This is a genomic window from Vibrio sp. 10N.247.310.24 (assembly GCF_041467175.1).
Lineage (GTDB): Bacteria > Pseudomonadota > Gammaproteobacteria > Enterobacterales > Vibrionaceae > Vibrio > Vibrio tasmaniensis_A.
The window spans coordinates 1-57,671 of record NZ_JBFSUD010000027.1 but is presented as its reverse complement, the minus strand read 5'-3'; the positions used below and the strand labels follow the sequence as shown (position 1 = coordinate 57,671).

Here is a 57,671-nt window from a genome sequence, read left to right as displayed (position 1 = left end):
GATTGACCAAACCGTCTTTTAGCAATTTTGATGCGATAGTGGCGGCAAGTACGGTTTTTCCAGCCCCAGGGGTTGCTTGGCAGAAAAAGTGTTTTTGGTTTTTTCTATATTTTTGTAAGGCTTTCTCTGAGCACTCTAGTTGCCAATGTCTTAACACGGTTGGCAATCTTCTGAGAGGGTTTTAAGAACATTCGTCAACCCATTCACCTTTCCAAGTAGGTGTGCTGAACGCTCTTTTGCTTGCTGTAACAGTGGGGTTAACTTGCACTCAAGCTCAGGGAAGCGAGACCTTAATGACTGGTATTCTTCAATTTCACCAAGCACGATCTCCAATTCACCTTTGTATTCATTACTCTCTCGAAATAACACGGAATAATCCGTTGCGCACTCTTTTATAGAAGCGGTACGTGTGGCTTTTTTTCGAGGCGCTACCTGGAGATCTCTAAATTGTTCGGTTTGAAAGTACTTTTTGTTTCTTCCTTCACCTTCACTTCGCAACCACCCCTTTTGTTGATATTGCCATATTTGGCGATAAATCTTCTTCCGAGCTTCATCCAGGTTTTGTGTACCTTTTTCAATATTTAATGAAGCATCCCTTGCTTCCACAACAGAAAAACCATCCATTCTTTTTTCAATCAACAACTTGTGCATTTCTGCGCAGATTTTCGTAGAACGTTTCATGTATTGCTTATATCACTCAAATACTAAGGATTGCTTAGTATACAGAAATCAGTAAAACTAAGAAAATCTTAGTTATATAGAGCTTAGAGATATGAAGCATCAGTGTCGTTCAATAATCCGTTACCAATACGCCTCAAAGAAGCGCGTAAAAAAGCAAACCTCTCTCAGAAGGCTTTGGGAGTTCGTATAGGTATGGATGAAGGTTCTGCTAGTCCAAGAATGAATCAGTATGAGAAAGGGAAGCATACACCGGATGCTCAAACCTTGAAGTTAATTGCTGATGAGCTTGGAGTGCCATTGAGCTACTTTTTTTGTGAGGATGTTGATTCTGCAGAGCTTGTCTGCTTGATAGATAAGTTGAATGAGGTCGACAAGAAAAACCTTATCGACCACATTAAGAAAAAGCTTGAAGGTATTGAGTAAGCTTTAGTATTCCTCAACTCAACGATTACTTAATCGAAACAACCTTGCTTCGCTTTAGTTGAGCTAACTCTTCACGTAATTGGGAGTTTTGAAACTCCAAATCTTCTATATGAGCCAACGCTTGAACCAGCTTATCGTTAAGGTGGTGCTGTGAAGCAGCGAACAGGGCTAGTTTCTCTCTCTCAGCCTCATACTTAGCCTTAAAGTTTTCCTTGATACGTTTCTGCTCTTTGAGCTTAGTGCGTACCGTCTGTATCTCTGGCTGAACGATCTCGCCTTGGCCTTCTGCAATATCAGCTTTAGTTTTTTTAACTTTTTCTACAAACTCAGGGTAGTAGTAGCCGCTGCCATTACCCAAGTTAGCCTCTTCCTCAACAGCGCGTACACTGAGCTTACGGTGGGTAGGGATACGCTTTGGTTTTCCTTGTTTAATGCGCTCTAGGGCTGCTTCTAGTTTTAGGAGTGTGTTCTCGCTCTTGCTCATAAGTTAGCTACCTTCAAATCAGGTTCAAAAGGGGTAAAGGGCATATCAAAGTCAGCCATGACTTTCTCTGCGGCTCTTACTTGAGTGACATAGTGGCTATGTTCACTTATCGAAATTTCTTCGCCAGATTCCATATAAGCAACTAGACTGCGGTGTTTTTTCTGCCACCACTTAGCCTGCTGCTCGTCAATGATGCTACTTCCTGAACCACAGTCCACACAGAACTGGGGAGTGACCACTCCGTCCATATCGCAGTCATAACCAGATTTGCAATAGCTGTGCATTGAACCATGTAGCGTCAACTTACCATCCTTTACGGCTTTATAGATAACATCCCATGAGCTATAAATGGTCGGCACATCCCCTCGCATTTTCATGATCGCTTTTCCATGAGTGCCAGACAGGGTTTCATCTGAATGCCACTGTTTAAAGATTTTATTGGCTGTGGTTTCTGCATTGATTTCATCAAGTGCCTTTTGAACTTGCTCGTCCACTTTCAGATCTCGTAGGCTCGCCAGCTTCCCACCGTTCGTATACCACTCTGTCATTGCAAGGTAGAGATGCTTGAACTGCTGTTTGAGCGCCACTAATGTCCCTAGACGGTTTTTGATGCAGTAAAAGGCCAAGGTACGCCTGAACTGATGAACTGTCATGTGCCATGGGTTTCCAACGATTACATCTTGTTTTACACGATTTAATGAACGAGGGTTTGATGCTAAGCATTCTGCGAAATCCTCTTCAGTTACAATGAAGTTGAACTGATTACAAAAACGCTGTAGTCGGTGATTCCAGCCAGTAATCAATGCGGGTGGCTTGGAGCGGTATGATTTATTTACCCAAATAGAGTCTTTGTATTTTTTATCTGGATAACTAACTTCTTTCCGCCATTCTTCAGTTAGTGTGGCCATTAACTCTATTGCAGTTTTAGAAGATGAGGCGGTAACCCATGTTTCTCTTTTATGCCCTAACTTAAAAGTATGAGATTGCAGCATGTGGAAATCACGTCCTTCAAAGCTATCCTTGTAATAACTTTTAGGCGTTAATTTATCGATTTCGGAATCTCGCATACCGCTAAAACCCCCACAAATGATATAGCAAGCATTAGTTAATTGACCCCAGTAGCGCTTAAAGTCCGTTCCACTTTTCAGTCTAATACTTGGTACTTTAGCGGCTAATGGAGCGATGAGGTCTTTGACTTTATGTGGTTGTAACTCTTGAGCGGCGGAAGTGAATTTTCGTTTGTCAATGCTACCGTCCTCATTCATGAATGAGTAATGGTTCCCTTGCTTTATTCTTTCTTCAAGATTGCGCACTCCCTTAACATAGTTATCCTGTAGAGACTTCTCAATATCTAATATTAATTGTCTATATGGGTGAGCTCCATTGACCAGTTCTATGGCTTTTCCATAAATGGCATCACATAGACGTTCAGGGATAACAAGAGTTTGCTGCGCTTCAATGAAACTTATCCGTCTTGCTTCTGTTTTTGACTTTATTGGATTGAGTCCAAGCTCAAGCTTGTGCCATGACTCATCATTTATAGCGGCATTTAATGCAACAAAAGTTGACTCGATAGTCCCTTGGGCATAGTTACCCTCTTGTAAAAAGTGCTCAAAATCACTCCAAACCATAGATAAAGAAAGACATTTTAGTGACTTATGGTTGTTCCTTTGTAAGAAACGATAAACCACTTTTATATTGTCAAATCGAGTTCGTACACTTGAAAACTTGAGTGCTTTTTTCTGCTTTGGACTTTTGTTAAATAGCCAGCCATAACTTAGCAATTTTAGTTCCTGTTGTAGCTCAGGGATATTGTCAAACTCTTCTGTGCTTAGGTTGTTCCTGCTCTTTTTTCGCGAGAAAGGCAGGCAATCCCAATTGTTCTGGCCAAAGTTGGCGGTAACGTTTCCGTCTTTATCCTTGCAGATGACGATGGTATCTAGCTCTTCATATCTTTTCTCATGGTAGAGCGTTACTACATCAACATCCGTGACCTTATTCTGCTGTGGAAAGTCGGGTAAATAGAGTTTAGATGTATCCATTATCCTACCTCGACTGGTGATTTTGAAATTAAGCTTAAAACTGATTCGTTGTCGCTCCATGCAGGGTGCAAACCATCATCATCAAGTTTGGCTTCTGCCTTTCTCAATATCTGCTGATTTATGCTTGGTAGTATTTTTTGCTCGATAAAATGTATGATGTTTTCAAAGTTTTTTTTATAATGGCTGGCATCCAAGTGAAGGAACAGTGATTCTTCAATACAGGCTCTGAATGAGAGCAGGCACCAGATATCTGATACCGACTGAACAATCACTTGGTCTGGGCAACCAAAGCACCCTAGTAGGTCTGCACAGGCTAATCGCTCTCCCTCCTTTGCAAGCCCTTGTGCTTGAGCTTTCTTGGTGTATTTCTGGGACTTTCCACCGAATGGAGATGCGCAACTGCCGCCATTAGAAGTACGGCTCAAATTGGGAAGGTTAATCTTGTTTTCTTCCTCGATAATCAGTACCTCAATACCGAGGTTTTCCTGAGCTTGCTTGGTGCTGACGCTGCTCTTGACCTGTTCTTCCCGAATTAACATCGTATCTTGCATCATGCCGTTATTGGCCTGCTTATTTCCCTCGCTATAGTGACGCCGACGAGTGCTGGGCGTGTTGTTAAGCATGAGGTCATTAACCATTTCCCCCTGATGGTAAGCGGTTAATTGGGAGCCAGTTTCACGAAATCGGCTAATGTTAGGGCGTAAACGCCTTCCAACTTGATCTGTAAATGTGAAGTTTTTTTCGACCCAGAGTTTGAGAAATGCCTGTAGAGTTCTGCTCTTTAATGGTTGTATCTTTTTGGATGCAATCGTCTGAAGAAGAGTTGCTTGCTCGCTGGTACTTATTATTCGTGAAGCTTTCAGTAATTTGTCGAAAAAAGTCATGGCATACTTGGGGATCTCTAATTCATGCTCACCAATTTCAATTTGAATGGTTTTAAATGCGCGACGTTTGAAAGCTGGCATTGTGTACCAGACTTCACCAGTAAATATCGAAGCATTGTTTGGCTGTCTTAGTTGCAATAGAGTGCTTGTGTTGGCATAGGTGTAATAAGACAATAAGTAGGCGGCAGTACACATCATCTTAGATATACCTCCACAAAGTTGATATTTTTCACCTAGCCATTCAAAGGTCATAGTCGGTGTAACCTTTGACGCATGAATGTGCTTATCAGGGGCTTCAATAAACTGTGAATAGGTTTGATTGAAAAGACGCCTTAAGAAAGGGAGCAATTGATTTAAATCGCTACGTGTGTAGCTCTCAAACGGTTCTCGATCGCTGTTGTCCATGATAATCACGTTATTAAAATAATAGTGTGGTAAATCAAGGTATCTAGTGAATAGGGAGACCATATTTGCTCGTCTAACTTTATATGAACTACGTTTTATTTCCCCCAACATGACACGAACTTGTATGTGCTCCATGTAGCCTTCTAATGAGTGTTGGCTAAAAGCTGCATAATTTTCTTTATCGCACCATCGAAGGTACTGTGATAATTCACTAAAAACCCCATATAGAGATTTATGGCTAGAACCTTCATCCATTTTTTCACTAAATCTGTCTTTTAATCTAAGAGCAAACTCTCTACGGTTAGCATTCTCGAATTGATGGCTCTGCTGTAGTTTGTGAGTTGGAGGAAAGCCTTTAAATAAAAGGCGATTAAAGTCAGCTAAAGCGTTGTTGTACGCATTAAGATTAAAGCAAAGTTCTGGTTTCCAGTCAGAAAGGTAGGTAGGTTCAGTCATCGTTACCACCTAACGCATCGTGCATAATCGCATCAAGGATGCCATACTTCACTTTGAAAGCCTCTTTGCGTTTTAGAAAGCGTAAATACTTCCAAGTCGTACTTTCATCTTTATGCCCCATCCAACCCATCAGAAGCTCCATACAGTCGACAACGGGCAATTTAGCCTCTAGCAAATCATTGAGACGATAGGTGGCATAGGTGGCGCGTAAATCATGGAAGCGATGGGAAAATGATGGCTCTACCTGTTTTATTTCTGCCCTGAACTCAATCCATCGAGCTTCAATGGATTTACCCGTAGCAGGGTTGCCTTGTTGGCTAACAAAAAGTGGTTCGTGACGATCACAACGCTCTAGTGTTTCAATGGTCTTCTGGGTGAAGCTGACAGCATCACTGTGTAATTGTTCTATTTTCTCGTTAAGCCTAGTAACACGCTTAAGGCGTCGCTCTGAAATTCGATACTCATTCAACGACTGGATCAAATCCGATGAAATCTCGACAGTCCGAGTTTTTAAGAACTTGGTTTGTACGCCAGTAGAGCGGGGGCATAACAGAATTTCAAAGCGATGCTCGCTCTCAGCAAGCGGGGTTGCAGTGTCTAGCGCATCTAGAGTTAGGGTTGCCACTTCTTCAACCCGCATTCCTGTATCAATTGCAAGCAAGGCTTGTAGGCGCAACTCTTCAGATGTTTGTGGAAGGTGTTGAGTTAAAATACTAAGAGCATCACGGCTTAATGGGGATAGTGGCCTGATGTTTTTACTATCTGCATCCCTCGGAACCTTTATGCGTAAATCACTGGTCTCAACAATGAAAGTTGGGGATATGTGGGCAAGCATCCCACTGTTCTGAACAGAGACAAACTCCATTTTGAATGGGGCTTCCTTCTCATTCTTTACGCGTAGGTAACCATCATGCAGTAGCCACTTATAGTAATTGACGATTTGGTTCATACGAACACTGGCAGTGCTGTGTGCAAGCTCGCCTTGCTTTATTTGCTTGAGCAGGTGAGAGCGGTACAGGTAAGTTGGTTTGAGCCGTTTGACTGGCGGGAATTTATCCCAGCGTAGTCCCTTGTCCTCAAGAAATTGGTAATAGGCACGCAGTGCCTGTGCGCAGGGAGATAGGTCTTCTGCCTTCTTTATTGCCTTGAGATAAAACAGGTAGCTGTTGGCTTCGTGATTGAATACACCATCTTGCGAAAAGAGGGTTGGCAGCGAACCGATATTGTCATTGGAGGGGAGGCAATGGAATGTACCATTATCCAGTTTTTGTAGCTCAGTCTCTTTGAAAACATCGCTGGAGTGTACAAGGTATGTCATAAATTATCCTGAAAAATATCACCGTCCATGTATACAGTATGGACAGTGATTGATTATTTTCCAGATTTATTTACGTGTGTAAGATGCTTTTCCTACACTAACCCCTCATGGTAACGAATTCTTCGCTGCCCGTTGGGTGAATTGCCACAACAGAGTCGAAATCTGCTTTGGTTGCGCCCATTTTCATTGCAACGCCGAAGCCTTGAATCATTTCATCAACAGTAAAACCGATGCCGTGTAGGCCGACTACAGTCTCTTCTTCGCCAGCACATACTAGCTTCATCTTACAAGGTTGACGGTGCTGAGTGACTGCAGTGTACATTGCAGTAAAACCAGACGTGTATACCTTGATGTTGTCTTTGCCGTATTGCTCTTCAGCTTCTTGAGTCGTTAGACCAATAGTGCCGATAGGTGGGTGGCTGAATACAACAGTAGGAACGAGCGTGTAGTCCATCTTCGCGTTTGTTTGCCCGTTGAATAGGCGCTCAGAAAGCTGACGACCGGCTTTAACAGCAACAGGTGTTAGCTCGATGCCACCTTCCATGATGTCACCAACACAGTAGATGCCAGGAACGTTGGTTGCTTGGAACTCGTCGACTTTGATGTAGCCACGGTCGTTGGTTGCAACGCCAGTTGATGCTAGGTTGATAGCGTCAGTGGCTGGGTGGCGACCGATAGCCCAAATTAGGTGGTCAACGTTTTGAGTGTTGCCGTTCTCAAGGTGCAGAGTCAGTGTGCCATCTGCTTCTTTCACTACTTCTTTAGGAACAGAGTGCGTGTGAAGTGTTGGGCCTTCCGCTTCCATTACTTCAACCAGTGTTTCAACAATCATTGGGTCGAAGCTGCGAAGTGGTGACTCTTTACGACAGAACAAGTGTGTCTCTGTGCCAAGTGCACTTAGTACGCCTGCGATTTCTACGGCGATGTAGCCTGCGCCGATTACAGCAACACGTTTAGGTTGCTCCATCAGATCGAAGAAACCGTTTGAGTCGATACCGTGCTCTGCGCCAGGGATGTTTGGAATGGTTGGACGACCACCCACTGCGATCAGGATGTGATCCGCTGTGTAGTGTTCACCGTTAACTTCAACGGTTTTTTCATCTACAAACTTAGCAAAGCCTTTGATTACGTTTATTTTGTTATTACCAAGAACGCGATCGTAAGATTGGTGGATACGACCAATGTACGCTTGACGGTTTTCAACCAGTTTGCCCCAGTTGAAGCCTTTTACGTCAACGTCGAAGCCGTAGTCTTTTGAATATAGGTTGATTGCTTCAGCAACTTGAGCACCGTGCCACATAACCTTTTTAGGAACACAACCAACGTTTACACAAGTACCACCAAGGTCTTGAGCTTCGATAAGTGCAACTTTTGCACCGTGCATTGCTGCGCGGTTAGCTGATGCGATGCCGCCTGAACCGCCGCCGATACAGATGTAATCAAAATGAGTCGCCATTACTTTCTCCATTTATTGAAGGCTGTGGGTACAGTGAGCGCACTGAACACCTACGTCCTATAGATTCTTAAATTGTCTAATTATTATATTGAGGGCAGATCGGTTGAACTCAATCTCCCTGTTTAAAATTTATTCGTGTACGTCACAGTCTGCTGAGTATTCGTCGGAGCATGACGTTAAGTTCGAGATTACTCGGGTACGATCCACTCTACTTTGAAGTGACCGGTTGCCGGCGCAATTGCTTCCTTCAAGAATGGAAGAATTTCGTTCATTTGGCTTTCTAGCTTCCAAGGTGGGTTGATAACAATCATGCCTGATGCTGTCATGCCACGCTCGTTGGTGTCTGGTGATACGCCAAGTTCGATTTGTAGAATCTTGTTGATGCCTAAGCCTTCAAGGCCTTCGATCATATCTTCGATATCACAGCGATTTACCACTGGGTACCAAATTGCGTAGATACCAGTTGCCCAGCGCTTATGGCTTTGAGCAATCGCAGTCACAACATCACGATACTCTTTTGCCAGCTCGTAAGGTGGATCGATAAGAACCAAACCACGACGTTCTTTAGGTGGCAGACTGCCTTTTAGGCGTTGGAAGCCATCTTCTTTATAGATAGATACCTGACGATCGCGGTGGAACTCTTGCTCAAGCAGAGGGTGATCGGCTGGGTGAAGCTCAGTTAATACCATGCGGTCTTGATCACGCAGGTGTGCACGTGCAACACGTGGTGAACCTGGGTAGAAACGCAGTTTTTCGCCATTGTTGAGTGCTGAGATAGACTCAAGGTAGCTTTGAATGTCTTCAGGAAGTTCTGTTTGTGCCCAGACGCGGGCAATACCTTGTTTGTATTCGCCCGTTTTTTCAGACCATTCATGCGTTAAGTCGTAACGACCTACACCAGAGTGAGTGTCATGGTAAACAAAAGGCTTATCCTTCTGTTTCAAAGAATTAAGAATAAGGCTCTGTACGATATGCTTTACTACGTCGGCATGGTTGCCCGCGTGGAAGCTGTGGCGATAACTTAACAAATTAAACTCTCGTAACACTCTCGAATTAGAGTGTGGTTAGTGTAGGTGGGGTTAATTTGACTATTATAACCCCCAATGGACCATAAATTCTCGAACAATTCAGGAACAGCTGTTCGCAATATGCAGTTAGTTATTGGTTCTACTATTGAAATTTGCCTTCATGGGCACTATTTAATAACTATTCGCAGGTGATTTTTTAGGGCGATCCTTAGCCTGATGACTGTAAGACGACCTCATTACAAAAAAGACGAAAGTCTCTAAAGCCAAAGGAATGTTTATATGTCTAATCCGCTATTAACCTTCACGGACTTACCTCCGTTTTCACAGATCAAACCTGAGCACGTTAAGCCAGCGGTTGAGCAAGTGATTGAAGAGTGTCGCAACAAGATAGAACAAGTACTTGAAGGTAATACTTCACCAAGCTGGGACAACCTCGTTGCTCCAATTGATGAAGTGGATGATCGTTTAGGCCGCATTTGGTCACCTGTAAGCCATATGAATTCTGTGATGAACAGCGACGAACTGCGTGACGCTTATGAGAGCTGCCTGCCTGTACTTTCTGAGTACGGCACGTGGGTCGGCCAACACAAAGGTTTGTTCGAAGCGTATAAAGCGATCAAGGCGAGCGAAGCATTCTCGGCATTAAACCAAGCTCAACAAAAAACCATCACTGACGCACTGCGTGATTTTGAATTATCAGGCATTGGCTTACCAGCGGACGAACAGCATCGCTACGGTGAGATCAGTAAGCGCCAGTCTGAGCTAGGTTCTCAATTCTCAAATAACGTGCTTGATGCAACCATGGGTTGGAGCAAGCAGATCACAGACGTCGCTGAACTGGCCGGTATGCCTGAATCAGCACTGGCGGCAGCACAAGCCGCGGCAGAAGCTAAAGAGCAAGAAGGTTACCTACTGACTCTGGATATCCCATCATACCTACCGGTGATGACGTACTGTGATAACCAAGAACTGCGTAAAGAGCTTTACGAAGCTTACGTAACTCGCGCTTCAGATCGCGGTCCAAATGCAGGTAAGTGGGACAACACTGAGATCATCACAGAACAACTTAAGCTGCGTCACGAGATCGCACGTATGCTTGGCTTTAGCACTTACAGCGAAAAATCTCTGTCGACTAAGATGGCAGAAACGCCAGACCAAGTACTTGGTTTCCTTAACGACCTAGCAGTAAAAGCCAAACCACAAGGTGAGCGCGAAGTAGAAGAGCTACGTCAGTTTGCTGAGAAAGAGTTTGGTGTCTCTGAGCTAAACCTGTGGGACATCGCTTACTACAGCGAGAAACAAAAACAGAACTTGTTCGAGATCTCTGATGAAGAGCTTCGTCCATACTTCCCTGAGTCGAACGCAGTGTCTGGTTTGTTCGAAGTACTAAACCGTGTGTTTGGTATGTCTGTGACTGAGCGTGAAGGTGTGGATACATGGCATGATTCAGTGCGTTTCTTCGACATCTTCGATGCGACAGGCACATTGCGCGGTAGCTTCTACCTAGATCTATACGCACGTGAACACAAGCGTGGTGGCGCTTGGATGGATGACTGTCGCGGTCGTCGCATTACTCAATCTGGTGAACTACAGACGCCTGTTGCTTACCTAACGTGTAACTTCAACAAACCAGTCGGTGACAAACCAGCACTGTTTACTCACGATGAAGTGGTCACGTTATTCCACGAATTTGGCCACGGTATCCACCACATGTTAACGCAAGTTGAAGCGGGCGCAGTCGCGGGTATCAACGGTGTGCCTTGGGATGCCGTTGAGCTACCAAGTCAGTTCCTAGAAAACTGGTGTTGGGAAGAGGAAGCGCTGTCGTTCATTTCTGGTCACTTCGAAACAGGTGAAGCGCTACCAAAAGAGATGCTAGAGAAAATGCTAGCGGCGAAGAACTTCCAATCTGCGATGTTTATCCTGCGTCAGCTAGAGCTTGGCCTGTTCGATTTCACACTGCACACAGAGTACGATCCTGAAGTCGGTGCGCGCGTACTAGAAACGCTAGCCGACGTGAAGTCTAAGGTATCGGTATTGCCAAGCCTTGATTGGAACCGCTTCTCGCACAGCTTTGGGCATATCTTTGCTGGTGGCTACAGCGCGGGTTACTACAGCTACCTATGGGCAGAAGTATTGTCTGCAGATGCGTTCTCTGCATTTGAAGAAGAGGGTATCTTCAACACTGAAACCGGTAATCGCTTCCTGAACAACATCCTTGAAATGGGTGGTAGTGAAGAGCCAATGGAGCTGTTCAAACGCTTCCGTGGTCGTGAGCCTCAAATCGACGCGATGCTGCGTCATGCGGGTATCAGCGCTTAATATTGTGCTAGTCAGAATGTGAAAAGAGCCTCCTTGTGAGGCTCTTTTTGTATCGATTTATCAAATGACTATGGATTCACATTGCGGTTGATAGGGTTCTGCAATGAAATCAATGTCTCAGTTGATTGAACCTCGTCAATCGCCTGCAATTTATCAATCAGTACGAACTGCAACTCTTCGATCGATTTACACATCAGTTTAACGAAAATGTTGTAGGCGCCAGTGGTGTAGTAAGCCTCAACCACTTCATCTAATGCATTAAGCTTGGCAATGGCTGAGTGGTAGTCGCGAGCTGCGTTAAGGTTGATACCAATAAAACAACACACGTCGTAACCAAGCTTCTTGGTGTTTACCACAACCTCGGTTCGCTCAATAATGTCGGCCGATCTCATCTTTTCGATACGAACGTGAATCGTCGCGGGGCTGACATCGAATTTCTTTGCCATTTCAGCATAAGGCGTGCGCGCATCTTCCATTAAGGTTTTGAGAATGGCACGGTCTAGATCATCCAGACGAGCTGTAGTTGTGGACATGCATAATCCTTAGGGTGAATAAAAAACATACCGGCTTTAGTACACATCATAGCCAAGGGTGATAATATTAGCAGCAACTATAGTGTTAGGGTGAATTCAGTGCGATTTTCGTTGTTTTTGATTGTTATGTGTTGGAGTGCTTTTGTTTCAGCTCAAACAAAAGATGTGTTGGTTATTCACTCTTATCATCAGGGTTTTTTCTGGACTGATGATTTCCACAAAGGATTATCAGAAGAACTGGACCGTGATCGACTATCGTATCGAGTTGTTTATTTGGATAGTAAACGAACTCAAAACCCAGAATACTTAGAGCGCGTTTATCAGCTTTATCACACCAAGTTGATGCATGAAGAATTTGCTGCGGTTGTAGTCAGTGACAATAACGCCCTTAATTTAATGAAGCGCCTTGCGCCCGATCTCAAAGATACGCCAGTAATCTTTGGTGGCATCAACAATTTCTCCCCTGAAATGATTGAAGGTTTGAACGCGACAGGTATTACTGAAGATATTGATCTAGAAGGTAATATTGAGTTAATCCAACGCCTTCAAACAAACGTAAAGAAGATATACATTGTTACTGACCATTCAGTAACAGGTGAGGCTATCCGCTCACAAGTTGATAGTTCTATTAAAACCAACCCAAATTTTTCCGGTTTGGTGGAGCATTATGTCCCCAATTCTTACCAAGAATTAATAGCGTTTTCTCAGCGAACTGATCTCGGTCAGAGTTTATTGTTTTGGGCATACTATCGCGATGCTAAAGGCAACGTGAGTAGCGTTGAGGACTGGCGTCAATTGAACATTAAAACCCAAATGCCGCTGTATATGGTACACGATTTGGGGCTAGGTTTTGGGGCGATTGGTGGTGTCATTCAAAGTGGAAAAACTCAAGGCCGAGATACAGGGCGTGTTTTATTGAAGGTGCTTGCTAATCCAAATCAGCCATTGCCCCCTATTGCTGCTGGTTCCTCAGAGATTAAGCTCGACTATCAACAACTCTCTCGTTGGAATCTGGGAACTGAGAATGAAGCTTCAATTACTTTTCTCAATAAGCCTAAATCATTCCTGACGCGTTACCGCGATGAAATTCGAACCATAGTTTTGCTGTTTCTGGTTATGTCGAGTGTTATCGCGACCTTGATTTACTACCTCAACCGCCTTAAGAAAAGTGAGCGTGCTAGCCGACAAAGCCAGCTGTTACTGGAGTCGATATTCGATCAAAGTCTACAGTACATGGGTATTCTTGATAAAGGCGGTGTACTGCTGTCGAGCAACAGTAAGCTGCATGAGCTTCTTTATAATCAAGGTTATAAATTAGGAACACCTCTCCAAGAATATTGGGAGGATGCCGCTGGCGAAGCGCTGAAGGAGTATTTTGCTGAAAGGGATGATTATCCAACCCTACGATTTGAGGCTGAGGTATGGTGCCGTGATCGTGGTGGAATGGTGCTAGATATCTCTTTAAAGCCGATGCCGAGCAGTGAAGAGGACACCATTCAGTTCTTATTTGAAGCTCGTGATGTTACCTCACGAAAGCTTGCTGAGAACAAATTGTTCCAACGTGAAGCGAATCTCAAACTGTATTACGACAAGCAGCCGGTGATGATGATTACACTGGATGTCAATAATCGCATTCAGCAAGTGAACCAGTTTGCTGAAGAATTACTAGGTTATCCACTTGATCTGCTTTTGGGGCATCGCCCTAGAGAATTTTATGTGGATGAGAACGCGATGATTCCTCGTCATATCTTGTTGCAACCACAGCACAAAATTCGCGGCGTGTGGCGTCGTGATATCGAGTATCGTCATGCGGACGGTAGAACGATCTGGATTCGTGAAAATATTCGTCCATTGGTCGACTCGGGTCAGCTGTTGATTGTGGGAGAGGATATTACTGAAACCCGCGAACTTTCTGAAAAGTTAGAATACCAAGCGCGTTATGACCTGCTTACAGACACTTTCAACCGCAACCACTTTGAGCAAGAGCTACAAAAGGCGCTGAAAGAGGTCGAGAGTCATATGAGAACTCATGCGATGTTGTTCTTAGATTTGGACCAATTGAAAGTATTGAACGATACTGCTGGGCATGAAGCGGGTGATGCCGCGATCTTATTTAGCGCTAATCTGATAGAAGATGTGCTTCCTTACAATGCTGTGTTAGCTCGGATGGGGGGAGATGAGTTTGCGGTATTAATCAAAGACTGTACTGAGCGAGATGCTGTCAATGTCTGTCACAGTATTATATCGATGATGAGTGAGAATCCATTCTTATGGGGTGATATTCACCTCAATCTTACTTGTTCTATCGGAATTCGATTGATTGACCATACTGCCGCTTCATCACAAATGGTGCATGCACAGGCGGATGCCGCTTGCCATGCCGCTAAAGAGGAAGGGCGAAATCGTTATCACCTTTATCATCTAGATGATGAAGATCTGCGCCGTCGCCATTTAGAAATGGAATGCGTTAACTTGGTACACGAAGCCTTAGCCAATGATCGCTTGGAGTTATTTGCCCAACGTATTCTTGGTCTAGAGGAAAATAGCAACAAAATGCACTTTGAGATACTGGTGCGGATCAAGAACGTCCAAGGTGAGTACATTTCACCGGGGATCTTCATGCCAGCCTCCGAGCGCTATAACATCGCGCATTTGATTGATCGCCAAGTCGTCAGTCAGACGTTGAATTGGTTGGAGCAACGCCCACATCTCGTTGATGATTTGGGGATGTGTTCGATAAACCTTTCTGGTCACTCGATGGGTAACCGAGAGTTTGTTGAATTCTTGATTGAAAGTTTGGCGAGCTCATCAGTGCCTTGCCATAAGGTTTGTTTAGAGATCACTGAAACGGCCGCCATGAGTAATATGAAGCAGGCAATCAACTTCTTTACTCGAATTAAAGAGCTCGGCTGTTTGATTGCTCTGGATGATTTTGGTTCAGGCTTGTCGTCATTCGGATATCTGAAGGCATTACCCGTTGATATTGTGAAAATTGATGGCCTGTTTGTGCGTGATATTGATGTTAACGAGATGGACTATGTGATGGTTCGTTCGATCAATGATTTAGCGAAGCAGATGGGCAAGCACACGGTGGCTGAATTTGTTGAAAATACTCAGGTTCTCGATAAGTTGATTGAACTCGGTGTTAACTATGCCCAGGGCTATGTTATTGGTCGACCGAAGCCACTGGCTGAGCTTGTTGAAGAGTTAAGGCAAGAACGAGAGATCGAGTAATTGGTTTAGGTAAGCCGACCGAGCTGTGAATACTTTTCACCGCTAATATGTATTGTTGAGGCAATCAGGTAAACTGGTTGCCTCTTTTATTTTGAATACCACTGTCTGTTGGAGACGACCTTGCAACTACAACTGATTTGCGAAGATGCTACCCAAATCGATCATTTAAATGACTTAGCGACCCGTTGGAATTTATCTCATGATGAAAGCAGCGAGTTTGCTTTGGTACTGACTCGCGAGCGACTTGAGCTACGTAAAGTCGATGAACCTAAGCTTGGCGCTATTTTTGTTGATTTAGTCGGAGGCGCAGTCGGTCACAGACGTAAGTTTGGTGGTGGTAAAGGTCAGGCAATTGCTAAGGCGGCAGGTCTAAACAAAGGCGCAACGCCAACTATTCTTGATGGTACTGCAGGCTTAGGGCGCGACGCGTTTGTGTTGGCTTCGCTGGGCTGTAAAGTGCAGATGGTAGAGCGACATCCAGTTGTGGCTGCATTATTGGATGACGGCCTGCAGAGAGCACAACAAGACCCAGACATCGGTGGTTGGGTTAGCGAACGTATGAAGTTGATTCACGCTTCAAGTCACGATGCGCTGGATAAACTTAGCAACGACCCTAACTTCGAACAGCCTGATGTGGTGTACCTCGATCCTATGTACCCACACCCAGAGAACAAGAAGAAGTCGGCTTTGGTTAAGAAAGAGATGCGAGTATTCCAATCTTTGGTTGGCGCCGATCTGGATGCCGATGGCTTGTTTGAGCCTGCGATGAAGCTGGCAACGAAGCGCGTTGTGGTCAAAAGACCGGATTACGCAGCATGGTTAGACGAGCAAAAACCGAGCATGGCAATCGAAACTAAAAAGAACCGTTTTGATGTGTATGTGAAAGCATCAATGACTTAGAGACACACTAAGAAAGTTTCCCGTCATAAATACGATAAATTGGCATTTAACACTTGCGATAGTCGCGTTACGGATGTATATCTAACTAAGAATCATTATTATTCTTAGCTGGAGTTGTAGCATGGCTAAACGCTTTTGTAAGTTAAACCGTCGAGATATCACTGAACACCTAGGAGAGATCCACAGCTTGGTTACTGAACCTAAGTTTGTGTGTCGTTCTTGTGCGCGTTCTTCGGCGGATCAAGCAAACCTATGCAAACCAACCGCAATTCCACCTCTTGGCTGTCAAAATAAACCCGTTGAAGAAAAAGCCGCATGCGGCCTGTTAGCGGAAACATTACCTGCACCCGAGCTATCACTTGCTGAAATCAACGAGACCCTTGAACCTGTTGTTCAAATGTTCGATCCAGCCGTTGCTGATATTGCCGCTGATGTTGTAGATAAAAAAGCATCACAGAAAAAAGCCAAACTGAAAAAACGAATCGCTAATGCGAGTTGTGATGAAAAAGCCGATCTCAAGCGAGCGAAGAAAGCGGCCAAAAAACAAGAGAAGTACAACAAAAAACTCGCGAAGATGATTAAGAAGCAGCAAAAGCTGTTTAAGAAAAGTCAAAAACTGGAAAGTCACCTTGAACGTATCAACCTACAACTTGATGACGTCGCTTTCACTGAAACCAAGACTCAGGTAGTGAGCCATAGTCACATTCACTGAAACTGGTACGGATAACTTATTGCTACAACGATGATTTAAAAAGAGCGACCTAAGGTCGCTCTTTTGCTTTTTGGGGTTATCCGAGCCAATTCATTTAGCTCTGTTCATTTAGCTTAGTTTAGTTTAGTTAACTAAGCTCAGTGAAAGCGGTTAGGCGTTGCTTGTGGATCTCGCAACACGCTTTTTCACCCATGTCTCGTTGACGAACAGAGAGAACAAGATAACCGCGCCGCCAATGGCCAATCGAACCAAGTCGACGTCTCTGTTCCAAATCAGGATGTTCACTACAAGGCCAGCTGGAACTAAGGCGTTGTTCATTACAGCCAGTGCACCAGCATTCACCATGCATGCACCTTTATTCCACATAAAGTAACCTAACCCCGAAGCAATCAAGCCAAGGTAAATCAGGATGCCCCATTGAAGCGTGGTTGTTGGCAGCTTCTCAGGGTTACCTAAGAGTATGAAAGCAACCGAAGCGACGCATAACGCACCCAAATAGAAGTAACCAAATACTGTGCGCTGAGGTAACTCTGTCGATTCCTTCTCCATCACTACTTTGTAAGCAACTTGGCCGATAGCAAAGCACAGGTTTGCACCTTGGACTACGAGGAAACCGACTAAAAAGTTTTCGTTGATGCCCGCGAATTTAATGAATACAGCGCCCAATACAGCAATCGCCGCTGTCACTAAATACCACGGAGAGAATTGTCCTTTGAGGAAGTCATAAATAAGCGTGACGTAAATTGGGGTAAAAACGGTAAACAGAAGGACTTCAGGAACGGATAGCAGCAAGAAAGACTGGTAATAGAAGCAGTACATCAGCCCAAGCTGGATGCCACCAATAGCCATCAACTTAGCGATCAGCTTACGCGAGATACCTCGAAACTTCAGGAAAGGAAGAAATACAATGCCAGCAAGGGCAACACGCATTAATACAGAGAACCAAGAATCAACCTGACCAGCAAGGTAAACGCCGATCAGACTAAAAGAGAAGGCCCATAAGAGGGTAACACTAGCTAAATAGCTCATATAAAAACTTCGTTAATAAGATATGAGCTGTATGTTACCTAACCTTAATTCATTAGTCTTCTGAATCTCTTAGAGGCACGACCAGCATATCAACCGGCGAGGCATTGATCAGTTGTCGTGTTGAAGAGAGCAGTTTGCTCCAGAAGTCTTGATGGTGCCCACAAACCACTAAATCAACATTGAATTCATTGATGGTGTCACACAGTTCATGACTCAGGTCGCCGCTGCCCACTAAGGTGTGGGTGATAGGGTATTGAGCGTGTTCTGCAAAATTTTGTAGCTGAACTCGAGATGCTTCCATCGCGTTGTGTTGGGTTTCTGCCATGTTGATATCAATAAGGCCGGTATAGAGCTCTGCATAATTAATATCGATATGGATAAAAGAGACTTTGGCTTCCAATGGCTTAGCCAATGCTACCGCTTTATCCACAAGTAATTTGCTGTCATCTGATAAATCGACTGCGACCAAAATATGTTTGTAACTCATATCGCTACCTCTTCTATTCATTGCCTAACTAAAGACTAGCACTATGCAATGCCTTTTTTTGCTGAAGTGATCTCATATCCACTGTCTTGCGTAATGTTTGCTCGAAATATTGGTTAACTAATGGCCTGCGAGATATTCATAAAATAGTGATATAGTAGAGAAAACTGAAGATGTAATTAGGAGTCTTAAATGCTATCAAAAACTATGGTAGAGCAACTGAACGATCAAATTAATCTAGAATTTTTCTCATCCAACCTATACTTACAAATGAGTGCTTGGTGTGAAGACAAAGGATTTGAAGGTGCAGCAGAGTTTCTGCGTGTTCATGCAGTCGAAGAAATGGAACACATGCAGCGTCTTTTTACTTACGTAAGTGAGACAGGTGCAATGCCAATTTTAGGTGCGATTGAAGCGCCAAAACATGAATTTGATAGCCTTGGGGCTGTGTTCCGTGAAACTTACGAACATGAGCAAATGATTACTCAAAAGATCAACAAACTGGCTCACGTTGCTTTCAGCACACAAGATTACTCAACCTTTAACTTCCTGCAATGGTACGTTGCAGAGCAACACGAAGAAGAGAAGTTGTTTAAAGGTGTATTGGATAAGCTAGAGCTTGTTGGTGAAGACGGTAAAGCACTGTTCTTTATTGATAAAGACCTAGCGCAATTGGCAAAAGATGGTTCATCTTCAATTATGGAAGCTCCTGCCGTTTAGGTAGTACGAGAAAGACACTGATTATCTTTTTCTTTTGAGTTTTCTTATGAAGATGTAAGGAGGAAAGGATGATCAGCGGCGACACTATTCTATTTGCACTAATGGTTGTGACTTGTGTGAACTGGGCGCGTTACTTTACTGCGCTAAGAACACTCATTTATATTATGCGAGAAGCACACCCTCTACTATATCAACAAGTAGATGGAGGCGGTTTTTTCACAACCCATGGCAATATGACCAAACAGGTTCGCCTGTTTAGTTACATCAAAAGCAAAGAGTATCACCACCATCACGACGAAGTTTTTACGTCGAAGTGCGATCGTGTAAGGCAGTTATTCATACTCTCTTCTGCTCTGTTAGGTGTAACCTTGCTGTCTTCTTTCATCGTCTAAGTCATTTAGTACGATTGAAGTAGAGCTTAGATTTTTGGTGTAAAGCTTCGGTTGTTGGTTCGCCAAGCCAAACAGTGGCTTGCTGCTGTCTGCAAATTGTACAATTGAACATCAATTGCAAAGTTTAAAATTGCCGCTAAAATAGCGATCAATTAGTAAGGATGTGCTGTTTATGCACATCCTTTTTTATTGATGGCATTTCGAGAACAGGGCGTACTCGGGCTGCACAAGTGAAGAAAAGCAGAACCACATGAGTGAAAAATTTGATGTAATCGTAATTGGTGCGGGTGCCGCGGGCTTAATGTGTGCTGCGGAAGCGGGCAAACGCGGCCGACGAGTGCTGGTGGTTGATCATGCAAAGAAACCAGGCAGAAAAATTTTAATCTCAGGTGGCGGTCGTTGTAACTTTACTAACTATGATGTTTCAGCCAACAATTTCCTGTGTAACAACCCTCACTTCGTGAAGTCAGCTTTATCTCAATACACCAACTGGGATTTTATCTCGATGGTGAGCAAGTACGGCATTGAGTTCGAAGAGCGCGATCACGGTCAGTTGTTCTGTGTGAATGACCACACAGCAAAAGACATCGTGAGCATGCTGCTTGACGAGTGTAAGCAAGCGAAAGTCGAACAACGCTACCGTTGTGATGTTCATTCCATCGAAAAAACAGACGCTGGCTTCAAGATGCACCTCAATACCGACGAAGTTGAGTGTGACTCACTCGTAGTAGCGACAGGCGGTTTGTCTATGCCTAAGCTAGGCGCAACGCCATTTGGCTATAAGATTGCAGAGCAGTTTGGTTTGTCTGTAATGCCGACTACAGCGGGGCTAGTACCATTCACGCTGCATAAAGAAGACAAAGAAGCTTTCGCTGAGCTTTCTGGTATCGCAATTCCTGCCGAGATCACCGCGCAAGACGGAACCTTGTTCAAAGAAGCATTGTTGTTTACTCACCGCGGCCTATCGGGTCCTTCAGTACTGCAAATTTCTTCGTTCTGGAAAGCGGGTCAGTCGGTTTCGATTAATCTAGTACCTGAAGTCGATGTAGCTGAACTGCTGGCTAACTCTCGCGAGAAGCACCCAAATCAGAGCTTGAAGAACACCTTAGCAAAAGCACTACCAAAGCGTTTCGTGGAAGTGTTGATTGACCGCAAAGAGCTGGAAGACAAGCCGCTCAAGCAGTTCAATGAAAAACAGCTGAACGAGATCGTAGATCACCTAGAAAATTGGAAAATCGCGCCAAACGGCACCGAAGGTTACCGAACGGCCGAAGTAACTCTAGGCGGTGTGGACACCAATCACCTATCTTCAAAAACCATGGAATGTAAGAGCGTTTCTGGCCTCTATTTCATTGGTGAAGTAATGGACGTAACAGGTTGGCTTGGTGGTTATAACTTCCAATGGTGTTGGAGTTCTGGCTTTGCAGCGGGTCAGTGGGTTTAAGCTTTTAGCTTACTCACTAGATTTTAAATTACATAAAAATGGCGAGTCATACGACTCGCCATTTTTGTATCTAACATTGTGTTCTAGCTCTAGATTCGGCTTTATAGATAGCTTTTCGTTCTCAATCGAATCTTTTAGCGTTTATTTACGCAGCTTTGTTTTTTGAAAACTTGATCTGTTGAATCACCAAACCAGCAATAATCAGCATCAAACCAAATAGTGTCGCGGGGTGAATCTCTTCGCCAATAATGGTTGAAAGTAGCATCAACGAGATAAACGGTGAGGCGAAAATTAGGTTGCTGATACGTGCCGTATTGTTGGTTAGCTTGAGTGCTGATAGCCACAAGACAAAGGTAATGCCCATCTCGAATAGGCCAACGTAAGTCACGGCCATCCAACCTTTCGCTGTGATTTGGCTAAAGCTCTCGCCTTCATAAAGGGTTAAACCAATTGCGAATGGCAATGCCACTAAGAACCCAAGTAATACACCCACCACAGGGTCAGCTTTATTTTTGGTATTGAGAATCCAGTACCCTGCCCACAGCAGTGTTGAAAGCAGAGCAAGTGCCACACCGAGTGGGCTATCGAATTGCATGCCTAGCACATCGCCTTTGGTAGCAATCACTACCACACCCGCATAGCTGAAGGTACACGCCACCCAATCTTGTTTACGAATCTTTTGCCCTAGAAAAACCGCTGCCATTAGAGTCAGTGTGATCGCCCAACTGTAGTTGATGGCTTGCGCTTGAGAAGCTGGCAGTAGGTCGTAGGCTTTGAATAGAATCAGGTAATAGGCTAGAGGATTGACCAAACCGAGCAGCAAGTAATACCAAGGGTTTGAAAGAAACGTGGTACTCAGTTGAGAAAGCTTACCTTGAAACGCGCAAACCGCGATCAGCGCAATCGACGACACAATACTGGCGATGGTCAGCATTTGAATCGGTGAAAACTCAGCAAGGGTCAGCTTAAAAGCAGTAGCGACTGTTGACCACAGCAATACCGCAGCAAGGCCAAAGCCCAAGGCACGACGTTCGTTCATAGCAACTCATTCTAATTTGATGGGACAGAATACGGATCGCTTAGTCTATCTGTCGAATTTTAATACGGCAAACTGGACATTTATCCAGTATCAAAATACCATTTAATGAGTTATTTCCAATTAGGCTAAATCATTATCATGCAATGGATTATCGAACATCAGGCAACGCTTATTGCTGCTATTTCCGGCGCGCTCGTCAGCGGCGGTGTGGTGGGCTGGTGGATCAAACTGAAGTTCTCTTTTCAGCAGCGACTTCTTGAACAGCAACTAGAGTCCGATCGTTTGCTGCATGAGTCTCAACAATCTCAGCTTAAATCCTCGCTCGCAGAGGCGCAACAAGAGCTTGATGAGTTAGATGATGACCGAGACAAAGCGGCATTTGAACTTAAGCAGGCCCATGGCAAGGTGATGGCTGCGATGGAGAAGCTGCGCTATTTTGAAGCAGTGAAGCAAGAGCGCCAGCAGTATGCCGACGATATTAATGTTCTTAAGGAGCATAAGTCTGAGTTGGAGGCTGAGCTTCGCGAACAAGAAGCTAGGCACGACCAAGAAAACCTCGCCAACAGTGAAAAACTGCAATTGTTAGAGCAGGCAGAGTCCCGATTGAAACAGCAGTTCGAACTGTTAGCGAATCAACTGTTTGAGAGCAAAACCGCCAAGGTCGATCAACAAAACAAGCAAAGCTTAGAGGGTTTGTTATCACCGCTGAGAGAGCAGTTAGAGGGCTTTAAGAAGCAGGTTAATGATAGCTTCAGTCAAGAAGCCAAAGAACGTCACACCTTGGTACACGAACTGAAGAACCTACAACGTCTCAATGAGAGCATGACGCGTGAAGCGGTTAACCTGACTCAAGCGCTAAAGGGTGATAATAAACAACAAGGTAACTGGGGCGAGGTGGTACTGGCTCGCGTGTTGGCGGATTCTGGCTTACGAGAAGGCCATGAATATCAAACTCAGGTGAACCTACAAAACGATGCCGGCAAGCGTTATCAACCCGATGTAATTGTCCATCTGCCACAAGATAAGCAAGTGGTGGTCGATTCGAAAATGGCTTTGGTGGCATTTGAGCGCTACTTCAACGCTGAGACCGATCAACAACGTGATGCAGCACTGCGTGATCACTTGGCTTCATTGCGCGCGCACATTAAAGGCTTGAGTCAGAAGGATTATCATCAGCTCAAAGGTATACAGAGCCTTGATTATGTATTGATGTTTATTCCGGTAGAACCCGCGTTTCAAGTCGCGATTCAAGCTGACCCTAGCTTGGTCAAAGACGCGATGGAACAAAACATTATCTTGGTCAGCCCTACGACCTTGCTGGTGGCACTGCGTACCATTGATAACTTGTGGCGCAACGAAAGACAGAACCAGAATGCACAAATCATTGCGGAGCGGGCGAGCAAACTTTACGACAAGCTGCGCTTGTTTGTTGATGATATGGAAGGTCTTGGTAGCTCATTAGACAGAGCTAATCAAAGCTACCAAGGTGCCATGAATAAGCTGGTGACTGGTCGTGGTAACGTGATTCGTCAGGCCGAAAGCTTTAAGCAATTGGGTGTTGAGGTGAAGAAACCTATCTCGGTTGGCTTGGCGGAAATCGCTCAAAATGAGGCTTTTTCAGAAAATGCCTCCTTAGTAGAAAGACAACCCGCTGAGGATAAAGTAAACTAATCGGCCGCAGCGCCTCTAAAGAGAGAGTGTACTGTCGATGAGAACTTACCATGGTAGATAACAGCATTATGGACACAAGCGTGCAGACAAATTCAGCAGTAGAGTCAGAAACCACACACTTTGGTTTCGAAACAGTCGCGAAAGACCAAAAAGTCGCGAAAGTAGCAGAGGTATTTCACTCTGTAGCCGCTAAATACGACATCATGAATGACTTAATGTCGGGTGGTGTTCACCGCTTGTGGAAGCGATTCACGATTGATTGCAGTGGCGTTCGCCCGGGTCAACGTATCCTCGATCTTGGTGGTGGTACTGGTGACCTTACTGCGAAATTCTCGCGCATTGTTGGTGAAAAAGGCCACGTGGTTCTTGCTGATATCAACAACTCAATGCTGAATGTTGGCCGCGATAAACTGCGTGATAGCGGTATTGTCGGCAATGTACATTACGTTCAAGCTAATGCTGAAGAGCTGCCATTCCCAGACAACTACTTCGATTGCATTACCATCAGCTTCTGTCTGCGTAACGTAACCGATAAAGACCAAGCGCTGCGTTCAATGTACCGCGTACTTAAGCCGGGTGGTCGTCTGTTGGTTCTTGAGTTTTCTAAGCCAGTGCTTGAGCCACTATCAAAGGTTTACGACGCATACTCTTTCCACCTATTGCCAAAAATGGGTGAGCTGATTGCTAACGATGCAGACAGCTACCGTTACCTTGCAGAATCTATCCGCATGCACCCTAACCAAGAGACTTTGGAAGGCATGATGCAGGAAGCGGGTTTCGAGAATACTAAATATTTCAACCTAACGGGCGGCATTGTTGCGCTGCACCGTGGTTACAAGTTCTAGTCGAACTTGGTAGCAGGCTCGTTGAGTGTGCTAAAAAATAAGAATAAAGATACAACGGATAGGTTAACGCTTATCCGTTTTCAAAGGTAAGGACAGTCATGCCATTTGATCCATTGGTCACCGCGGTTATTGAAACCTCTTTAAATACTTTCGTGAACGATGATCCAGCTTTGGTTCGTCGTTTGTCTCGTTTAAAGGGGCAGATCATTCAAGTTAATTTGAAAGAGCTGAACAAAACTCTCACTTTCGTTTTTAGCCAACAAATCGATGTGTTGTCTGACTACGAAGGACAACCTGATTGCTACCTATCTTTGAACCTCTCGGTACTGCCAGAACTGCGTGAGCAATCGAACATCACCAAACTGATCAAGCAAGATAAGCTGATCTTAGAGGGTGATATTCAACTGGCTCAGAAATTTGCTCAGCTAATGACAGACTGCAAGCCTGACTTGGAAGAGTGGCTATCGCGCGTGACGGGAGATGTGGTTGCCCATACCTTGGTACAAGGCGTTAAGAATGTTGGTGGCCTTGTGGCTAAGCAAGCGACTAAGCATCAAAACCATCTCGCTCAGGTATTAACTGAAGAGTGGAAGATTGCACCAGCGCCATTAGAAGTGGCACATTTTTGCGATCAGGTTGACGACGTGAAAAGCTCAGCTGCACGTCTTGAAGCTAAACTGAACGCTCTGTTGGAGAAAGCATGACCCCAACAGAACTGAAACGTCTTTATCATATTATCAAGGTACAGTTGGAATACGGCCTTGATGAGTTGATGCCTGAGCACCAGTTGACCAAGGCTCTTTTGCTGGCGAGAAAGTCACTGTTTTGGCTCAAGAACAAACATCAAGATAAAGAATTGGGTCATCGCTTGCGTTTAGCGTTGCAAGAATTAGGGCCTGTTTGGATTAAGTTTGGTCAGATGATGTCAACGCGTCGCGACCTATTTCCTCCTCATATCGCTGACCAATTGGCTTTATTACAAGACCAAGTGGCGCCATTTGATGGTCAATTGGCTAAGCGAGACATGGAAAAAGCGCTCGGTGGTAGCCTAGATAACTGGTTTACCGACTTTGATATCGAGCCATTGGCTTCTGCTTCTATCGCTCAGGTGCATACCGCGAAGCTCAAGGAGAGTGGTCGCGAGATTGTTCTGAAGGTTATTCGCCCTGATATTCGCCCGGTGATTGACGCAGATCTAAAACTGATGCACCGAATGGCGCGTATAGTCGCTAAGTCGCTTCCTGAAGCACGTCGTTTGAAACCGGTTGAAGTCGTTCACGAGTACGAAAAAACGTTACTTGATGAACTAGACCTGCGCCGAGAGGCGGCCAATGCGATTCAACTACGACGTAATTTTGAAGGCAGTGAAGAGCTGTATGTTCCAGAGGTTATCCCTGATCTAAGCAGCGAAACCCTGATGGTGTCAGAGCGTATCTACGGTATTCAAGTATCCGATATTGAAACGCTAGAAGCCAACGGCACCAACATGAAATTGCTCGCGGAACGTGGCGTGACGGTATTCTTCACCCAAGTATTCCGAGACAGCTTTTTCCATGCAGACATGCACCCGGGCAACGTATTCGTTAACCCAGAGAATCCAGATAACCCTCAGTGGATTGGTTTGGATTGTGGCATTGTCGGCACGCTCAACAGTGAAGATAAGCGCTATTTAGCAGAGAACCTGTTGGCTTTCTTTAATCGAGATTATCGTAAAGTCGCCGAGCTGCACGTTGATTCGGGTTGGGTGCCACACGACACCAACGTCAATGATTTTGAGTTCGCGATCCGTATGGTGTGTGAGCCAATTTTTGCAAAACCACTTGGTGAGATCTCATTTGGCCATGTGTTGCTAAACTTATTTAATACAGCAAGACGTTTCAACATGGAGGTTCAGCCTCAGTTGGTACTTCTACAGAAGACCTTGTTGTATGTGGAAGGGCTAGGTCGTCAGTTGTATCCGCAACTTGATTTGTGGGCAACCGCCAAGCCTTTCCTTGAAACCTGGATGATGAATCAGGTGGGGCCGCAAGCTGTGATCAATGCAGTAAAAGAGCGCGCGCCATTCTGGGCAGAAAAACTGCCAGAGCTGCCAGAGCTGCTTTATGACAGCTTGCGCCAAGGTAAAGCGATGAACCACAGAATGGATCAGCTTTATCAAGGTTACCGAGATAGTAAGCGTCAGCAAGCAACTGGAAAGTTTTTGTTTGGCGTTGGAGCCACTTTAGTCGTATGCTCCGCAATATTAGTTTCAAGCCCTTATGAGCAGCTATCTATGGGCTGTGGCATCGCAGGTGTCACATTTTGGTTGCTTAGTTGGCGAGCTTACCGTCGTTAGACAGTAGACTCTCTTAATATTTTTTATGTGTAGACAGACCCGAGGACAATGACAATGGGTGGTATCAGTATTTGGCAACTTCTAATCATTGCTGTAATTGTAATTTTACTTTTCGGAACAAAGAAACTGCGCGGTATGGGTGGTGACTTAGGTTCAGCGGTGAAAGGCTTCAAAAAAGCGATGAGCGATGAAGACAAGCCTGCAGATAAGAAAGATGCAGACTTTGAACCAAAGAATATTGAACAGCAGAAGACAGAAGCTAGCGCTGAAACAACTGCTGAAACAAAGAAAGACAAAGAGCAGGCGTAAATCGTGTTTGATATCGGTTTTTGGGAACTGGTATTAATATCTGTCGTTGGGTTAGTGGTTTTAGGACCTGAGCGTTTGCCCGTGGCGATTCGTAGTATTTCCAAGTTTGTTGGACAAGCGAAAAGCATGGCAAACAGTGTGAAAGATGAACTTTCTCACGAGCTTAAGGTGCAAGAGCTGCAAGAAAACCTACGCAAGGCGGAAAAAATGGGTATGGAAGATTTATCTCCAGACCTAAAAGCGTCAGTCGATGAACTCAAGCAGGCCGCTGCTCAAGTTCAACGTCCGTACGCTAAGCCTGAGTCTGATAAGCCAAGTGAGACTGAACCTAGTGTCACGGAAACTGTGGAATCTGAAACCATTCAGGTCAACAGCGAAGCTTCAGCACCGTCAGATAAGAAAGCCGAATAGTCTCGCAAGGAGGAGTCGCCAGATGCTTGAGTTGCTAGATGTTTAAATCGATAGCTATTCAAGTAGATAACTATTCAAGTGGATACCAATTCAACTGGATAGATAGGTGCGCGGCCCCTTTTCGATCTTCCTGTTTAAGAGGTTTGACATGTCTTCGACTGAGCAGACACAGCCTTTAATTAGCCATCTTCTAGAATTACGTAATCGCTTACTACGCGCGATTGTCGCTGTTCTAGTGATATTTGTCGGGCTAATTTATTTTGCTAATGATATTTATGAATTCGTATCAGCACCTTTGGTAGATCGCTTACCTGAAGGGGCGACGATGATCGCAACGGATGTTGCATCGCCATTTTTTACACCACTAAAATTAACCTTAATCGCGTCTATTTTTGTCGCGGTGCCGTTTATTTTGTATCAGGTGTGGGCCTTTGTTGCTCCGGGTTTGTACAAGCATGAAAAACGCTTGATCATGCCGCTATTGGCTTCAAGTTCTTTGCTGTTTTACTGTGGTGTGGCGTTTGCTTACTTCGTAGTATTCCCATTGGTATTTAGTTTCTTCACGGCTATTTCCTTAGGGCAGGTAGAGTTCGCGACAGACATATCAAGTTATCTCGATTTTGTACTCGCGCTGTTCTTTGCTTTTGGTATTGCCTTTGAAGTACCAGTAGCGATTATCTTGTTATGTTGGACGGGGGCGACAACGCCTAAGGCTCTGTCTGAAAAGCGTCCGTACATTGTTGTCGGTGCTTTTATCGTCGGTATGATGCTGACACCTCCCGATATGATCTCGCAGACACTTTTGGCGATTCCAATGTGTATTCTGTTTGAGATCGGTCTGTTCTTCGCACGTTTCTATGTGCGTAAGCCAGATGCGGATGAAGAGGAAGAAGCTGAATCTTGATTCTGCTGTAAGAGTATAATTGCTAGAGTCCTTCAGCAAACATGACACAATAAAAAAGCGGCCTCGGGCCGCTTTTTTATTGTGTCTGTTTATCGAATGTCGATTATACCTTCGTCATAAATAACGGGTTACGCTCACTTGTTTTAAAGCTCGATCACTGCGTTATTTCTGATGATTTACTGCGATTGATATTATAAACCAAACAGTAATTTAGCGTTGCTGGTCGTTATACTGTCGACTTCTTCAAGGGTAATTCCACGCAATTCAGCGATGCGTTTTGCTACCAACTCCGTGTAGGCTGGCTCATTACGTTTACCGCGATTCGGTGTTGGTGCCAAGTATGGGCAATCTGTCTCTAGAATGACGTAATTCATATCAAGATGTGGAATCACCTTGTCCATTCCTGAGTTCTTAAAGGTCGATACACCGCCTAAACCTAAGTGAAAGCCTAGCTCGTTGATTGCCTGGGCCTCCTCTAAGCTGCTGCCAAAGCAGTGGAATACGCCACGTAAGCTGCCGTCTTGTTCTTTACGCAGTAAGGCAAGTGTCTCTTCAATAGAATCACGCGTGTGGATTACCACTGGAAGATCGAGCTCTTTTGCCCACTGCAGTTGAGTCACGAAGGCCATCTCTTGTTCGGCTTTAAAGGTTTTATCCCAGTACAAGTCGATACCAATCTCACCCACCGCGATAAAGTCATGTTTATCAAACCAAGCTCGAATGGTTTTGAGGGTTTGCTCGATATTCGCATCTACATAACAAGGGTGTAAGCCCATCATTGAACGACACACCTCAGGAAACTGAGCTTCCGTCGCGAGCATTGGCTCGATAGATTCTAAATCGATGTTCGGCAGCAGAATGGTATAAATACCTTGAGCAAGCGCGCGTTGCACGACTTGTTCGCGGTCTTCATCGAATTCGCTCGCGTAAATATGGGCATGGGTGTCGATCATTGTTGTGTCCTGAAAGCGGTCTTTTCTGAGTTGTCATGAGTATACGGCAGTGTGAGGAGAAGGTCATTTTTTGCCATTTATCCCTGTTTTTGAGTGGGTTTTATATTTTACTGCTAGCGTCCTGAGCCATCAGTGATATGCTTTTGCCTGTATTTAGCACTTTTCATATCTAAGCATTTCGGTGCTTAGACTAGGCAAGGAGAATCTAGTGTCTGTTTCAATTCAAGGTCAATTCCCAGGTCGCCGTATGCGCCGTATGCGTAAGCACGACTTTAGCCGTCGCCTAATGGCAGAAAATCAATTGTCTGTGGATGACCTCATCTACCCAATGTTTATCCTGATGGGTAAAGACCGCCGCGAGCCTGTCGAGTCAATGCCGGGTGTTGAACGCTTGTCGATCGATCTGATGCTTGAAGAAGCGGATTACCTGTCAAAATTGGGTGTTCCTGCGATTGCTCTGTTTCCGGTCGTGAACCAAGATGCTAAAAGCTTATGCGCGGCTGAAGCTCATAATTCAGAAGGTTTAGTGCAGCGTGCGGTACGTTCATTAAAAGAGCACGTGCCAAATATGGGTGTGATTACTGATGTTGCACTGGACCCATTTACTACTCACGGCCAGGACGGCATCATCGATGAAGATGGTTACGTGATGAATGATGAAACGACTGAAGTGTTGATTCAGCAGGCGTTATCGCATGCTGAAGCCGGTGCAGATGTGGTTGCTCCGTCGGATATGATGGATGGTCGTATTGGTAAGATCCGTGAAGCGTTAGAGGAAGCGGGTTATATTCATACTCAGATTATGGCGTATTCTGCGAAATACGCATCGTGTTATTACGGCCCATTCCGTGATGCAGTCGGCAGTGCTTCGAACCTGAAAGGTGGTAATAAGAAGAACTACCAGATGGATCCTGCCAACAGCGATGAAGCGATTCACGAAGTGGCAATGGATCTTAATGAAGGTGCGGATATGGTGATGGTTAAGCCTGGTATGCCTTATTTAGACATCGTGCGTCGTGTGAAACATGAACTTCAAGCACCAACGTATGCTTATCAAGTGTCTGGTGAGTATGCGATGCACAAAGCAGCAATTCAAAACGGTTGGCTAAAAGAACGCGACACCGTTATGGAATCACTGCTGTGCTTTAAGCGTGCTGGTGCTGATGGCATCCTGACGTACTTCGCTAAAGATGTTGCAGAGTGGCTTGCTGAAGACAATGCACAAGCAGCCAAGCACTTAAAAGAAAAGTAACAACTTAACGTTAACTTAAGTGGTATTCAGTAAAAGGGTTGGCCATTGTGTCAGCCCTTTCGCTTATGAGGATGGAAGAAGATGTCAGTCATAGTACGTGAAGGTTCACTGGAAGAGGTTGTGTCTGTTGTCGAGCAGATCTCTGAGTTTGCTAGAAAAGAGAGTGTCGCTTCACTGGCAGCTCGGCTTGAAGGGAAAAAGAGTCTGATCTTAGTGGCTGAAGAGGCGAACGTGTTACTCGGCTTTAAAATTGGTTATGAGCTTAACTCAAATACTTTCTATAGTTGGTTTGGTGGTGTGTCACCGCTTGCAAGAAATAAGGGGGTCGCACAGGCTCAATTAGATGTTCAGGAGCAGTGGGCACAAGAGCGGGGTTATGAGCAACTGAAAGTAAAATCTCGTAACCAGTTTCCTGCGATGCTGTGTTTACTATTGAAAAATGGATATCGAATAGAAAAACTGGAAGAAAAAGAAGAGATTAATGAAAATCGAATCCATTTCATGAAGCAATTATCAGCTTAATGATTTGCTTTATCGGGGGGATAAATCATTTAAAATGAATTTAATGAGATTTATTATCATTTAGTTGTTGACTATTAAATGAGAATCATTATTATTAACCCTGTCTTAGGGAATGAGGAAATGTTCACAAGGATGTTAAGTACTCAAGTATCAACTTGGTTACCCAACAGAATTCTCGCGAACTTGTACTAAGTTCTTTTTGACACGACATTGCTCACATTGCTTCCAGTGTAATTTATAGCTTTTAGGTAAAGCTGTGGTATTCAATTTGAATGGCTTTACCAGTTTTTGCTAGGCGACATCTTCGGGTGTCGCTTTTTTTATACTTCCAATTCAACAATATGCATATTTAGTGGCACGTTTTTTTATGAATAAAACGCCATCAGCATTCTTTTCCACAACGCAGGATCGTAAAAAGATCGTTGATCATATGTTCGATCTGTAAAATTATTCTTTATTTTCAGTGTGTTGCTGGTGTTTTTTGATTTGTTAACCTTACTTCTCAACAGGGTGGATAAATAATATAAACAGAGTTATCCACAGAACGCTTGCGTCTAAGAACAAAAAATAACAACAAATCGATTATAACGAATACAACCGAGTGAACGGATACAGATCGACAACATGGAATCCAACCAACAGACGTGGCATTCTTAACAGATAATTTCTGTACTTACTGGATTCACAAATATTATGGCTCGTATTCCTGATAATCCATTGATTCTGATCGATGGCTCTTCTTACCTATATCGCGCGTTCCATGCTTACCCTGGCACCATGAGCAACGGTGATATCCCAACGAACGCTGTTTATGGTGTAGTTAACATGCTACGCAGCATGATGCGTCAATTTGCTTCTGATCGTATTGCGGTTATTTTTGATGCGAAAGGGAAAACGTTCCGTGATGACATGTACCCAGAGTACAAAGCAAACCGCCCACCTATGCCTGACGATCTTCGTTGCCAGATAGAACCATTGCACAATGTGATTCGTGCGATGGGTTTGCCACTTATCTCTATTCCTGGCGTTGAAGCAGATGACGTGATTGGTACGCTTGCTTCTCAAGCTTCTGCGATGGGGATGCCTGTACTTATCAGTACTGGTGATAAAGATATGGCGCAGTTAGTTGATGACAACGTTACTCTGATCAACACCATGACCAACGTGGTAATGGATCGCGAAGGTGTGATTGAGAAGTTTGGTATCCCGCCAGAACTGATCATCGATTATTTGGCACTGATGGGCGATAAAGTCGATAACATCCCTGGTGTTCCGGGTGTGGGTGACAAGACAGCGACGGCTTTACTACAAGGCATTGGTAGTATCGAAAAGTTGTATCAGAATCTTGATGATATTGCGGCGCTTGGTTTCCGCGGTTCGAAGACGATGGCTAAGAAGCTGGCTGATAATAAAGCCAATGCTGACATGTCCTACGAGCTTGCAACAATTAAGCTAGATGTTGAGCTTGAAGAGACGGCTGAATCATTGGTAAAAGCGCAACCAAATACGGATGAGTTGATCAAGCTATACGGCCAACTGGTTTTCAAATCTTGGTTGAACGAGCTCCTTGAAGGTGGCAGTGGTGTGGTTGAGGCAGCTGAAAAATCTGCCGCAGCGGGAGCTGGTGCGGTACGCAACAGTGCTTCTTCAGCAATGTCTACTGTAGAGATGAATACGTCTGCCGTGACGATTGATCGCAGCAACTACGAAACGATTCTAGATGAAGCGTCATTCAATGTTTGGTTAGAAAAGCTTAAAGCAGCTGAATTGTTTGCTTTTGATACTGAGACAGACAGCCTTGATTACATGGTTGCGAACCTGGTTGGCCTGTCATTCGCGACTGAAGAAGGCGTTGCCGCTTACGTACCGGTTGCTCATGATTACCTAGATGCACCTCAACAGCTGGATCGTGATTGGGTACTTGAACAACTTAAACCGATTCTTGAAGATGATGCTCAAGCTAAAGTGGGTCAAAACCTGAAATACGATATGAGTGTGCTAGCGCGCTACGGTATCGAAATGAAGGGTATTAAACATGACACCATGTTGGCGTCTTACGTTTTCAATAGCGTAGGTGGCAAGCATGACATGGACAGCCTAGCGCTGCGTTTCCTTCAGCACAGCTGCATCTCATTTGAGCAAATCGCAGGTAAAGGTAAGAAACAGCTTACTTTCAACCAGATTGAACTGGGTGAGGCGTCTCCATACGCTGCAGAAGATGCTGATGTGACATTACGTCTTCATAACCGCCTGATGGAAAACATTGAGCAAGATGAAAAGCTAAAAACCATCTATGAAGAAATCGAAGTACCACTGATTCCTGTGATGTCTCGCATTGAACGCACAGGTGTATTCATTGATGACATGTTGTTAGGGGCTCAATCGCAAGAGATTGCGGTTCGTCTGGATGAGCTAGAGCAGAAAGCTTACGAGATAGCAGAGCAAGAGTTCAATATGAACTCGCCAAAACAACTGCAAGCGATCCTGTTTGAGAAAATGGGTCTGCCAGTTATCAAGAAAACGCCATCAGGTGCACCTTCAACCAACGAAGAAGTGCTTCAAGAGCTGGCGCTTGATTACCCGTTACCTAAGTTGATCATTGAGTATCGTGGTCTTGCGAAGCTTAAGTCGACGTACACAGATAAACTGCCGAAGATGATCAACGCTGAGACTGGTCGTGTTCATACGTCTTATCATCAAGCGGTGACCGCGACGGGCCGTTTGTCTTCGACTGATCCAAACCTACAGAACATCCCAATTCGTAATGAAGAAGGTCGTCGTATCCGCCAAGCATTCGTTGCACAGCATGGTTGGAAGATTCTAGCGGTCGATTACTCTCAAATTGAATTGCGTATCATGGCGCACCTATCGGGTGATAAAGCGCTGCTGGAAGCATTCCAACAAGGCAAAGATATCCACGCGGCAACGGCTGCTGAGATCATTGGTGTTGATATTGAGAGTGTGACCACTGAGCAGCGTCGTCGTGCTAAAGCGGTTAACTTTGGTCTTATCTACGGCATGAGTGCTTTTGGTTTGGCTAAGCAGCTAGGTATTCCTCGTGGCGAAGCACAACACTACATGGATACTTACTTTGAGCGTTACCCAGGTGTGATGCAGTATATGGAAGACACACGCAGCGCGGCTTCAGAGCAAGGCTTTGTTGAAACCATTTACGGTCGTCGTCTGCACCTTCCTGAGATTCAATCTCGAAATGGCATGCGTCGTAAGGCTGCTGAACGTGCGGCAATCAACGCGCCAATGCAGGGCACAGCAGCAGATATCATTAAGAAAGCGATGCTGTTGGTTGATGAATGGATTCAAGCGGAAGGCGATGGTCGTGTGAAACTGCTTATGCAAGTACACGATGAATTGGTCTTCGAAGTGGAAGAGTCAGCTTTAGCCGAAATTGAAAGTAAAGTACAAGAATTGATGGAATCCGCCGCAGAGCTAGAAGTACCGCTTGTCGCGGAAGCTGGCCACGGTGACAACTGGGATCAAGCCCACTAATCAGTTTTTGACCTTATTGAGTAAATTAGTATGAGCCAGTGCACAAACACTGGCTTTTTTTTGTCTCGAATAAAGTTAAGTCATAAGAAGGTTTTGGGTGTTTTAATAAAACGTTCATGAAAAAAAACTACAAAAATGGTTTTCATTTCTGAGCAATTGTTGTACATTAAATCTTGTAGGGTACAGAGGTAAGATGTTCTATCTTTCAGACCTTTTGTTTCACGTTATTGGATTAGGCTGATTCAGCCGCCCCAGTCAGTATTTGACTGGGGCGTTTTTTCTTGTGCGAAAGAAAAATATCTCCAACCTACTATTCCCCGTAAAATCTCCCATTTTTAGTGCCTTTTGTTACGTTTCCCCCAAGCTGCATGATAAACACTTGATTGCCTTAGATCTGGAATTCAATCAGCAATTGGTAATTTTAATCCGTCTCTAAGTGCATTGTTTTATTCTTGAAAATAACTTTTATTTTACAAGTGACTCATAATACATTGATCGTTTACGTCTTATTTATCAGTACATTGAGTGGTTGAATGATCAATGTAGTCCATGATTTCCTGTTGTTTCTCTGTGCTGTATTTCAGAGCTTCGGCCGTGATCTGGATAGATTGCGCCATAGAAGAGATATTGTTGGTCGCTTCCACCAAGGTTTGCTGCATGGGTTTTAGGATAAGTAGATAGATAGCGGTCAACGCGATAACAATGACAGTGATAACGGCTGCCAACGCAATAATGATTTTAGTTTGGATATCATCTAGCAGTAATTGACTGGTTTTCTTAAAGGCGAGTCGAGATTGGTCTAAGACTTGTGGGAGTTGATTGAGTGATGTCTTGGTGGAGCTCGCAAGCTGATTGATGCTTTCAACGGTTTGATTCAAGGCTTGTTGTTGGTCATTGCTGAGGTTGGGGTTGTTGACTATCGCCTGCAAAGATTGCGATATCACCTCAAGAGACTCACTCGCGTCTTTTGCGTACCTTTCCATACCATCTAGGTCTAAGGTCATATCGACATTGATTAATGGGACTTGTTCTTGTTCTGCTTCAGAGGCAAACCCTGTCAGTGAGATCAACATAAGTGCAATGATGGCCAATGGTGTTTTCCACATGAGTATTCCTTTCTCATTGTTCTGTTTATTTAGATGTGTCTTTTAGTATGGTTCACTTCTCTCGTTTCTAACTGATTAATCTTGTCTTTAATTCTCAAGACTTAGGTTTAACTCACTAATTTTTTGGCAAAAAAATACCCCACCTATATAAGGAAGGGTATTAATAAGGCTAAATCACTTGCTGTAAGTGCTTTAACTTCTAATTATAGATAAAGCTATAGATAGAAGAACTACTCTGAGTCGTTGTGCTCTTCGTCCGCTAGCTCATCAATGATTTGATCAGCAAACACTGGGGCAAACCACTCATCCATCTTGGCACGCAGTTGATCAACGCCGATACCCTTCATTGAAGAGAAGACATCAACCGCAACATCACCACCGAAAGATTTCGCATCATTACGGATTTTCAGTAGCTGTGCTTTACGCGCACCACTTTTCAGTTTGTCTGCTTTTGTTAACAAAACTTGTACTGGGATGCGGCTATCGATAGCCCAGTAGATCATTTGTTGGTCAAGGTCTTTCATTGGGTGACGGATATCCATCAATACCACTAAACCTTTCAGGCTTTCACGTCGTTGTAGGTATTCGCCTAGCGACTTCTGCCATTTTTTCTTCATCTCAAGCGGGACTTGAGCAAAGCCATATCCTGGTAAATCGACGATATGACAACCGTCCGTTACCTTAAATAGGTTAATTAGCTGAGTTCGACCGGGTGTTTTACTGGTTTTCGCCAAGCCTTTTTGGTTTGTAACGCGATTTAGCGCGCTAGATTTACCAGCATTGGAGCGTCCTGCAAACGCAATTTCGATCCCTTCGTCTTCTGGTAAATGACGAATATCAGGTGCACTGGTAATGAAATGCGTGTTTTGATAATGAATTTTTACGCTCACTGTTAACTCCATCTCGACTTTGTGTAGTCGATTGATTACTTTTTTGTGAATTTGTGTAAAATAACCGTGCTCGGCATAAGGTCGCCTATTGTACCATGAGTGGCAACATAGAGTGGTACTGGAAGCTTGATAATTATAATGGAATGTCATGAAGAAATTAGCGCTAATTTTGAGTCTTTTAGCCAGCTGCTCAGTATGGGCTCAAGGTAGTATTGAAGCTGGTAAAGCCAAATCACAAACATGTGTTGCCTGCCACGGTGCTGACGGCAACAGTCTGATCACTCAGTACCCTAAGCTGGCTGGTCAACATGAGAAGTACCTAGAGAAGCAGTTAAAAGAGCTTAAGCTCGGTATGACTAGTGGTGGTAAGCAAGGTCGTAATGAACCTGTAATGGGTGCAATGGCGATGTCTTTATCTGAAGAAGATATGGCTGACCTAGCGGCATACTACGCATCTCTCCCTATCTCTAGTAACTCTACTCCTGAAAATGTAGTAGATGAAGGTAAGGTTCTTTACACTGCGGGTAACGCAGAACGCGGCGTAACGGCTTGTATTGCTTGTCACGGCCCTCGTGGTAATGGTACCGAACTTTCTGGTTTCCCTAAGATTTCAGGTCAGCACGCAGATTACATCAAGGCTCAACTTGAGAAATTCCGCGATGGTAACCGTAATAACGACATGAATGCGATGATGCGTGATGTAGCTAAAAAGTTAACAGACGCAGATATTGATACCTTATCGAAGTACGTTGGTGGTTTACACTAATATGTCGGTTTCTTGCTCTTAGCCAGAGCAATGAAATGTACGTTCGAGCGAGATTGAAGAGACGCCCCGATCAGTAATGGTTGGGGCGTTTTCTTTTGTATTGATTTTATATATCCGGTTTGTGTTAATGTCTAATTTATCAATGCTTGTTCGAATTGTGTACAAAAGTGTGAGCTCGCACTCTTGTAGTCTTTTTGTAAAAAGGTAAAGTAGCCGCCATCAGCTAGGAGCTGACTTAGATACGGATGGTCATCTAGTCTAACGGTATAGACAGAAACGGATCAGGCTAGGACAGCCCAGCAACAAGGTGTTAGAAAAGGATAGCCAAAACTCATCAGGACGATGAACAACAAACAAATTTGGCATGGAAAGCACCAATAACAAATGGAGATTTGTGTACCAAGTTGAGTATGCAAATTTTGGCCGATATAGGCAGATTTAGAGAGCGATAGGTTTTCCTATCGCTTTTTTTATTGATTTGATGAAAAAACACCCAATACCTCTCCACTATAAACTCAGTTTCTGGTATGTTTCGCATCCCTGTTTAAGGATGTGCTATGTATACTTGTCCCTTATGCCATCACCAAGGCGTGAATCACTATTTTGAAGACAAACGCAGAGCCTATCTGCAGTGTCAGCAATGTGAACTGGTATTTGTTAAACCTGAACAAAGGTTAGAAGCAAAAGAAGAAAAAGCACACTATGATCTCCATGAGAACGATCCTAGTGATGCAGGCTATCGCCGTTTTCTATCTCGCATCGCGGATCCACTAACAGACAAAATTTCATCTAACTCACAAGGGTTGGATTTTGGTTGTGGCCCAGGCCCTACGCTATCTATTATGTTAGAAGAAGCCGGACACACCATGGAGTTGTACGATATCTATTACCACCCAGAAGCTTCTGTGTTGGAAAAAACGTATGACTTTATGACTGCCACGGAGGTGATAGAGCATCTTTACCACCCAGACAAAGTGTGGCAGCAATGGTTGAATTTAGTTAAACCCAAGGGCTGGATTGGTCTTATGACTAAGCTAGTAATAGACGTAGACGCGTTTGCTGGTTGGCACTACAAGAATGACCCGACACATGTCGTCTTCTTTAGTCGTCAAACATTCCAGTTTTTGGCAGAGCGGGATAAGCTCGAACTAGAATTTTTTGGAAATGATGTAATTTTACTGAGGAAAGTGCAGTAATGGGTCGTAGTAAGAAATCAAGAAAACCGGGAGCACTTGGCGCTCCGGAACCTATGGTTACTCGTAACCGTAGTGAATCTGATGTTGAAGGTCGTGAACGTAAGCGTGTTAAAAAGCGTAAAGGCCTTAAGTCTGGCAGCCGTCACTCTGATGGTAGCGAAGCAAAACAGCGTAAAGCTGCACTAGCTCGCGACCCTCGTTTGGGCAGCAAGAAAAAAATCCCGCTGATTGTTGAACCAGCGAAGAAGTCGACGAAACAAGAGCGCAAGCTATCTAACGAACAAGAGTTAGAGATGCTTGAGAATGATGCTCAACTGAACACATTGCTAGATCGTATCGAAAATGGTGAAAACCTAGGTGCTGGTCTGCAGAAGTTTGTTGATGAGAAACTTGATCGTATCGAACACCTAATGGGCCGCTTAGGTCTGCTAGAGCCAGAAGACGATGAAGAAGAGATCTTCGAAGAAGCACCTGTTGCCTCTAAGAAGAAAGCAAGCTCTGACGAAGACTTGCTATCTCAATTCGAAGATTTCGACTTAGACAGCTTTAAAGGTTAATAGCCAATGAACGTAACCTTATTAGCAATTGCTGGTGGAATTATCATTCTCGGCTTGGGCTCTTACGCAGGTTACCTTCTACTTCAAGTGAAGAAGCAGACGGAGTTGCAAAAGCAGCATCAAGCACTTGCCATTGAAAAACGTAACGCGACGATTTACGAAAACGTAAATACTTTATGCTTAGCGGGTATTCAAGGCCAGTGTGACTTACCTGAGATCAGTATTCGAGTGTGTATCATTATGGATAACGTTCAGAGTGATGAGCGTGTTGATTTTGATTCTGAATATCCTGCTCTTTCTGAGCTGTACCATATCGTAAAAGATATGGCTCGCGGAGATGCAAGACAGGAACTGACGAAGAAAGATCGCATGCAGCAGAATCTCACGCGCCATAAGGCAGAGACTCGCTTGAATGATGCGGTCATCGAAGATTTGAAAAGGTTGCAGGAGAAGGTTAAGCCTCTCAACAACCAAATCAACATTCAGATGATCTAGTCACTAAGACTATTTAATGTAGAGGCTTGTTTAATACTCTATTTTTAAGACGTGCTGCTTTTAATACCTATGCCTTTAAGACACTTTGCCTTAAAGGCATATTGTTTTTAAGTCGTCTTGCTTTTTAATAGACAATGTTAAATGAGCTTTCTTACCTTTTGCGTCTCGTTAATTCCGACGCTTTGTTAGTGATCAAGCTAGCAGTTCTGAGTTTTTGTCTGAAAAATTGATTTTGTCTTGGAACGACCTTACTGGTCGTGTGGCAAAATAACCCGTCTATATTTTAATGTATGTAAAATGATTTGAGAGACCTTAGGTTCTCGCGGATCTAAATTGGAAGTACCGCTATGTCGAGCAAGCCAGTAACAACGAATCAGCAAATCGTTTGGGATCAAGAAATCTTAAACAAGTACAACTATTCGGGACCTCGTTACACCTCATACCCAACTGCGTTGGAGTTTCATGAAGCGTTTACTGTCGCTGATTACGACATGGCGTGTACTCAATATCCTGATCGTCCACTCTCTCTTTACGTGCATATCCCATTTTGTCACAAGCTTTGTTACTACTGTGGTTGTAATAAAGTCATTACTCGTCACTCGCATAAAGCGGATGAGTACTTGGATGTGATTGAACATGAAATCCGCCAGCGCGCCTCTTTATTGAATGGCCGTAAAGTGACTCAACTGCACTTCGGTGGTGGTACACCAACGTTCTTGACCAAAACACAAATCACTCGTTTGATGGGCATTTTGCGTGAAGAGTTTAACTTCACCGCTGACGCTGAAATCAGTATTGAAGTTGACCCGCGTGAGATTGAGCTAGACGTACTTGACCACCTTCGAAATGAAGGCTTCAACCGCCTGAGCATTGGCGTGCAAGACTTTAATAAAGAAGTACAGAAGCTGGTTAACCGTGAGCAAGATGAAGAGTTCATTATTGCAATGGTTCAACGTGCGACAGAGCTAGGCTTCCGTTCAACTAACCTGGATTTGATCTACGGCCTACCAAAGCAGACTCAAGCTTTGTTCGCTGAAACATTGAAGCAAGTGTTAGAAATGAAGCCGGGCCGTTTATCTGTATTTAACTACGCACACATGCCGCAACTGTTTGCTGCGCAGCGTAAGATAAAAGATGAAGACCTACCTGAAGCGAAAGAGAAGATGGCTATCTTACAAGATACTATCGAGACGCTAACCGGTGCGGGTTACCAGTTCATTGGTATGGATCACTTCGCACTACCTGAAGATGAGCTAGCCGTAGCACAACGTGAAGGTATTCTGCATCGTAACTTCCAAGGCTACACGACCCAAGGTGAAGCTGACTTAATTGGCTTCGGTGTTTCTGCGATTTCTATGGTTGGTGATGCTTACGCACAAAATCAGAAAGAGCTGAAGAAGTACTACGCTCAGGTGAATGACCTGCGTCATGCACTTTGGAAAGGTGTTGCTCTAGACAGTGACGACCTTCTACGTCGTGAAGTGATCAAGCAGCTGATTTGTAACTTCAAGCTTGATAAAACAATGATCGAATCTGAGTTCTCGGTTAACTTTAATCGCTACTTCAAAGAAGATTTAGAGCTTCTACAAACCTTTATCAACGATGAGTTGGTTGAAGTCGATGACAAAGAAATCCGCGTGACTTTGCGTGGCCGTTTGCTGATCCGTAACATCTGTATGTGTTTTGATAAATACCTACGTGCCAAGGCTCGCCAACAGCAATTCTCTCGCGTCATCTAATAAATCGATAGAGAATAGAAACATAAAAAATGCCAGCATCATGCTGGCATTTTTGTATCTGACTCATTCGATTTGTGCCTGATTTAGGCGAGGTTCTCTTTGGTGCTCTGTTTGGCCTCTGCGTTTTGTTCGATTTCGTTATTCGTTTTAAACTTGGCATTTTGCTTGGTGCCGAGGTCGGTAGGCCATTGGTCAAACGGAACTGGACGACTGTATAAGAACCCTTGAGCTAACGGACATTGAAGCTGCTTGAGTAGTTCAGCTTGTTGTTGTGTTTCAACGCCTTCTGCTACCAAACTTACTTTGAAACCCTTGGTGATGTTGACGATGGCCGCGACGATGGAGCTGTCTAGGTTCTCTTTTTCCAACTTACTGACGAAGCTGCGATCGATCTTTAAGCAATCAAATGGCAGTTTGTGTAAGTAAGCCAGTGACGAATAGCCGGTACCAAAGTCATCAATTGCAATCGAGATACCTAGTGCTTTTAGCGTCAGCATATTATCGATGATGGTTTGGTCATTGTCGACGATGCGTGATTCAGTGATCTCTAGCGTCAGGTTTTGGGCTGGTAATTTGGTGTCACGCAGCGTGCTTTTAACCAATTCAATGAATCCGCTTTCACTCAGTTGGTCGACAGATAGGTTAACGTGAATAGAGAAGTCTTTATTCCATTTTCCAGACTCAATCGCGATTGCGGTATCTCGACATGACTTGTGCAAAATCTGCTTACCAATGTCGTAGATCAATCCTGTTTCTTCTGCTAAAGGAATGAACTCCAAAGGTGAGATTATACCCTCGTCCGTTACCCAACGAGCCAAAGCCTCGGCACCTATGGTAGCTCCAGATTCAAGGTCGATTATAGGCTGATAGAAAGGCTCGAACTGCTGAAGATCAATTGCCTTGTTAAGACGTGCCAGCATCTTGGTACGATATCTCGATGCTTTGCCCATTTCTGGGTTGTAAATACTGACACTGGTTTTGTCTTGCTTTGCGTTGCTCAAGGCTATACTGCTGTTGCGTAGCAGCAGTGTAATGTCGTTGACGTTCGAGACATTCACGACCCCCATTGATACTTTGATGACCACGCTTTCTGATTCCATGGCAAATGGGGAGGTAAAGATTCGAAGTAAGCGGCTCGTCAGTAGCTGGACATCATCTATTTGATTGATGTTAGGAGCGTAAATCGCAAATTCATCCCCGCCAGTTCGAGCTAACAGGAAGTTCGATGGCAGCGTACCTCTTAAACGAGCAGCCGCAATGATAAGTAGTTGGTCACCATTGAAATGGCCGAGGCTATCATTAATATCTCGAAAGCGGTCAATACCAATTAAGTAAAGTGTACCTTTTTCGTTTTCAGGGTTTTTCTTGGCTGTATCAATAAAGCCTTCACGACTATACAGTTTAGTTAATGAGTCATAGGTAAGTTGAGCCTGTAACGCCTGAAAAGAAGCCTTTAAATTGTTGGTCATCTCATTAAATGACGCAGTTAACATGCTAATTTCATAGATATTGCCTGTTTTTGGCATGCTCGTATCCCAGTCACCTTTGGCGAGACGCTTTGCTGCCCCTGCTGTAGAAGTGATGGGTTGAGTTACGCGATTAAAGGCAATTAATCCAGCGATAATACCAATGCAACTGAGCGTTAGACCGAGTAACCAGCTGTTTCTTTGGTTTTTTGGTAATTCACCAAGTAGGCTACTTTCAGGGATCGACATACCAATAATCCAAGTGATGCCGTACTCATCTTCATAAGGGGTAAGTTGATTGAAATATCGTTCGTTATCTAAATTAAAACTAAAGCGCTGCACATTTAAATCATCGATTAGATGAAACTTATCTACATAACGGGCACTTTCACGTATTACCGCGTTAGCACTCTCTGTTGCTAACAAGCGCTGGCCTTTGTCTGTTTGTCCTGTTCCCCAAGAGACCACGCTGCCTCCGCCCGAATGAGCGACTAAGCGCTGTTGCTTATCAATAATATAAACAGAGGCATCCGTTTTGTCTTTGAGATCCTTGAGAAAAGCATTAAAGGTGTTGATCTTAATATCGCTGGCAAGGACACCTTTGAGCTCGTTATCACTATAGATAGGAGCAAGAGCCGATAAAGTGATCTCTTGTCGTTCATCTGCATTGGCATAAATTGATGACCATAATGCCTTGTTCTGTGCTACGACAGGTGTGTACCAAGGGCGAACTCTTGGGTCGTAAGCTGAAATCACGGTTCGAATGTCTTCGCTAATCGTGTGGCCACGATAAATGACCAGCTGGCCTTGGGTTCGGTCATCTCGGGCCATCAAAGTGTAGCCGTTGTTAACTTCTTTTCGAAAACCGACGTAGCTACCGTCTGCAGAGCCAAAACTAATCACATCTAGTTGGGGAACAGCTTGGAAATGACGAGAAAATTTATAAAGGATGTAGTCTTGAACCTGACTAAGATCTCCCTCTTTATAAAGGTTGTGATAACCGATGTTATGACTTAGTGAAAGGTTAGCGTGAAATGGCTTTTCTAAAAAATCGGCAAGGCTTTGATGAACGTTATCAGTGAGTGATGTTAGTTGGCGCGCACTAATATCACTCACCATCTCCTTGTAGCTTTGCTTTTGAGTGAAAATCATTACGCCCATAGTGAAGAGAAATATCATCACGAATGGCAGAACCACTGCGGTTCTCAAGGTAATTTGTGTTTTCAAAGACATCTTTAGCTACAGTTTGGATAGATAGTGTACTGTAATTGTACCGATACTATTCAAAGCAAGCGACACTTTTTTAGCTTTAAAAAATATGTATATAGAGGCATATAAGGATCAGTACAACTCTTTGAGTTTACGAGTCAGGGTATTTCTTCCCCATCCTAAAACTTTCGCTGCATCTTGTTTATGGCCATTAGTATGGTTGAGTGCGGCCTCTAATAATATACGTTCAAACTCGGGTAGAGCATAAGTCAGCAGCTCTTTTTCGCCGGAATCAAGCGCACTCTTGGCCCAATTAGCCAGCAGTTGTTGCCAATTACCATCAGTACCTTCGCTGATCACAACCTTCTCTTCTAACAACTCAGGAGGCAGATCCGAAGGAAGTATTTCACTACCACTTGCCATTACTGTTAACCAACGACAAATGTTCTCAAGCTGACGCACGTTTCCCGGCCAATTGAGCTGATTGAGCTTCAGAATGGTCTCTGGGTGTAGTGTCTTCACTTCTACACCAAGCTCTTCAGCGGCTGATGCTAGGAAGTGGTGAGTCAGCTTTTCAATGTCCTGTTTACGTTCGCGCAGTGCCGGAATATGGATTCGGATAACGTTGAGTCGATGGAAAAGGTCTTCACGGAAACCACCGTCATGTACTAAGCGCTCAAGATCTTGGTGGGTTGCGGCAACGATACGAACATCGACCTTGACCGCAGAATGTCCACCTACGCGATAAAACTGGCCATCAGACAGCACGCGCAGTAGTCGAGTCTGAATATCGAGTGGCATGTCGCCAATCTCATCAAGAAACAGAGTACCCCCGTTGGCTTGCTCGAAGCGTCCTTGGCGAACACTGTTAGCACCGGTAAAGGCGCCTTTTTCGTGGCCAAACAGTTCTGACTCGATGAGATCTTTGGGAATCGCAGCCATGTTCAGGGCGATAAAGGGCTTTTTCGCTCTTGGGCTGTGACGATGTAAGGCGTGTGCGACTAGTTCTTTACCTGTACCTGACTCACCATTGATCAGTACGGAAATGGATGACCGAGACAAACGACCAATGGCGCGGAAGACTTCCTGCATCGCAGGCGCTTCGCCAATGATTTCTGGCGCGTTGGTGTCTTCTACTGCTTCACTCGCCTGTTCTCGCTTTTGCTCTTGGCTGTGGGCGATTGCTCGTTCTACTAAAGTCAGTGTCTCATCGATATCGAACGGCTTAGGCAGATACTCAAAAGCGCCTTTTTGATAAGCATTGACCGCAGCATCAAGGTCTGAGTGCGCGGTCATAATGATCACTGGCAGGTCGGGAGAGCGTTGATGAACCTGATGCAAAAGCTCAATACCGTCAATGCCGGGCATGCGAATGTCGGACACCAAAACGTCTGGTGTCTCGCGCTCAAGAGCAAGTAATACGCTCTCTGCATCAGCAAATGTTTCACACTTTATATCCGCAGATGAAAGTGTTTTCTCTACTACCCAGCGGATAGAGCTGTCGTCATCGACGACCCAAACGTATCCCTTACTCATAATTCAATTCCTTTGCAGCCAAATCTATTGTGATAATCATTGTTGTTTTTATGGTGTCTCTAATCTTTGTGATACAGAGTTAAGCCTTCACCTCACTGTCCAATAGCGAGGCTTTGTGACCTAAATCGGTAAGTAAATCGTGAATGTGGTGTTACCCGGCCAGCTTTCAACATCAATTTTCCCATTGTGCTGATCGATCAGGTTTTGAGATATCGATAGCCCTAGCCCTGTGCCTCCTTCTCGTCCGCTGACCATTGGGTAAAACAGGGTGTCTTTCAATTCATCGGGGATACCCGGGCCGTTGTCGCAGATCTCAATGCGAGCGGCGAGTTTGTGTCGCTGACCATGAATGTTTGCTTGATGCACCGTTCTGGTGCGAATGGTGATTTTTCCTGATTCTTGAGCTTTCAGAATCTGAGCTGCGTTGCTCACTATATTGAGCATCGCTTGTTCTACCTGTGCTGAATCCATCAAGATGTCCGGTAGGCTCGGGTCGTAGTCTCGTTCGATGACGAGTGTTGAACCTGATTCTAGCTCGACGAGTTGCCTTACTTTTTCAAGTATTTGGTGAAGGTTCTCTTCCGATTTGGTCCCCGGTTTCTGTGGGCCAAGCAGGCGATCGACCAAAGCTCTCAGGCGGTCGGCTTGTTCAATAATGATCTGCGTATATTCATTAAGGGACTGATCAGGGAGCATTTTACCAAGTAGCTGCGCGGCTCCTCTTAATCCGCCCAATGGATTCTTAATCTCATGGGCTAATCCGCGTACCAATAGTTTAGCCGCTTGTTGTTGTGCGTGTTGGTTGAGCTCTTGGCTGAGGCGTCTTTGTTGGTCTATCTTGCGCATCTCAACCAATAACAGCGTTTCTCGCTGCCAAGATATTGGGCTCACTGTTACCTCAAGCATTAGTGGGCGGTTATCAACCACAAAAGTAACGTCACTGTCGGTAATGCTTTGGCCACTTTGTAGCGGTTGAGTCAACAGCGCTAAATCCAGTGAGGCGTGCTGGATAAGTTGGCTCAGAGGGTGATCAACGATACGTCGTGCACTTTGCGAAAAGAGTTGTTCAGCCGCCGGGTTGGCATATCGAACATACAGTTGCTCATCGAGCATCAATGTTGAGGTCACCATATTGTCGAGAATGGCGCTGGAAAGATGATGTGTATCTATGCTGTCGCTTTTGGCTGATCGATTCACTATTTCGTCCTTGAACTGGTGTTTTTCTCACCGCACCAAGTTGGTGCGAAGCTAAGTTCAAGTATGGCGCATATCAACCAGAAGCTAAAGATAATTCATTAGAGTCGCTGAAAGCTGCTTCGATCAGGTGAAAAATAGAGGTAATTTGGCCTCTTTTAACACATTGGCTTACTTGAGCGTCGCTCGATGTAAATACACGGTGACTGGACTAGTAGATGCAATAAGCTTGCCGCTTCTATGTGCTTGAATTGCAATGGTGTGAGTGCCTCGATCGATACCTTTCAATTCCCAATTAGGTTGGGTTTGTGGAGCGCCATAACGACGACCATCGAGCATCAATTGCAACTGCTCTCCAATACCAAGCTTGCGGTTGAGTTCTATTTTTATTGGGATTAAGCCACGGTTGCTGCGGATGGTTTGATCATGAACTGGAGTCAGCATGCTGAGGGCTAACTGAGCGGGTACCTCTCGTTTCGTGTTATCCGTTTTTTCCTGAGCTTGAGCTGGTGTTGCCGTTTTAGCTGTAGAGGGATCTGCAGCGTCAACAGGCGTTGAGGCCTCAAATTTAGGGGCTGGCGCGGAAGCTTGTACGTCAGGTAGACGAAGAGCCTCCGCACCTTGATCGGTAGGGGTATCACTAAAGTGAAGCACACCATCCTCATCTTCCCAGGTGTACACCGTTTGAGCAGAGCACGAGAATGCGACTGTTAATCCGATTAGGAACAGTATGTTTTTCATATCGTTAGCCTCTTTCCATCGTTAGGTGTTTTCACGTTTGACGTTAGTTTTGTTATTGATTTTATTGTATTTATAGCAACAGCCTCTAAGGGCTTTGTTTAAGATATGGTACGAGGAAGCAGGGGGAGGGAGAATAGAAAAAAGGCCCGCCTGCGAGGCGAGCCTAATATTTTTTAGTGCTTCTTACATGTTGCAATAGCTTTTACTGCAGTAAGAATTACATGCTAACCGACTAAGGATTAAACTGAGTAGTACAGTTCAAACTCAAGTGGGTGTGTAGCCATGTTCACGCGCTGTACGTCGTCAGATTTCAGTGTGATGTAAGAATCGATGAAGTCGTCAGAGAATACGCCACCAGCAGTTAGGAACTCACGGTCTTCGTTAAGTGCTGCTAGAGCACCTTGTAGAGATTCTGCAACTGTTGGGATTTCAGCTGCTTCTTCTGCAGGAAGGTCGTATAGATCTTTATCCATAGCTTCGCCAGGGTGGATCTTGTTCTTAATACCGTCAAGGCCAGCCATAAGCATTGCTGAGTAGCATAGGTATGGGTTAGCTGCTGGGTCACCAAAACGTAGCTCGATACGACGTGCTTTCGGGCTTGGTACTACTGGGATACGGATAGAAGCAGAACGGTTACGTGCTGAGTAAGCAAGCATTACAGGTGCTTCGAAACCAGGTACAAGACGCTTGTATGAGTTCGTTGATGGGTTAGCAAATGCGTTGATTGCGCGAGCGTGCTTGATTACACCACCGATGTAGTAAAGAGCCATTTCAGATAGGCCGCCGTACTTATCACCAGCAAACAAGTTTTGTCCATCTTTGTTCAATGACATGTGAACGTGCATGCCAGAACCGTTGTCACCAACTAGTGGCTTAGGCATGAATGTCGCTGTTTTGCCAAATGCGTGCGCAACGTTGTGTACAACGTACTTGTAGATTTGAGTCTCATCCGCTTTTGTTGTTAGCGTGTTGAAGCGAGTTGCGATTTCGTTTTGACCCGCAGTTGCAACTTCGTGGTGGTGAGCTTCAACAACTAGGCCCATCTCTTCCATTACTAGACACATTGCTGAACGGATATCTTGAGATGAATCGACAGGAGCTACTGGGAAGTAACCGCCTTTAACGCCAGGACGGTGACCTTTGTTACCGCCTTCGATGTCAGAACCTGTGTTCCAAGCTGCTTCTACATCATCAATTTTGAAGAAAGAACCAGACATGTCGTTTGAGAACTTAACGTCATCGAATAGGAAGAATTCTGGCTCTGGACCCACTAGAACTGTGTCTGCGATACCCGTAGAACGTAGGTATTCTTCAGAACGTTTAGCGATAGAGCGTGGGTCTCGGTCGTAGCCTTGCATTGTTGCAGGCTCAAGGATGTCACAACGGATGTTAAGCGTTGCATCTTCTGTGAATGGGTCCAGTACAGCAGAAGCTGCGTCTGGCATCATTACCATGTCAGATTCATTAATGCCTTTCCAACCAGCTACTGAAGAGCCGTCAAACATTTTGCCTTCTTCGAAGAAGTCTGCATCAACTTGGTGAGAAGGAATAGAGATGTGCTGCTCTTTACCTTTTGTATCAGTAAAACGTAAGTCGATAAATTTAACTTCGTTCTCTTGGATCAGGGATAGTACATTTTCTACTGACATCTTGGATAACCTCCAGTGTTATTAATTCGGTATTAGCTCGATTCGGTTGAAACCAGCATTAATTAATGTCTGTACGTGCATTAATCGATGCTGATTTATCTATAGCCAAAAACGTGCCAAAAAAATTATTCCATTAATTTCAATGATTTACTTGTTTTCTTGATTTGCGAACTCTGACTTTTGCACCAAAATGATCTTTGGTTGCACGATATTGGTGCAACTATTTATCTGTGCACCAATATGAGACATAAGCGAACACCATTCAGCAATGAATTGCCTAAGTTGTCAATCCACTTTTGTTATTTTACCTGAGATTTGGTTGCCCACTTCGCGGGTGATACTTTTCGATAACCCTACGAATTAGTCGACTAGACACTGTACGGAACCAAAGTTAAGCGGATATGAATCGCTAATAAAGAAAAAAGCCTTGGTTCAGATCACATATTTCTGGGTTTTTGTCTAGAATCTGGTATATTATTGACCGTTTTTTAAATCAAGCTAGCGGTTATTATCCAAACTTTTGAGATAAGTGACGGCTACTTTTATGAGTGAATCGAGAATCCATGTCTACTCCACAGATTGATAAGTTAAGAAATATCGCGATCATCGCGCACGTTGACCACGGTAAAACGACTTTGGTTGATAAACTACTACAACAGTCAGGCACTCTTGAGTCTCGTGGTGAAGCTGAAGAGCGTGTCATGGATTCGAATGACATCGAAAAAGAGCGTGGCATTACAATCCTTGCTAAGAACACAGCAATCAACTGGAATGATTACCGCATCAACATCGTAGATACTCCGGGACACGCGGACTTCGGTGGTGAAGTTGAGCGTATCATGTCTATGGTTGATTCTGTTCTGCTTATCGTTGACGCAGTTGATGGCCCAATGCCTCAAACTCGTTTCGTAACGCAAAAAGCATTCGCACACGGTCTTAAGCCAATCGTTGTAATCAACAAGATTGACCGCCCAGGCGCTCGTCCTGATTGGGTTATGGATCAAGTATTCGACCTTTTCGACAACCTAGGTGCTACAGATGAGCAACTAGACTTCACCGTTGTTTACGCTTCAGCTCTAAACGGTTGGGCAACAATGACTGAAGGCGAAACTGGCGAGAACATGGAACCATTGTTCCAAGCTGTTGTTGATACAGTAGAAGCACCAGCAGTTGACCTTGACGGTCCACTACAAATGCAAATTTCGCAACTTGATTACAGCTCTTATGTAGGTGTTATCGGTGTTGCTCGTGTTACTCGTGGTTCTGTTAAGCCAAACCAACAAGTAACTATCGTGAATGCTGAAGGCAAAAAACGTAACGGTAAAGTAGGTACTGTACTTGGTTACCTAGGCCTTGAGCGTCACGAAGTAGAACAAGCTAACGCTGGCGACATCATTGCAATCACAGGTCTTGGTGAGCTGAAAATTTCAGACACTATCTGTGATGTAAACACTGTTGAAGCAATGGAACCTCTATCTGTTGATGAACCAACAGTAACAATGACTTTCCAAGTAAACACTTCTCCGTTCGCGGGTAAAGAAGGTAAGTTTGTAACTTCACGTAACATCCTTGAGCGTCTTGAAAAAGAATTGGTTCATAACGTTGCACTACGTGTTGAAGAAACTGAAAGTCCAGACCGTTTCCGCGTATCAGGCCGTGGTGAACTTCACCTTTCTATCCTGATCGAAAACATGCGTCGTGAAGGTTTCGAGCTAGCAGTATCTCGTCCAGAAGTAATCATCAAAGAAGAAGATGGTCAGAAAATGGAACCGTTCGAAACGGTTACTATCGATGTAGTTGAAGAGCACCAAGGTGCGATCATGGAAAGCATCGGTCTACGTAAGGGTGAGCTAACAGATATGGCACCAGATGGTAAAGGCCGTGTTCGCATGGACTTCATGATGCCTTCTCGTGGTCTTATCGGTTTCCAAACTGAATTCCTTACAATGACGTCTGGTTCTGGTCTTATTTACCACTCGTTCGATCACTACGGTCCTTACAAAGGCGGTATCATTGGTCAACGTAACAACGGTGTTCTAATCTCGAACGCGACTGGTAAAGCACTGACTTACGCATTGTTCTTCCTTCAAGCTCGTGGTCGTCTATTTACAGAGCACGCTGATGAAGTTTATGAAGGTCAAGTAATCGGTATTCACAACCGTTCAAACGACCTGACAGTAAACTGTCTAAAAGGTAAGCAACTAACGAACGTTCGTGCATCTGGTACTGATGAAGCACAAGTTCTTTCTCCACCGATCAAGCACACTCTAGAGCAAGCTCTTGAGTTTATCGATGAAGATGAACTAGTAGAAGTAACGCCACTAAACGTACGTATCCGTAAGAAACTTCTTACTGAAAACGAACGTAAGCGTGCTGCTCGCCCTGCTAAAGACTAATTGTCTGCAGGTTAGCTTCTAGCTAACAAGCCATACGTTTTAGAATAAGTAAGAAAGCCCCGAGTAGCCTAGCTGCTCGGGGCTTTTGTTTTTTAGTTAGTTTAGATTCGAGTAAACGAGATGCGAGATACGAAGGGCATTCAAGTATTCGTTATCCTCAAGAGGGAGGAACGGCTGAGTTGGGTAGTTAGCTTTTGATACCTAGGTGGCTTTTAACAAATAGAGCCCGTTCTTTGACTGGCAAAAATGGCACCTCGACTATCGCATAGCCAAGCTCTTGGTAGACTCTGACTAACGCGCAGTGAATCTCTAGTGCTTCTTCAAAGGGATAAGGGCGCACTTCATCTTGAACATAGATAGAAGCTTCAGGGCGGCAGAATAGGACTTGGGAGTGATAGTCTTGGCTCGCTTCTCGGTAGTTCTCATCAATCTCAAGGTTCGCCTGAGCTAAGTAACCACAGATATCTGGAATCGCACGGTCAAGAAACGCTACCGGTTGCTGCCTCGCTTGCTCTTTTTGCTCACTCATCAATATTAAGCACAAGTGAGCAAACCCCGGAAGATCTAACCAAGGCAAGATACCGTTCTCAAGTTGGCTCTGCTGTTCTATCAGGTGGCGAGAGGACTCTGCGAAGGTTGGGTAACCCATGTCACCCAAGGCGTTAATCAGAGTTGTTTTTCCGGCTCCGGGACCGCCAGTAATAATGATAGGCTTCATCGTGTCCTGTCTCTGAAACGTTATTTTTGGTTGAGTTGTGCTAAGAACTTATCCGACTCAGCTATCGCAGCATTCATCTGTGTTATTGCGTAGGCGATGTCTTTTTCTAAGCTCATAAACTCTCCCTGCAATGAACCAACGGCACTCGCATTGAGGTTGTGTTTGAGATAAAGCGTGTTGTCGCGAAGAGTGTTGAGTACCGGATCCATTTTCTTCTCAGCCCGTTTCATCGCTGAAAGCATGGTCTGGTAAGATGATTTGGTTTCACGCAGCTTTTTCTCACTTGAACGACGCAGTGAATCGCTGGTGTAAAGGTCCAACTCTCCCTGCCATTCTGCAAATAGCGCATCCGACACATCTTCAATCGCAGCAATGCGGTCACTGACATTTTGTGCGGCTTTTTCACTGTCTTGGTATTTATCATTAATCTTGTTGTACATGTCTTCAAGGTCGCCGCCACTAAAATTAGTTAGGCTACTCAAAGCTTCAAGTGCGCTAGTAAACTCTTCTTGAGCGTCCTGTTGCGACTCTTTAGCGTCTTCCACTCTATCAACCATAATGTCACGCTTGTGGTAACCCACTTGCTCCATGGCGGAGTAATAAGCTGATTGGCATCCAGTAAGAGTAAAAATAGAGAGGACTATAACTATTAAATAAGGCATCCTAGTTTCCTATAGTTAAATAATATCAATCGTAGTAAATAACTGCTCAACCTAGCTTGTTAAAATGCTCGATAACGGCGTTAGAATTTTTGATTGTAGAATGACTACTTATCGAAAAACTCTTCCTTGTTCTCAAGCCTTTTTCCTACGCTATTTTCGAACATTTACTTACTGTGATTAATATAACGGAATATTAATTAGGACTATGAACGAGTTACCAGGGAGTTACAAGTTGAAGATAAAAAAGGCAGCTACAGGAAGCATCCAGTTTTCCCGCTATCTTCTTACGCGGATGACGCACGATAGAGTTAATGTGAATGCAGGGTACTTGGCGTACATTACTTTGCTCTCGATCGTACCGATGTTGACGGTTTTGCTCTCTATTTTGTCGTCATTTTCAGTTTTTGCTGATGTTGGTTTAGTGATTCAAAACTTCGTTATTACCAACTTTGTTCCCGCTTCCGGGGATGCGGTGCATGGTGCTTTACTGGAGTTTGTTGCTAATACCGGCAAGATGACGGCGGTGGGCAGTGTGTTCTTATTCATTGCCGCTCTGATGCTGATCTCCAATATTGATAAAAACCTAAACTACATCTGGCGAGTAACGGAAAAGCGACGTGCTGTGTTGTCTTTTTCGATGTATTGGATGGTGCTAACACTTGGGCCTATTTTGATCGGAGCGAGCATTGCTGCAACGTCGTATGTGACATCATTAAACTTGTTACAAAACGAAGTCGTGTCGAGTGCTTTTAATACCGTGATTCGCAAGCTCCCTTTGATTACCTCATTCTTTGCGTTTTTCGGTCTGTATCTGTTGGTTCCCAACAAAAAGATTCACTTTTCTCATGCGGCAGCTGGCTCTCTAGTGGCGGCTCTGTTGTTCGAACTCAGCAAGAAAGGCTTTGCAGCTTACATTACTCAGTTTCCGTCTTACCAGTTGATTTATGGCGCATTAGCGGCGATTCCCATTCTTTTTGTTTGGGTCTATTTGTGCTGGTTGATTGTGTTAGTGGGTGCTGAAGTGACGGCCGCGTTGGGCGAGCAGGAACAGTGGAGTGACTCTCAAGAAATGGTACACTCGTCGGATAAAGACAAAATTACAGAGCAAGGAAACAACAGTGATAGCACTGATCCAGAGAGTAAGTGAAGCTGCCGTCCGTGTTGATGGCGAAGTAGTGGGTGAGATTGAGCAAGGCTTATTAGTTCTGTTAGGTGTAGAAAAAGGTGATGACGAAGCCAAAGCCAAACGTTTGATGGAACGAGTGACCACTTATCGTGTCTTTGGAGATGAAGACGATAAAATGAATCTCAACGTGAAACAGGTGGAAGGCAAGGTACTCGTGGTGTCTCAATTCACTTTGCCAGCTGACACCAAGAAAGGGACACGAGCTGGATTTTCTCGCGGTGCTCACCCAGAAGATGCAGAGCGTCTTTACAACTACTTCTCTGACCAATGTGAATCAGTGTTGCCAACGGAACGTGGCCGATTCGCAGCCGACATGAAAGTGTCTTTGGTTAATGATGGCCCAGTGACATTCTGGCTGCAGGTTTAGGCTTAAAGGAATAAGCATGTTTAAACTCATAACCCCGACCACCGAAAATCAACTGAACAAGTATTACCATTTTCGTTGGCAAATGCTCCGTGAACCTTGGCGAATGCCGGTCGGTTCAGAGCGCGATGAATATGACCCAATGAGTCACCATCGCATGATTGTTGATGGTCGAGGTCGCCCGATGGCGATTGGTCGTCTCTATATCACCCCAGATCTAGAGGGGCAGATTCGCTATATGGCGGTGAAGAACTCTCGCCAAAGCAAAGGCATGGGCTCACTTATCTTGGTTGCGCTAGAGTCACTGGCACGTCAAGAAGGTGCGAAGCGTTTGGTGTGTAATGCTCGTGAAGATGCGATCTCATTCTATGAGAAGAATGAGTTTGAGCGTCGTGGTGAGATTAACGACCAACGTGGGCCTGTGCGTCACCAACAGATGGTAAAACCTCTTGATCCAATGGCTGATGTACTGCGCAAACCAGAATGGTGTAATGAGCTTCAGCAGCGCTGGGAGCATCAGATTCCGATCAGTGACAAGATGGGCATCAAGATTAACCAATACACGGGTTATCAGTTCGAGTGTAGTGCTCAGTTGAATCCAAACCTTAACCCTCATAACACCATGTTTGCTGGCTCAGCCTTTACCTTGGCGACCTTAACCGGTTGGGGTATGACTTGGTTACTAATGAAGGAGCGTGGGTTGACAGGTGATATTGTACTAGCAGATAGTAATATTCGTTACCGTCATCCAGTTGAGCAAAACCCAGTGGCATCCACGTCATTGGATGGGATCAGTGGCGATTTAGATCGCCTCGCGTCTGGAAGAAAAGCTCGTATCATCATTCACGTGACCATTAACAGTGGCGACGTGGAGGCGGTTGAGTTTACGGGAACCTATATGCTGATCCCTGACTACAAAAAGAGATTATCAACAGACTCCAACGTAAGCGTATAGCTGACAATGGCTAGCAGATAAAGATACAGATAGAAGGCGCTACTCTTGTGGAGTGGCGCTTTTTTGTTGGCAGTCGTTAATCTCGGAATACTCAGCTTGGGTGAGCTTTCCTGATATTTGGTGGCATGGGTCGGATAGTGAAATAGAGAGAGTGTGTTGCTCGGTTTTTAGCAAGTCGAGCTCTCCAGAAATTTCGCCATTTAACGTTTGAATCCTTTGTTCGCTTTGCTCTGCTGCCGATGCACCAATAATGTGCACTGGTTCAAGTGTGAAGCGTCCACGGTCAAAATTCGCATTGAGCTCTGGGATTTCAAATACGTTATCAGTCGATGTTTCAGAAAGCTTATCATTAAAGGTCATCACACCTTGGCGAACGCTACCAGTGAGTTGACCTGTTGTGGAATAGCCGAGCATTAATGAATCGCCGTATAAACCCGCAGCTTGAAGTTCAAATTCGCCATAACCGGTTGCGTCGAGCGGTAGTTCAAGTTGCTGTAACATGGGGGCTATCGGTAATCCATCGGCAGAGATCTCTAAGCTCCATGGCTTACTGATTTGGTTAAAGTCGAGAGTAGCATTCGCTTCAATATACCCATTCTTTAATGGTGCAAATAGGCGTGTCAGCGTCCATTTTCCTTGCTCGCTATTCATCTCAACCACTGGTTGAGCGCTAATAATGTTTTGGTAGCTGGCATCATTCGCGCTGGCCATCAGCTTTCCTTGCCACAGACCTAGCTTTCTATCTTGTAGAAGTTGAACTTGATACCCCTCGATATGTAATCCTGAGACCTGCCAGTAAGGCTTTTGTGCGAGTTGGATAAGTTGGCTGCGTTCTATGTTAATTCGGCTAATTTCGACATTCTGGAGCTGCGTGAGCCAAGGTATCAAGCGAGTGGCGGGTGGAGGGCTATCTTGGCTTTCCGTAATCCACTTTATGCCTTGCAGGTCGAGCTGCGCTAATTGAATGCTGCTAGGGGTTACTTCGCCATTAAGTTGAACAGTGCCTTGTAGGAATTGAGTATAGAAATCTTCAATCAGAATCTGGTTCGTATCTAAATTGAGCTTGATACTTGGCTCTATGAACATGTCATCATCAATGGTCACTCCCTCTGCTTGCAGAGAGAAAATGGCTTTCTGTTGCTTCCACAGCTCAAAAGGCAGTTGGATATTTTCTAGTGAGGCATCAAAAGCTGCGAGGTGGCCGTCTTGCCACTCTACATCGCTACGCAGAATATCTAAGCTATTGATGTGATTGATCTTAATGCCTGCTACATCCCACTCTTTGCATAGTAGGTTTTGGGTCTGTTTCTGATTGAGTCGTAAGCCATCGACGGTCACATTCACCAACGACCAATTTTGCTGATACTGCTCTGCTTGACCTGAAATTTTGGCACCACGCCAGTCAAACGAAGCGCCATACAGGGTGCTATCACTTGGTTTAAGATCTAGATCAATCAACAGGTTATCGAACGCTTCGCCTTGCCAATACAGCTGTGAGGCAGAAAGTTGGGTTTTTCCATAAGGTAGAAGTGAGTTGTCGTTGTTCCACGTTGGGTTGGAGATCTGAAGATCGATGCCTCGCGCGTTAAAGTCTGGGGTTGAAAAGTCGAGATTGTTGATGGCCAGCTGGTGGATCTTAATGCTTGGCTGGGTAAATAAAGAGGCGAGCGTTTCTAGGTCGTCGGCTTCTAACTGCAGTCCGCTGATCAATACTGAGTCCAAAACCAGCTTAGTTTCAAGAATAGAGTCTGAGTTGAACCAAAGGTCAACCTTGTCGATATACAGCGGTGTTTGTTTTTCAGGTTGGCTTTGGGTAATGCCCATTAAGGTGATGTGATAAGGCGCCTGGTACTCAACATCTTCAATGAGCACAGGTTGTTCAATCGCATGTTTGATAAAAAAGTTAGTAACATCCGCGCGGTATTGGGTTTGCAGGCTTAATAGCAATGCTGCGATAGTTGCAACGGCGATAGCCAACGCAATGCCGAACACCATGAATACCTTTTTCATTCCCTGAAAGCCTTAAATTTCAATCGTCTCAAAACAGAGTGGAACAAAAAGGGACAAGCAGCAACAAAAAAGCCCCTCAAAAGAGGCAACACCTATCATTTAAGGTGTTTAGATCGCACAGTGTAGCGAGTCTTACTAAAA

50 protein-coding genes (1 of these 50 running past the window's edge) are annotated in these 57,671 nt (G+C 44.5%); 27 read left to right on the top strand and 23 right to left on the bottom strand.

Annotated elements, in window-relative coordinates:
- Both AB6E08_RS10800 and AB6E08_RS10795 read right to left on the bottom strand, forming a co-directional pair.
- Positions 1 to 157: the beginning of a DEAD/DEAH box helicase gene (locus AB6E08_RS10800; RefSeq protein ID WP_372064301.1), read on the bottom strand. The gene continues 1,220 nt to the left of window position 1, outside the view; only the first 157 of its 1,377 coding nucleotides appear in the window; its start codon is at positions 155 to 157; the stop codon falls past the left edge of the window.
- Positions 151 to 681, bottom strand: coding sequence for a hypothetical protein (locus AB6E08_RS10795; protein WP_017101129.1), 531 nt, complete (start codon positions 679 to 681; stop codon positions 151 to 153). Before AB6E08_RS10795 ends, AB6E08_RS10800 begins: the two co-directional genes overlap by 7 nt.
- Positions 682 to 783: 102 nt before the next feature.
- On the opposite strand from AB6E08_RS10795, the gene AB6E08_RS10790 reads away from it, so the two are divergent.
- Positions 784 to 1,104, top strand: a complete 321-nt coding sequence (locus AB6E08_RS10790) for a helix-turn-helix domain-containing protein (RefSeq protein WP_017101128.1) — start codon at positions 784 to 786, stop codon at positions 1,102 to 1,104.
- Positions 1,105 to 1,129: 25 nt separating this feature from the next.
- Here the strand turns inward: AB6E08_RS10790 and AB6E08_RS10785 are convergent, their stop codons facing one another.
- The 6 genes from AB6E08_RS10785 to AB6E08_RS10760 form a co-directional block, all read right to left on the bottom strand.
- On the bottom strand, positions 1,130 to 1,588 hold the full coding sequence (locus tag AB6E08_RS10785; protein WP_017101127.1) for a hypothetical protein: 459 nt from the start codon (positions 1,586 to 1,588) through the stop codon (positions 1,130 to 1,132).
- Entirely contained in the window at positions 1,585 to 3,630 is a 2,046-nt protein-coding gene (locus AB6E08_RS10780) for a hypothetical protein (protein WP_017101126.1), read from the bottom strand. The genes AB6E08_RS10785 and AB6E08_RS10780 overlap by 4 nt, the downstream gene beginning before the upstream one ends.
- Positions 3,630 to 5,375 (bottom strand): hypothetical protein, encoded by a 1,746-nt coding sequence (locus AB6E08_RS10775; protein WP_017101125.1) that lies wholly within the window; start codon positions 5,373 to 5,375, stop codon positions 3,630 to 3,632. Before AB6E08_RS10775 ends, AB6E08_RS10780 begins: the two co-directional genes overlap by 1 nt.
- Complete coding sequence (locus tag AB6E08_RS10770; protein WP_017101124.1) at positions 5,368 to 6,693, bottom strand: site-specific integrase; 1,326 nt, start codon at positions 6,691 to 6,693, stop codon at positions 5,368 to 5,370. Before AB6E08_RS10770 ends, AB6E08_RS10775 begins: the two co-directional genes overlap by 8 nt.
- A gap of 97 nt (positions 6,694 to 6,790) precedes the next feature.
- Positions 6,791 to 8,149 carry a glutathione-disulfide reductase gene (gene gorA / locus AB6E08_RS10765; RefSeq protein ID WP_029224087.1) on the bottom strand — a complete coding sequence of 453 codons (1,359 nt, stop codon included), beginning with the start codon at positions 8,147 to 8,149 and terminating at the stop codon, positions 6,791 to 6,793.
- A gap of 188 nt (positions 8,150 to 8,337) precedes the next feature.
- A complete protein-coding gene (locus AB6E08_RS10760) occupies positions 8,338 to 9,177 on the bottom strand; it encodes a 23S rRNA (adenine(2030)-N(6))-methyltransferase RlmJ (RefSeq protein WP_029224298.1) in 840 nt (279 codons plus the stop codon).
- Positions 9,178 to 9,456: 279 nt separating this feature from the next.
- On the opposite strand from AB6E08_RS10760, the gene prlC reads away from it, so the two are divergent.
- Positions 9,457 to 11,499, top strand: coding sequence for an oligopeptidase A (prlC, locus tag AB6E08_RS10755; RefSeq protein ID WP_372064296.1), 2,043 nt, complete (start codon positions 9,457 to 9,459; stop codon positions 11,497 to 11,499).
- 68 nt (positions 11,500 to 11,567) lie between these two features.
- Here the strand turns inward: prlC and asnC are convergent, their stop codons facing one another.
- On the bottom strand, positions 11,568 to 12,032 hold the full coding sequence (gene asnC, locus AB6E08_RS10750; protein ID WP_009848066.1) for a transcriptional regulator AsnC: 465 nt from the start codon (positions 12,030 to 12,032) through the stop codon (positions 11,568 to 11,570).
- A gap of 126 nt (positions 12,033 to 12,158) precedes the next feature.
- Between asnC and AB6E08_RS10745 the strand changes: the two genes are divergently transcribed.
- The 3 genes from AB6E08_RS10745 to AB6E08_RS10735 all read left to right on the top strand — a co-directional run bounded on the left by AB6E08_RS10745 (position 12,159) and on the right by AB6E08_RS10735 (position 16,878).
- Positions 12,159 to 15,266: an ABC transporter substrate binding protein gene (locus AB6E08_RS10745; RefSeq protein WP_372064304.1), complete on the top strand. Its 3,108-nt coding sequence runs from the start codon at positions 12,159 to 12,161 to the stop codon at positions 15,264 to 15,266.
- Between the two features lie 120 nt (positions 15,267 to 15,386).
- Positions 15,387 to 16,166: a class I SAM-dependent methyltransferase gene (locus AB6E08_RS10740; RefSeq protein WP_304566163.1), complete on the top strand. Its 780-nt coding sequence runs from the start codon at positions 15,387 to 15,389 to the stop codon at positions 16,164 to 16,166.
- 121 nt (positions 16,167 to 16,287) lie between these two features.
- Positions 16,288 to 16,878 (top strand): hypothetical protein, encoded by a 591-nt coding sequence (locus AB6E08_RS10735; protein WP_371695164.1) that lies wholly within the window; start codon positions 16,288 to 16,290, stop codon positions 16,876 to 16,878.
- Between the two features lie 150 nt (positions 16,879 to 17,028).
- Here the strand turns inward: AB6E08_RS10735 and AB6E08_RS10730 are convergent, their stop codons facing one another.
- Positions 17,029 to 17,907, bottom strand: coding sequence for a carboxylate/amino acid/amine transporter (locus AB6E08_RS10730; protein ID WP_086050313.1), 879 nt, complete (start codon positions 17,905 to 17,907; stop codon positions 17,029 to 17,031).
- 52 nt (positions 17,908 to 17,959) lie between these two features.
- A complete protein-coding gene (gene uspA / locus AB6E08_RS10725; protein WP_009848061.1) occupies positions 17,960 to 18,394 on the bottom strand; it encodes a universal stress protein UspA in 435 nt (144 codons plus the stop codon).
- Between the two features lie 189 nt (positions 18,395 to 18,583).
- On the opposite strand from uspA, the gene ftnA reads away from it, so the two are divergent.
- From ftnA to AB6E08_RS10710, 3 genes are all read left to right on the top strand, one after another.
- A complete protein-coding gene (ftnA, locus tag AB6E08_RS10720; protein ID WP_004735556.1) occupies positions 18,584 to 19,111 on the top strand; it encodes a non-heme ferritin in 528 nt (175 codons plus the stop codon).
- Positions 19,112 to 19,179: 68 nt separating this feature from the next.
- Positions 19,180 to 19,503, top strand: coding sequence for a universal stress protein UspB (gene uspB, locus AB6E08_RS10715; protein WP_009848060.1), 324 nt, complete (start codon positions 19,180 to 19,182; stop codon positions 19,501 to 19,503).
- A gap of 250 nt (positions 19,504 to 19,753) precedes the next feature.
- Positions 19,754 to 20,947 (top strand): NAD(P)/FAD-dependent oxidoreductase, encoded by a 1,194-nt coding sequence (locus AB6E08_RS10710; RefSeq protein ID WP_372064293.1) that lies wholly within the window; start codon positions 19,754 to 19,756, stop codon positions 20,945 to 20,947.
- Positions 20,948 to 21,092: 145 nt separating this feature from the next.
- Here the strand turns inward: AB6E08_RS10710 and AB6E08_RS10705 are convergent, their stop codons facing one another.
- Positions 21,093 to 21,986 (bottom strand): DMT family transporter, encoded by an 894-nt coding sequence (locus tag AB6E08_RS10705; protein WP_248373572.1) that lies wholly within the window; start codon positions 21,984 to 21,986, stop codon positions 21,093 to 21,095.
- Between the two features lie 138 nt (positions 21,987 to 22,124).
- On the opposite strand from AB6E08_RS10705, the gene rmuC reads away from it, so the two are divergent.
- The 7 genes from rmuC (at position 22,125) to tatC (ending at position 28,461) form a co-directional block, all read left to right on the top strand.
- A complete protein-coding gene (gene rmuC, locus AB6E08_RS10700; protein WP_372064290.1) occupies positions 22,125 to 23,657 on the top strand; it encodes a DNA recombination protein RmuC in 1,533 nt (510 codons plus the stop codon).
- Positions 23,658 to 23,722: 65 nt separating this feature from the next.
- On the top strand, positions 23,723 to 24,502 hold the full coding sequence (gene ubiE, locus AB6E08_RS10695) for a bifunctional demethylmenaquinone methyltransferase/2-methoxy-6-polyprenyl-1,4-benzoquinol methylase UbiE (protein ID WP_029222994.1): 780 nt from the start codon (positions 23,723 to 23,725) through the stop codon (positions 24,500 to 24,502).
- A 98-nt stretch (positions 24,503 to 24,600) separates the two neighbouring features.
- Positions 24,601 to 25,206 (top strand): SCP2 domain-containing protein, encoded by a 606-nt coding sequence (locus AB6E08_RS10690; RefSeq protein WP_017099242.1) that lies wholly within the window; start codon positions 24,601 to 24,603, stop codon positions 25,204 to 25,206.
- The gene (gene ubiB / locus AB6E08_RS10685) at positions 25,203 to 26,837 is read left to right on the top strand and encodes a ubiquinone biosynthesis regulatory protein kinase UbiB (RefSeq protein WP_372064288.1); all 1,635 of its coding nucleotides are present in this window, start codon (positions 25,203 to 25,205) and stop codon (positions 26,835 to 26,837) included. Before AB6E08_RS10690 ends, ubiB begins: the two co-directional genes overlap by 4 nt.
- A gap of 54 nt (positions 26,838 to 26,891) precedes the next feature.
- Positions 26,892 to 27,146, top strand: coding sequence for a Sec-independent protein translocase subunit TatA (gene tatA, locus AB6E08_RS10680; protein ID WP_009848052.1), 255 nt, complete (start codon positions 26,892 to 26,894; stop codon positions 27,144 to 27,146).
- Positions 27,147 to 27,149: 3 nt separating this feature from the next.
- Positions 27,150 to 27,557 (top strand): Sec-independent protein translocase protein TatB, encoded by a 408-nt coding sequence (gene tatB / locus AB6E08_RS10675; protein ID WP_004735566.1) that lies wholly within the window; start codon positions 27,150 to 27,152, stop codon positions 27,555 to 27,557.
- Positions 27,558 to 27,705: 148 nt separating this feature from the next.
- Positions 27,706 to 28,461, top strand: a complete 756-nt coding sequence (gene tatC, locus AB6E08_RS10670) for a twin-arginine translocase subunit TatC (protein WP_009848051.1) — start codon at positions 27,706 to 27,708, stop codon at positions 28,459 to 28,461.
- Between the two features lie 191 nt (positions 28,462 to 28,652).
- Here the strand turns inward: tatC and AB6E08_RS10665 are convergent, their stop codons facing one another.
- A complete protein-coding gene (locus AB6E08_RS10665; RefSeq protein WP_372064286.1) occupies positions 28,653 to 29,414 on the bottom strand; it encodes a TatD family hydrolase in 762 nt (253 codons plus the stop codon).
- 208 nt (positions 29,415 to 29,622) lie between these two features.
- Here AB6E08_RS10665 and hemB point away from each other — a divergent pair, with 208 nt between their 5' ends.
- From hemB to polA, 3 genes are all read left to right on the top strand, one after another.
- Positions 29,623 to 30,666 (top strand): porphobilinogen synthase, encoded by a 1,044-nt coding sequence (hemB, locus tag AB6E08_RS10660; protein ID WP_009848049.1) that lies wholly within the window; start codon positions 29,623 to 29,625, stop codon positions 30,664 to 30,666.
- 81 nt (positions 30,667 to 30,747) lie between these two features.
- The gene (locus AB6E08_RS10655; protein ID WP_372064284.1) at positions 30,748 to 31,188 is read left to right on the top strand and encodes a GNAT family N-acetyltransferase; all 441 of its coding nucleotides are present in this window, start codon (positions 30,748 to 30,750) and stop codon (positions 31,186 to 31,188) included.
- Positions 31,189 to 31,881: 693 nt separating this feature from the next.
- Positions 31,882 to 34,695, top strand: a complete 2,814-nt coding sequence (polA, locus tag AB6E08_RS10650) for a DNA polymerase I (protein ID WP_372064282.1) — start codon at positions 31,882 to 31,884, stop codon at positions 34,693 to 34,695.
- Positions 34,696 to 35,201: 506 nt separating this feature from the next.
- Here polA and AB6E08_RS10645 read toward each other — a convergent pair.
- Positions 35,202 to 35,801: a GTP-binding protein gene (locus tag AB6E08_RS10645; RefSeq protein WP_372064280.1), complete on the bottom strand. Its 600-nt coding sequence runs from the start codon at positions 35,799 to 35,801 to the stop codon at positions 35,202 to 35,204.
- A 230-nt stretch (positions 35,802 to 36,031) separates the two neighbouring features.
- A complete protein-coding gene (yihA, locus tag AB6E08_RS10640; RefSeq protein ID WP_004735573.1) occupies positions 36,032 to 36,691 on the bottom strand; it encodes a ribosome biogenesis GTP-binding protein YihA/YsxC in 660 nt (219 codons plus the stop codon).
- Positions 36,692 to 36,839: 148 nt separating this feature from the next.
- Here yihA and AB6E08_RS10635 point away from each other — a divergent pair, with 148 nt between their 5' ends.
- The 5 genes from AB6E08_RS10635 (at position 36,840) to hemN (ending at position 41,444) form a co-directional block, all read left to right on the top strand.
- Entirely contained in the window at positions 36,840 to 37,457 is a 618-nt protein-coding gene (locus tag AB6E08_RS10635) for a cytochrome c (RefSeq protein WP_372064277.1), read from the top strand.
- A 557-nt stretch (positions 37,458 to 38,014) separates the two neighbouring features.
- Positions 38,015 to 38,653 (top strand): class I SAM-dependent methyltransferase, encoded by a 639-nt coding sequence (locus tag AB6E08_RS10630; protein ID WP_012602994.1) that lies wholly within the window; start codon positions 38,015 to 38,017, stop codon positions 38,651 to 38,653.
- Positions 38,653 to 39,210, top strand: coding sequence for a Der GTPase-activating protein YihI (yihI, locus tag AB6E08_RS10625; RefSeq protein ID WP_004735577.1), 558 nt, complete (start codon positions 38,653 to 38,655; stop codon positions 39,208 to 39,210). Before AB6E08_RS10630 ends, yihI begins: the two co-directional genes overlap by 1 nt.
- A gap of 6 nt (positions 39,211 to 39,216) precedes the next feature.
- Positions 39,217 to 39,705 carry a DUF2489 domain-containing protein gene (locus tag AB6E08_RS10620; protein ID WP_372064275.1) on the top strand — a complete coding sequence of 163 codons (489 nt, stop codon included), beginning with the start codon at positions 39,217 to 39,219 and terminating at the stop codon, positions 39,703 to 39,705.
- 347 nt (positions 39,706 to 40,052) lie between these two features.
- Positions 40,053 to 41,444: an oxygen-independent coproporphyrinogen III oxidase gene (gene hemN / locus AB6E08_RS10615; RefSeq protein ID WP_009848042.1), complete on the top strand. Its 1,392-nt coding sequence runs from the start codon at positions 40,053 to 40,055 to the stop codon at positions 41,442 to 41,444.
- A gap of 83 nt (positions 41,445 to 41,527) precedes the next feature.
- On the opposite strand, the gene AB6E08_RS10610 is transcribed toward hemN, so the two are convergent.
- The 5 genes from AB6E08_RS10610 to glnA all read right to left on the bottom strand — a co-directional run bounded on the left by AB6E08_RS10610 (position 41,528) and on the right by glnA (position 49,239).
- Positions 41,528 to 44,143, bottom strand: a complete 2,616-nt coding sequence (locus AB6E08_RS10610; protein ID WP_372064273.1) for an EAL domain-containing protein — start codon at positions 44,141 to 44,143, stop codon at positions 41,528 to 41,530.
- 108 nt (positions 44,144 to 44,251) lie between these two features.
- A complete protein-coding gene (gene glnG, locus AB6E08_RS10605) occupies positions 44,252 to 45,655 on the bottom strand; it encodes a nitrogen regulation protein NR(I) (RefSeq protein ID WP_009848040.1) in 1,404 nt (467 codons plus the stop codon).
- Between the two features lie 120 nt (positions 45,656 to 45,775).
- Complete coding sequence (glnL, locus tag AB6E08_RS10600) at positions 45,776 to 46,852, bottom strand: nitrogen regulation protein NR(II) (RefSeq protein ID WP_012602997.1); 1,077 nt, start codon at positions 46,850 to 46,852, stop codon at positions 45,776 to 45,778.
- Positions 46,853 to 47,020: 168 nt separating this feature from the next.
- Positions 47,021 to 47,590, bottom strand: a complete 570-nt coding sequence (locus AB6E08_RS10595) for a DUF4124 domain-containing protein (protein WP_135380890.1) — start codon at positions 47,588 to 47,590, stop codon at positions 47,021 to 47,023.
- A 239-nt stretch (positions 47,591 to 47,829) separates the two neighbouring features.
- Positions 47,830 to 49,239, bottom strand: a complete 1,410-nt coding sequence (gene glnA, locus AB6E08_RS10590) for a glutamate--ammonia ligase (protein WP_009848037.1) — start codon at positions 49,237 to 49,239, stop codon at positions 47,830 to 47,832.
- 563 nt (positions 49,240 to 49,802) lie between these two features.
- On the opposite strand from glnA, the gene typA reads away from it, so the two are divergent.
- The gene (gene typA, locus AB6E08_RS10585; protein WP_372064269.1) at positions 49,803 to 51,635 is read left to right on the top strand and encodes a translational GTPase TypA; all 1,833 of its coding nucleotides are present in this window, start codon (positions 49,803 to 49,805) and stop codon (positions 51,633 to 51,635) included.
- A 187-nt stretch (positions 51,636 to 51,822) separates the two neighbouring features.
- Here the strand turns inward: typA and AB6E08_RS10580 are convergent, their stop codons facing one another.
- Both AB6E08_RS10580 and AB6E08_RS10575 read right to left on the bottom strand, forming a co-directional pair.
- Positions 51,823 to 52,353, bottom strand: coding sequence for an AAA family ATPase (locus AB6E08_RS10580; RefSeq protein WP_371709444.1), 531 nt, complete (start codon positions 52,351 to 52,353; stop codon positions 51,823 to 51,825).
- 20 nt (positions 52,354 to 52,373) lie between these two features.
- A complete protein-coding gene (locus AB6E08_RS10575) occupies positions 52,374 to 53,015 on the bottom strand; it encodes a DUF2959 domain-containing protein (protein WP_017099568.1) in 642 nt (213 codons plus the stop codon).
- A gap of 205 nt (positions 53,016 to 53,220) precedes the next feature.
- On the opposite strand from AB6E08_RS10575, the gene AB6E08_RS10570 reads away from it, so the two are divergent.
- Genes AB6E08_RS10570 through AB6E08_RS10560 form a run of 3 tightly spaced genes read left to right on the top strand, consistent with a single transcriptional unit; the run spans position 53,221 to position 55,520 of the window.
- A complete protein-coding gene (locus AB6E08_RS10570; protein WP_012603002.1) occupies positions 53,221 to 54,162 on the top strand; it encodes a virulence factor BrkB family protein in 942 nt (313 codons plus the stop codon).
- On the top strand, positions 54,134 to 54,568 hold the full coding sequence (gene dtd, locus AB6E08_RS10565; protein ID WP_004735590.1) for a D-aminoacyl-tRNA deacylase: 435 nt from the start codon (positions 54,134 to 54,136) through the stop codon (positions 54,566 to 54,568). Before AB6E08_RS10570 ends, dtd begins: the two co-directional genes overlap by 29 nt.
- A gap of 16 nt (positions 54,569 to 54,584) precedes the next feature.
- Entirely contained in the window at positions 54,585 to 55,520 is a 936-nt protein-coding gene (locus tag AB6E08_RS10560; RefSeq protein WP_009848032.1) for a bifunctional GNAT family N-acetyltransferase/hotdog fold thioesterase, read from the top strand.
- Positions 55,521 to 55,559: 39 nt separating this feature from the next.
- Here AB6E08_RS10560 and AB6E08_RS10555 read toward each other — a convergent pair whose 3' ends face one another.
- Positions 55,560 to 57,530, bottom strand: coding sequence for an AsmA family protein (locus tag AB6E08_RS10555; protein WP_372064266.1), 1,971 nt, complete (start codon positions 57,528 to 57,530; stop codon positions 55,560 to 55,562).
- Positions 57,531 to 57,671: the final 141 nt, after the last annotated feature.

Excerpts from the sequence above, each read along its gene's own strand:
- AB6E08_RS10795 (WP_017101129.1), bottom strand. The coding sequence starts at position 681 with ATGAAACGTTCTACGAAAATCTGCGCAGAAATGCACAAGTTGTTGATT.
- AB6E08_RS10785 (WP_017101127.1), bottom strand. The coding sequence starts at position 1,588 with ATGAGCAAGAGCGAGAACACACTCCTAAAACTAGAAGCAGCCCTAGAG.
- AB6E08_RS10780 (WP_017101126.1), bottom strand. The coding sequence starts at position 3,630 with ATGGATACATCTAAACTCTATTTACCCGACTTTCCACAGCAGAATAAG.
- AB6E08_RS10775 (WP_017101125.1), bottom strand. The coding sequence starts at position 5,375 with ATGACTGAACCTACCTACCTTTCTGACTGGAAACCAGAACTTTGCTTT.
- AB6E08_RS10770 (WP_017101124.1), bottom strand. The coding sequence starts at position 6,693 with ATGACATACCTTGTACACTCCAGCGATGTTTTCAAAGAGACTGAGCTA.
- gorA (WP_029224087.1), bottom strand. The coding sequence starts at position 8,149 with ATGGCGACTCATTTTGATTACATCTGTATCGGCGGCGGTTCAGGCGGC.
- prlC (WP_372064296.1), top strand. The coding sequence starts at position 9,457 with ATGTCTAATCCGCTATTAACCTTCACGGACTTACCTCCGTTTTCACAG.
- asnC (WP_009848066.1), bottom strand. The coding sequence starts at position 12,032 with ATGTCCACAACTACAGCTCGTCTGGATGATCTAGACCGTGCCATTCTC.
- AB6E08_RS10745 (WP_372064304.1), top strand. The coding sequence starts at position 12,159 with ATGTGTTGGAGTGCTTTTGTTTCAGCTCAAACAAAAGATGTGTTGGTT.
- AB6E08_RS10735 (WP_371695164.1), top strand. The coding sequence starts at position 16,288 with ATGGCTAAACGCTTTTGTAAGTTAAACCGTCGAGATATCACTGAACAC.
- AB6E08_RS10730 (WP_086050313.1), bottom strand. The coding sequence starts at position 17,907 with ATGAGCTATTTAGCTAGTGTTACCCTCTTATGGGCCTTCTCTTTTAGT.
- uspA (WP_009848061.1), bottom strand. The coding sequence starts at position 18,394 with ATGAGTTACAAACATATTTTGGTCGCAGTCGATTTATCAGATGACAGC.
- ftnA (WP_004735556.1), top strand. The coding sequence starts at position 18,584 with ATGCTATCAAAAACTATGGTAGAGCAACTGAACGATCAAATTAATCTA.
- uspB (WP_009848060.1), top strand. The coding sequence starts at position 19,180 with ATGATCAGCGGCGACACTATTCTATTTGCACTAATGGTTGTGACTTGT.
- AB6E08_RS10710 (WP_372064293.1), top strand. The coding sequence starts at position 19,754 with ATGAGTGAAAAATTTGATGTAATCGTAATTGGTGCGGGTGCCGCGGGC.
- AB6E08_RS10705 (WP_248373572.1), bottom strand. The coding sequence starts at position 21,986 with ATGAACGAACGTCGTGCCTTGGGCTTTGGCCTTGCTGCGGTATTGCTG.
- rmuC (WP_372064290.1), top strand. The coding sequence starts at position 22,125 with ATGCAATGGATTATCGAACATCAGGCAACGCTTATTGCTGCTATTTCC.
- AB6E08_RS10690 (WP_017099242.1), top strand. The coding sequence starts at position 24,601 with ATGCCATTTGATCCATTGGTCACCGCGGTTATTGAAACCTCTTTAAAT.
- ubiB (WP_372064288.1), top strand. The coding sequence starts at position 25,203 with ATGACCCCAACAGAACTGAAACGTCTTTATCATATTATCAAGGTACAG.
- tatA (WP_009848052.1), top strand. The coding sequence starts at position 26,892 with ATGGGTGGTATCAGTATTTGGCAACTTCTAATCATTGCTGTAATTGTA.
- tatC (WP_009848051.1), top strand. The coding sequence starts at position 27,706 with ATGTCTTCGACTGAGCAGACACAGCCTTTAATTAGCCATCTTCTAGAA.
- AB6E08_RS10665 (WP_372064286.1), bottom strand. The coding sequence starts at position 29,414 with ATGATCGACACCCATGCCCATATTTACGCGAGCGAATTCGATGAAGAC.
- AB6E08_RS10655 (WP_372064284.1), top strand. The coding sequence starts at position 30,748 with ATGTCAGTCATAGTACGTGAAGGTTCACTGGAAGAGGTTGTGTCTGTT.
- polA (WP_372064282.1), top strand. The coding sequence starts at position 31,882 with ATGGCTCGTATTCCTGATAATCCATTGATTCTGATCGATGGCTCTTCT.
- AB6E08_RS10645 (WP_372064280.1), bottom strand. The coding sequence starts at position 35,801 with ATGTGGAAAACACCATTGGCCATCATTGCACTTATGTTGATCTCACTG.
- AB6E08_RS10635 (WP_372064277.1), top strand. The coding sequence starts at position 36,840 with ATGAAGAAATTAGCGCTAATTTTGAGTCTTTTAGCCAGCTGCTCAGTA.
- AB6E08_RS10630 (WP_012602994.1), top strand. The coding sequence starts at position 38,015 with ATGTATACTTGTCCCTTATGCCATCACCAAGGCGTGAATCACTATTTT.
- yihI (WP_004735577.1), top strand. The coding sequence starts at position 38,653 with ATGGGTCGTAGTAAGAAATCAAGAAAACCGGGAGCACTTGGCGCTCCG.
- AB6E08_RS10620 (WP_372064275.1), top strand. The coding sequence starts at position 39,217 with ATGAACGTAACCTTATTAGCAATTGCTGGTGGAATTATCATTCTCGGC.
- hemN (WP_009848042.1), top strand. The coding sequence starts at position 40,053 with ATGTCGAGCAAGCCAGTAACAACGAATCAGCAAATCGTTTGGGATCAA.
- AB6E08_RS10610 (WP_372064273.1), bottom strand. The coding sequence starts at position 44,143 with ATGTCTTTGAAAACACAAATTACCTTGAGAACCGCAGTGGTTCTGCCA.
- glnG (WP_009848040.1), bottom strand. The coding sequence starts at position 45,655 with ATGAGTAAGGGATACGTTTGGGTCGTCGATGACGACAGCTCTATCCGC.
- AB6E08_RS10595 (WP_135380890.1), bottom strand. The coding sequence starts at position 47,590 with ATGAAAAACATACTGTTCCTAATCGGATTAACAGTCGCATTCTCGTGC.
- glnA (WP_009848037.1), bottom strand. The coding sequence starts at position 49,239 with ATGTCAGTAGAAAATGTACTATCCCTGATCCAAGAGAACGAAGTTAAA.
- typA (WP_372064269.1), top strand. The coding sequence starts at position 49,803 with ATGTCTACTCCACAGATTGATAAGTTAAGAAATATCGCGATCATCGCG.
- AB6E08_RS10580 (WP_371709444.1), bottom strand. The coding sequence starts at position 52,353 with ATGAAGCCTATCATTATTACTGGCGGTCCCGGAGCCGGAAAAACAACT.
- AB6E08_RS10575 (WP_017099568.1), bottom strand. The coding sequence starts at position 53,015 with ATGCCTTATTTAATAGTTATAGTCCTCTCTATTTTTACTCTTACTGGA.
- AB6E08_RS10570 (WP_012603002.1), top strand. The coding sequence starts at position 53,221 with ATGAACGAGTTACCAGGGAGTTACAAGTTGAAGATAAAAAAGGCAGCT.
- AB6E08_RS10560 (WP_009848032.1), top strand. The coding sequence starts at position 54,585 with ATGTTTAAACTCATAACCCCGACCACCGAAAATCAACTGAACAAGTAT.
- AB6E08_RS10555 (WP_372064266.1), bottom strand. The coding sequence starts at position 57,530 with ATGAAAAAGGTATTCATGGTGTTCGGCATTGCGTTGGCTATCGCCGTT.